The 56,787-nt window shown below is 67.6% G+C and carries 46 protein-coding genes, 6 pseudogenes and 1 CRISPR repeat array (2 of these 53 only partly in view); of the genes and pseudogenes, 23 read left to right on the top strand and 29 right to left on the bottom strand.

Annotation, left to right across the window (positions count from 1 at the left end; all coding sequences use genetic code 11):
- The 11 genes from IDM45_RS14385 to IDM45_RS14335 all read right to left on the bottom strand — a co-directional run.
- Positions 1-731 carry the 5' portion of a Wadjet anti-phage system protein JetD domain-containing protein gene (locus IDM45_RS14385; protein WP_209423459.1) on the bottom strand. The gene continues 454 nt to the left of window position 1, outside the view, so 731 of the gene's 1,185 nt are visible here — the first part of the coding sequence; the start codon lies at positions 729-731; its stop codon lies off the left edge, out of view.
- Entirely contained in the window at positions 728-4,105 is a 3,378-nt protein-coding gene (locus IDM45_RS14380) for an ATP-binding protein (RefSeq protein ID WP_209423458.1), read from the bottom strand. The genes IDM45_RS14385 and IDM45_RS14380 overlap by 4 nt, the downstream gene beginning before the upstream one ends.
- Positions 4,106-4,107: 2 nt before the next feature.
- The gene (locus IDM45_RS14375; protein WP_209423457.1) at positions 4,108-4,449 is read right to left on the bottom strand and encodes a HepT-like ribonuclease domain-containing protein; all 342 of its coding nucleotides are present in this window, start codon (positions 4,447-4,449) and stop codon (positions 4,108-4,110) included.
- Positions 4,439-4,741 (bottom strand): nucleotidyltransferase family protein, encoded by a 303-nt coding sequence (locus tag IDM45_RS14370; protein ID WP_209423456.1) that lies wholly within the window; start codon positions 4,739-4,741, stop codon positions 4,439-4,441. The genes IDM45_RS14375 and IDM45_RS14370 overlap by 11 nt, the downstream gene beginning before the upstream one ends.
- Before the next feature lie 68 nt (positions 4,742-4,809).
- Positions 4,810-5,367, bottom strand: coding sequence for a DUF4194 domain-containing protein (locus IDM45_RS14365; protein ID WP_209423455.1), 558 nt, complete (start codon positions 5,365-5,367; stop codon positions 4,810-4,812).
- Positions 5,364-5,516 (bottom strand): hypothetical protein, encoded by a 153-nt coding sequence (locus tag IDM45_RS14360; RefSeq protein WP_209423454.1) that lies wholly within the window; start codon positions 5,514-5,516, stop codon positions 5,364-5,366. The genes IDM45_RS14365 and IDM45_RS14360 overlap by 4 nt, the downstream gene beginning before the upstream one ends.
- 45 nt (positions 5,517-5,561) lie before the next feature.
- Positions 5,562-6,068: a GNAT family N-acetyltransferase gene (locus IDM45_RS14355; protein WP_209423453.1), complete on the bottom strand. Its 507-nt coding sequence runs from the start codon at positions 6,066-6,068 to the stop codon at positions 5,562-5,564.
- On the bottom strand, positions 6,065-6,343 hold the full coding sequence (locus IDM45_RS14350) for a type II toxin-antitoxin system TacA family antitoxin (RefSeq protein WP_209423452.1): 279 nt from the start codon (positions 6,341-6,343) through the stop codon (positions 6,065-6,067). The genes IDM45_RS14355 and IDM45_RS14350 overlap by 4 nt, the downstream gene beginning before the upstream one ends.
- A gap of 205 nt (positions 6,344-6,548) precedes the next feature.
- Entirely contained in the window at positions 6,549-7,487 is a 939-nt protein-coding gene (locus IDM45_RS14345) for a GSU2403 family nucleotidyltransferase fold protein (RefSeq protein ID WP_232653845.1), read from the bottom strand.
- Positions 7,488-7,599: 112 nt separating this feature from the next.
- Positions 7,600-9,096: a DUF3375 domain-containing protein gene (locus IDM45_RS14340; RefSeq protein WP_209423450.1), complete on the bottom strand. Its 1,497-nt coding sequence runs from the start codon at positions 9,094-9,096 to the stop codon at positions 7,600-7,602.
- 46 nt (positions 9,097-9,142) lie between these two features.
- Positions 9,143-10,261 carry an ISAs1 family transposase gene (locus IDM45_RS14335; protein ID WP_209422546.1) on the bottom strand — a complete coding sequence of 373 codons (1,119 nt, stop codon included), beginning with the start codon at positions 10,259-10,261 and terminating at the stop codon, positions 9,143-9,145.
- Positions 10,262-10,461: 200 nt separating this feature from the next.
- Between IDM45_RS14335 and uvrA the strand changes: the two are divergent.
- Positions 10,462-13,583, top strand: a pseudogene (uvrA, locus tag IDM45_RS14330) (excinuclease ABC subunit UvrA).
- Between the two features lie 4 nt (positions 13,584-13,587).
- A CRISPR array of direct repeats spans positions 13,588-14,935; the repeat unit is 28 nt; unit sequence TTTCTGAGCTGCCTATGCGGCAGGAAAC.
- A gap of 129 nt (positions 14,936-15,064) precedes the next feature.
- Here uvrA and cas6f read toward each other — a convergent pair.
- The 4 genes and pseudogenes from cas6f to csy1 all read right to left on the bottom strand — a co-directional run bounded on the left by cas6f (position 15,065) and on the right by csy1 (position 19,173).
- Entirely contained in the window at positions 15,065-15,640 is a 576-nt protein-coding gene (gene cas6f / locus IDM45_RS14325) for a type I-F CRISPR-associated endoribonuclease Cas6/Csy4 (protein ID WP_209423449.1), read from the bottom strand.
- Positions 15,621-16,679, bottom strand: coding sequence for a type I-F CRISPR-associated protein Csy3 (csy3, locus tag IDM45_RS14320; RefSeq protein WP_209423448.1), 1,059 nt, complete (start codon positions 16,677-16,679; stop codon positions 15,621-15,623). Before csy3 ends, cas6f begins: the two co-directional genes overlap by 20 nt.
- Positions 16,680-16,745: 66 nt before the next feature.
- On the bottom strand, positions 16,746-17,816 hold the full coding sequence (gene csy2 / locus IDM45_RS14315) for a type I-F CRISPR-associated protein Csy2 (RefSeq protein ID WP_209423447.1): 1,071 nt from the start codon (positions 17,814-17,816) through the stop codon (positions 16,746-16,748).
- Positions 17,813-19,173: pseudogene (gene csy1, locus IDM45_RS14310) on the bottom strand (type I-F CRISPR-associated protein Csy1). Before csy1 ends, csy2 begins: the two are co-directional and overlap by 4 nt.
- Before the next feature lie 150 nt (positions 19,174-19,323).
- Here csy1 and IDM45_RS14305 point away from each other — a divergent pair.
- Complete coding sequence (locus IDM45_RS14305) at positions 19,324-19,605, top strand: type II toxin-antitoxin system RelE/ParE family toxin (protein WP_209423446.1); 282 nt, start codon at positions 19,324-19,326, stop codon at positions 19,603-19,605.
- Between the two features lie 30 nt (positions 19,606-19,635).
- Complete coding sequence (locus IDM45_RS14300) at positions 19,636-19,947, top strand: HigA family addiction module antitoxin (RefSeq protein WP_209423445.1); 312 nt, start codon at positions 19,636-19,638, stop codon at positions 19,945-19,947.
- A 15-nt stretch (positions 19,948-19,962) separates the two neighbouring features.
- On the opposite strand, the gene cas3f is transcribed toward IDM45_RS14300, so the two are convergent.
- The 3 genes from cas3f to pyrF form a co-directional block, all read right to left on the bottom strand.
- Positions 19,963-23,478: a type I-F CRISPR-associated helicase Cas3f gene (gene cas3f / locus IDM45_RS14295; protein WP_209423444.1), complete on the bottom strand. Its 3,516-nt coding sequence runs from the start codon at positions 23,476-23,478 to the stop codon at positions 19,963-19,965.
- On the bottom strand, positions 23,475-24,467 hold the full coding sequence (cas1f, locus tag IDM45_RS14290; protein WP_209424145.1) for a type I-F CRISPR-associated endonuclease Cas1f: 993 nt from the start codon (positions 24,465-24,467) through the stop codon (positions 23,475-23,477). Before cas1f ends, cas3f begins: the two co-directional genes overlap by 4 nt.
- Positions 24,468-24,618: 151 nt before the next feature.
- The gene (gene pyrF, locus IDM45_RS14285) at positions 24,619-25,452 is read right to left on the bottom strand and encodes an orotidine-5'-phosphate decarboxylase (protein ID WP_209423443.1); all 834 of its coding nucleotides are present in this window, start codon (positions 25,450-25,452) and stop codon (positions 24,619-24,621) included.
- Between the two features lie 59 nt (positions 25,453-25,511).
- On the opposite strand from pyrF, the gene IDM45_RS14280 reads away from it, so the two are divergent.
- Complete coding sequence (locus IDM45_RS14280; protein ID WP_209423442.1) at positions 25,512-26,399, top strand: DMT family transporter; 888 nt, start codon at positions 25,512-25,514, stop codon at positions 26,397-26,399.
- 292 nt (positions 26,400-26,691) lie between these two features.
- On the opposite strand, the gene IDM45_RS14275 is transcribed toward IDM45_RS14280, so the two are convergent.
- Positions 26,692-28,413 carry a nitrite reductase gene (locus IDM45_RS14275; protein WP_209423441.1) on the bottom strand — a complete coding sequence of 574 codons (1,722 nt, stop codon included), beginning with the start codon at positions 28,411-28,413 and terminating at the stop codon, positions 26,692-26,694.
- A gap of 270 nt (positions 28,414-28,683) precedes the next feature.
- Here IDM45_RS14275 and IDM45_RS14270 point away from each other — a divergent pair, with 270 nt between their 5' ends.
- Both IDM45_RS14270 and IDM45_RS14265 read left to right on the top strand, forming a co-directional pair.
- Positions 28,684-30,984 (top strand): TonB-dependent hemoglobin/transferrin/lactoferrin family receptor, encoded by a 2,301-nt coding sequence (locus IDM45_RS14270; protein ID WP_232653855.1) that lies wholly within the window; start codon positions 28,684-28,686, stop codon positions 30,982-30,984.
- Between the two features lie 225 nt (positions 30,985-31,209).
- Positions 31,210-32,475: an MFS transporter gene (locus IDM45_RS14265; protein ID WP_209423440.1), complete on the top strand. Its 1,266-nt coding sequence runs from the start codon at positions 31,210-31,212 to the stop codon at positions 32,473-32,475.
- Between the two features lie 35 nt (positions 32,476-32,510).
- Here IDM45_RS14265 and IDM45_RS14260 read toward each other — a convergent pair.
- The 3 genes and pseudogenes from IDM45_RS14260 to IDM45_RS17770 all read right to left on the bottom strand — a co-directional run.
- Positions 32,511-32,879, bottom strand: a pseudogene (locus tag IDM45_RS14260) (c-type cytochrome); the annotation flags it as partial.
- A 202-nt stretch (positions 32,880-33,081) separates the two neighbouring features.
- Positions 33,082-34,515: an FAD-binding oxidoreductase gene (locus IDM45_RS14255; protein WP_209423439.1), complete on the bottom strand. Its 1,434-nt coding sequence runs from the start codon at positions 34,513-34,515 to the stop codon at positions 33,082-33,084.
- Between the two features lie 210 nt (positions 34,516-34,725).
- The gene (locus tag IDM45_RS17770; RefSeq protein ID WP_232653858.1) at positions 34,726-35,268 is read right to left on the bottom strand and encodes an EF-hand domain-containing protein; all 543 of its coding nucleotides are present in this window, start codon (positions 35,266-35,268) and stop codon (positions 34,726-34,728) included.
- Positions 35,269-35,423: 155 nt separating this feature from the next.
- Here IDM45_RS17770 and IDM45_RS14245 point away from each other — a divergent pair, with 155 nt between their 5' ends.
- From IDM45_RS14245 to IDM45_RS14235, 3 genes are all read left to right on the top strand, one after another.
- Positions 35,424-36,020: a cob(I)yrinic acid a,c-diamide adenosyltransferase gene (locus tag IDM45_RS14245; protein WP_209423438.1), complete on the top strand. Its 597-nt coding sequence runs from the start codon at positions 35,424-35,426 to the stop codon at positions 36,018-36,020.
- 134 nt (positions 36,021-36,154) lie between these two features.
- Positions 36,155-37,744: a methyl-accepting chemotaxis protein gene (locus IDM45_RS14240; RefSeq protein WP_209423437.1), complete on the top strand. Its 1,590-nt coding sequence runs from the start codon at positions 36,155-36,157 to the stop codon at positions 37,742-37,744.
- 33 nt (positions 37,745-37,777) lie between these two features.
- Complete coding sequence (locus IDM45_RS14235; RefSeq protein ID WP_209423436.1) at positions 37,778-38,206, top strand: bacteriohemerythrin; 429 nt, start codon at positions 37,778-37,780, stop codon at positions 38,204-38,206.
- Positions 38,207-38,354: 148 nt separating this feature from the next.
- Here IDM45_RS14235 and IDM45_RS14230 read toward each other — a convergent pair whose 3' ends face one another.
- The gene (locus IDM45_RS14230) at positions 38,355-38,777 is read right to left on the bottom strand and encodes a hotdog fold thioesterase (protein ID WP_209423435.1); all 423 of its coding nucleotides are present in this window, start codon (positions 38,775-38,777) and stop codon (positions 38,355-38,357) included.
- 224 nt (positions 38,778-39,001) lie between these two features.
- Here IDM45_RS14230 and IDM45_RS14225 point away from each other — a divergent pair, with 224 nt between their 5' ends.
- The 5 genes from IDM45_RS14225 (at position 39,002) to IDM45_RS14205 (ending at position 42,945) form a co-directional block, all read left to right on the top strand.
- Positions 39,002-40,162, top strand: a complete 1,161-nt coding sequence (locus tag IDM45_RS14225) for an ABC transporter substrate-binding protein (RefSeq protein ID WP_209423434.1) — start codon at positions 39,002-39,004, stop codon at positions 40,160-40,162.
- Between the two features lie 33 nt (positions 40,163-40,195).
- Positions 40,196-40,921 carry a zf-TFIIB domain-containing protein gene (locus IDM45_RS14220; RefSeq protein WP_209423433.1) on the top strand — a complete coding sequence of 242 codons (726 nt, stop codon included), beginning with the start codon at positions 40,196-40,198 and terminating at the stop codon, positions 40,919-40,921.
- Positions 40,922-41,128: 207 nt separating this feature from the next.
- The gene (locus IDM45_RS14215) at positions 41,129-41,557 is read left to right on the top strand and encodes a hypothetical protein (RefSeq protein ID WP_209423432.1); all 429 of its coding nucleotides are present in this window, start codon (positions 41,129-41,131) and stop codon (positions 41,555-41,557) included.
- A gap of 99 nt (positions 41,558-41,656) precedes the next feature.
- Positions 41,657-42,214 (top strand): hypothetical protein, encoded by a 558-nt coding sequence (locus IDM45_RS14210; protein ID WP_209423431.1) that lies wholly within the window; start codon positions 41,657-41,659, stop codon positions 42,212-42,214.
- Between the two features lie 77 nt (positions 42,215-42,291).
- A complete protein-coding gene (locus IDM45_RS14205) occupies positions 42,292-42,945 on the top strand; it encodes a hypothetical protein (protein WP_232653860.1) in 654 nt (217 codons plus the stop codon).
- On the opposite strand, the gene IDM45_RS14200 is transcribed toward IDM45_RS14205, so the two are convergent.
- The 3 genes from IDM45_RS14200 to ubiM form a co-directional block, all read right to left on the bottom strand.
- Positions 42,905-44,215 carry a solute carrier family 23 protein gene (locus IDM45_RS14200; RefSeq protein ID WP_209423430.1) on the bottom strand — a complete coding sequence of 437 codons (1,311 nt, stop codon included), beginning with the start codon at positions 44,213-44,215 and terminating at the stop codon, positions 42,905-42,907. The two genes, IDM45_RS14205 and IDM45_RS14200, sit on opposite strands and share 41 nt — an antisense overlap.
- A gap of 138 nt (positions 44,216-44,353) precedes the next feature.
- On the bottom strand, positions 44,354-45,367 hold the full coding sequence (locus tag IDM45_RS14195) for a sensor domain-containing diguanylate cyclase (RefSeq protein ID WP_209423429.1): 1,014 nt from the start codon (positions 45,365-45,367) through the stop codon (positions 44,354-44,356).
- 10 nt (positions 45,368-45,377) lie between these two features.
- Positions 45,378-46,655 (bottom strand): 5-demethoxyubiquinol-8 5-hydroxylase UbiM, encoded by a 1,278-nt coding sequence (ubiM, locus tag IDM45_RS14190; protein WP_209423428.1) that lies wholly within the window; start codon positions 46,653-46,655, stop codon positions 45,378-45,380.
- A gap of 166 nt (positions 46,656-46,821) precedes the next feature.
- On the opposite strand from ubiM, the gene IDM45_RS14185 reads away from it, so the two are divergent.
- From IDM45_RS14185 to minE, 9 genes and pseudogenes are all read left to right on the top strand, one after another.
- Positions 46,822-47,061, top strand: coding sequence for a DUF6139 family protein (locus IDM45_RS14185; RefSeq protein WP_209424140.1), 240 nt, complete (start codon positions 46,822-46,824; stop codon positions 47,059-47,061).
- Between the two features lie 43 nt (positions 47,062-47,104).
- Positions 47,105-49,333 (top strand): acetoacetate--CoA ligase, encoded by a 2,229-nt coding sequence (locus IDM45_RS14180; RefSeq protein WP_325168984.1) that lies wholly within the window; start codon positions 47,105-47,107, stop codon positions 49,331-49,333.
- A gap of 104 nt (positions 49,334-49,437) precedes the next feature.
- A pseudogene (locus IDM45_RS14175) lies at positions 49,438-50,597 on the top strand (acyl-CoA dehydrogenase family protein).
- Between the two features lie 18 nt (positions 50,598-50,615).
- Positions 50,616-51,674 carry an acyl-CoA dehydrogenase family protein gene (locus IDM45_RS14170; RefSeq protein ID WP_209423427.1) on the top strand — a complete coding sequence of 353 codons (1,059 nt, stop codon included), beginning with the start codon at positions 50,616-50,618 and terminating at the stop codon, positions 51,672-51,674.
- 78 nt (positions 51,675-51,752) lie between these two features.
- On the top strand, positions 51,753-52,541 hold the full coding sequence (locus IDM45_RS14165; RefSeq protein ID WP_209423426.1) for a crotonase/enoyl-CoA hydratase family protein: 789 nt from the start codon (positions 51,753-51,755) through the stop codon (positions 52,539-52,541).
- Between the two features lie 109 nt (positions 52,542-52,650).
- Entirely contained in the window at positions 52,651-53,289 is a 639-nt protein-coding gene (gene pssA, locus IDM45_RS14160) for a CDP-diacylglycerol--serine O-phosphatidyltransferase (protein WP_232653864.1), read from the top strand.
- A gap of 118 nt (positions 53,290-53,407) precedes the next feature.
- A pseudogene (gene minC, locus IDM45_RS14155) lies at positions 53,408-54,195 on the top strand (septum site-determining protein MinC).
- Positions 54,196-54,232: 37 nt separating this feature from the next.
- The gene (gene minD, locus IDM45_RS14150) at positions 54,233-55,048 is read left to right on the top strand and encodes a septum site-determining protein MinD (RefSeq protein WP_209423425.1); all 816 of its coding nucleotides are present in this window, start codon (positions 54,233-54,235) and stop codon (positions 55,046-55,048) included.
- Between the two features lie 5 nt (positions 55,049-55,053).
- On the top strand, positions 55,054-55,317 hold the full coding sequence (minE, locus tag IDM45_RS14145) for a cell division topological specificity factor MinE (protein ID WP_209423424.1): 264 nt from the start codon (positions 55,054-55,056) through the stop codon (positions 55,315-55,317).
- Positions 55,318-55,341: 24 nt separating this feature from the next.
- Here the strand turns inward: minE and IDM45_RS14140 are convergent, their stop codons facing one another.
- From IDM45_RS14140 to IDM45_RS14130, 3 genes and pseudogenes are all read right to left on the bottom strand, one after another.
- The gene (locus tag IDM45_RS14140; RefSeq protein ID WP_209424137.1) at positions 55,342-55,824 is read right to left on the bottom strand and encodes a flavin reductase family protein; all 483 of its coding nucleotides are present in this window, start codon (positions 55,822-55,824) and stop codon (positions 55,342-55,344) included.
- A gap of 166 nt (positions 55,825-55,990) precedes the next feature.
- On the bottom strand, positions 55,991-56,584 hold the full coding sequence (locus IDM45_RS14135) for a DUF2799 domain-containing protein (RefSeq protein WP_209423423.1): 594 nt from the start codon (positions 56,582-56,584) through the stop codon (positions 55,991-55,993).
- A gap of 14 nt (positions 56,585-56,598) precedes the next feature.
- Positions 56,599-56,787: pseudogene (locus IDM45_RS14130) on the bottom strand (universal stress protein); it runs 233 nt beyond the window's last position.

Below are 56,787 nucleotides of genomic sequence, written 5' to 3'. Positions count from 1 at the left end.
AACTCGCTGGCCGCCACGCGCTGGCGCTCGAAGGGCAGCAGGCCCGGCGCCAGCGGGCACAGCAGCAGCCAGTGCTCGTCGCCCGCGCTGGCGCCCAGAAAGGCGCCCAGGCCCTGGCGGCTGGCCTCGCCGTCGAACAGCACGTCCAGCAGCGCGGTCAGCAAGCTGGCGTGGCGCTCGAAGAACTTGCTGTCGTTGCCCGCCACGGCCAGCGCGCGCAAGGGCCGGCCCTGGGCGCAGCCAGGGGCCAGTTGCAGCGCCAGGCAGGCGGCAGCCACGACCTGCTGCGTGGGCGTGTCGCGCCACAGCGCCGGGCGGCGCAGCAGCAGGCGGTGCAAGCGCGCATCGGTCTGCGCCAGCAGTTGCTGCAGCGCGCTCCAGTCGGCGCGCAGTTGCGCGTGGCCGGCGGGCCGCAGGGTCTCGATGGCGGCCAGCAGCTGCGAGGGGCGCGCCAGCTCCCACTGCAGCGGCAGCAGCACCGGCGCGGCGCCGGCCTGGTAGCGGCGCTCGCTCCATTGCAGCGCACCCAGGCCCTGCTGCGCGATGGCGCGCCAGGCCTGCAGGTGCTGGGCAATGGCCGGCCCGTCGTCGCGGAACTGGCGCGCGCTGGGCGCGCCGATGGACAGGCGCAGCGGCCAGGCGCTCCTGGCCTGCAGGATGTGCCGCTCGCGCCAGTCGGCGCGCTGCCACTGGCGCGCCAGATGTTCGGCCAGCGCCAGGGGCGATTTCATGCAGATGCTCCAAAATCAATAGCTTCTGGCGCTTGCTGGTCAACGGTTTCCAGCGTTTTTTGCATGAAACCCGCCGTGCTGGCGTGCTGCTGAGCGCGTGCGCCGATCTCCTGCCACGACAGGCTGGCCAGCAGCGCCTGGGCGCCGCGCCGCTGCACCAGCACGGCGCTTCTGGTGTGCTGGCGCAGCAGGCGCAGTTCCTTGTTGGGCGTGACGAACAGCGCGTGCAGGCCGAACTCGTGCAGCGCCTGGATGATGCGCGCGGCCACGGCCTGGGAGCTTTTGGAGAACGCCTCGTCCAGCACGATGGAGCCCATCAGCGGCAGGCTGCGCCCCGGCGGGCACAGCGCGTAGGACAGTGACGCGGTGAGCACGTAGCTGGCAATGATTTCCTTCTCGCCGCCACTGCCGCCCTGCGAGCCGGTGCGCCGCTCCAGCACCTGGCCGCTGGCGCGGTCGAGCACGTGTACGGCGAACTGCAGGCGGTAGCGCGCGTCCAGCAGCGCCTGGGCGGCCTTGGTGCGGCGGCTGGCGCCGGCGTGCTCGCGCAGCAGCTCCACCATGGCATGCAGGGCGCGAAAGTGCGCTTGGCCGCCGTCGTCGATGTGGCGGTCGCTGCGCAGCTTGCGCAGGCAGCGCTCCAGCTCCTGCAGGCTGGGGTGAACGATGGGCTGCGGGTGCAGCTGCAGGTAGCGCCCGCTGTGGAAGTCCACCCGCGCCAGCGTCTGGTTGAGCTGCGCCAGGCGCTCGACGATCACGTCCACCTGCGCGTCGATGCCGCCCAGCAGCGTGCTGACGCCCTGGTCGGACGCCTGGTTCAGATAGTCCTGGAAGCGCTGGCGCTTTTCGGGCAGGGCTTCTTCCTCCAGCGACTGCAGGCGCTGCAGGTAGGGCGCCAGCGCCGGCACCTCCTGCGGCTGGTCGGCCAGCGCGCCACGGTCTTCTTTTTGCGCGCGCGCCATCTGGCGAATGATGTCCTTGTGCAGCTCGGCCAGGCGGCGCTGCTGCTGCGCCAGTTGCTCGGCGGCGCGCTGCTGGGCCTGGCGTTCCTGCTCCTGCAGCTGCTCGCAGTCCGGTGTGATGCGCAGCCAGCGGCGCAGCGCAGCGTCCTGCTGCGCCGTGGGCTCGTCGCCCGGCACGCGGGCGGCGCAGCGCTCGTGCTGCAGGTGCGCCTGGCGCAGCTCCAGTTGCTGCGCGGCCTGGCGCTGGTCGAGCTGGCGGCGCGCCTCCTCCAGCGCGGCGCGCACCTGGGCCGCCTGTTCGTGGCGCGCCTGCGCCTGGGCGGTGTCGGACTGCGGGTCGAGCAGCGCAGCCAGCCGCGCCTGCGTCACCGCCGCCTGCTGCTGCACGCCGGCCACGTCCAGCGCATCGAAGCGCAATGCCTGCAGGCTGGCCCACAACTGGCGCTGCTGAGCGGCCTCGGCCTGGCTTTGCAATGCTTCTTTCTTGATAGCTGTCAGCGCTTGCCAGGACTGGGTTTGCGCCTGAATTTGTTCATGCAACTGCGCCAGCCGGTCGCGGTTGTCGAAGCCGGTCATCCAGTCCTGGTCGAGGCGCTTGTGGTCGTGCTTGTCGAAGTGCAGCGCGCGGCCCGACATCAAGCCCTGCGCCGTCATGGTGTGCGGCGTGGCGCGCAGCGCCTCGGGGCTGTCCACGCAGTGGCGATCAAGCTCGGTCAGCAACTGGCGCAGCGCGCCCTGGAGCGCGTGGGCCTTGAGCTGCAGCCGTGCGGCAAAGCCGTCGTCCCAGAACACGGGTGGCTGCGCCGGCGTGCGCGCCTCCAGTAGGCGCACGTGCAAATGGTTGTGGCGCTGGTTTACCCAGGCCAGCGCCCGGTCGATGGCCTGCGGCGGCACCAGGATGCGCAGGCGCTGGCTGCCCAGGGCGCGCTCGATGGCGCCGCGCCAGGCGCGTTCGGCAGCCGGCACTTCGATCAGTTCGGCGACGAAGGGCAGCGCATCCTCGGCCAGCGCCAGCTCGGCGGCGAGCTGGGCGCGGTATTGCTGGAACTGCGGCGGTACGTTGGAGCCGGGGCGCTGGCGCACGGCCTGCTCCTGCTCGCGCAGCGCCTGCAGGGTGGCGCGCTGCTGATGCTCCTGGGCAATGGCGTCTTCGGCGGCGGCCTGCAGGGCCTGCTGGCGCGCGTCCAATTGCGCCAGCGCCGGCGCAGCTTGCGCCTGGTGCGCGGCCAGCGCGGCGGCGCTCAAGGCTTCGGGCCAGTCCAGCTGCAGCTGGCGCGCCAGTTGCCGGTATTGCTGCACGTGGCTCTGGCGCTCGGCCAGCAGTCTTTGCTGCGCGGCCAGCTCGCGGCGCAGGTCTTCGATGCCGGCGCCGCCGGCGCCCAGGTACAGCGCCAGCAGCTCCTGCTCCTGCTGGCGCGCGGCGTCGATCTGCTGCTGCGCGCTGTCCAGCTGCGCCTGCAGCGCCTGCAAGGCCGCATCCAGCGCGGCGGCGCGCGCGCCCCACAGCCGCACGCCCTGGCGCGCGAACCAGGGCGCAATCAGCGCCTGCAAGTCCTGCTGCTCGGCCACGGCGGCGGACTGCGCGGCTTCGCTGGCAGCCAATTCGCGCAGCGGCAGCAGCGCCAGGTATTGCCGGTTGGCCACGTCCAGCTCGGCGTGGATGGCGGCCAGTTCGTCGAAGCTGGCCGCCACCTTGAGCGCGTCATCGAAGGCGCTGTGGTCGTCGAGCACCAGTTCGCGGAAGATCTCGTCGATGCTGTTGAGCTGCTTCAAGCCCGCCGCGCGGTTGAGCAGGGTGAAGGCGTTGGCGCCGACCTCGAAGAAGCGCTGCACCCGCGCCAGGTAGGCGCTCTTGCTGCTGAACATCTGCAGCCCGTCGCTGGATTTTTCCAGCCGGGCCAGCGCCCGCACGCCGCCGCCGTGGTGCTCCTCCAGCCAGGCGTCCAGCCCGTGGCCGGCGCCGCGCGCAAAGAACCAGCGCTTGTTCATCTCGGCCGCGCTGCTGGCGCTGCCATCGAACCACAGCAGCGCGCCCAGGGTCAGCTCGTCGCGCTGACTGCCGTCGCCCTCGCCGGCACGGCCTTCGCGCACGAACTGCGCCGCCAGCCCCGTCACGCAGCGCCCGGGGCGCGCCACCGGTGCGCCGCCGTCGCTGGCCAGGCCCTGGCCGCTGGCGCCGCGCACGTAGCTGGCCAGGTCGCGGTCGCTCTCGTGCCCGCCGGTCGAGGCCAGGTTGTAGCGCGGGTGCTGGCACAGCAGCGTCATCAGCGCGTCGATCAGCGTGGTCTTGCCGCTGCCGGTGGCGCCCAGGATGGCCGTGTTGCCGGCATCGAACTCGGCGCGGTGGCGGCCCGAGAAGGCGCCCCAGTTGTACAGGTGCAGGGCGTGCAGGCGGTAGCTGGAAGGGGTCATCCTCAATCGGGCTGCAGCAGGGCGTTGACCTGCTGGCGCAGGGTGGGCAAACGGGTTTGCACCACATCCCACACCAGCCTGTCATCCACCTGGGCGTAGCCGTGGATCAGCAGGTTGCGAAAGGCAATGATGCGGCGATATTCACTGATGCCTTCCACCAGGGCGCCGTTGCGCCTGGCCAACTGCGCCAACGCTTCGCCGATGATCTCGAACTGCCGTTCCGCCGCAGCGCGGAGCATGGCGTTGGCCTCGTAGTCCTGCCACGTCTTGCCCTGCACGAACTCGGCCAGCAGCCCGCTGGCGTATTGAATGTCATACAGGTATTTGGCGTGCTCAAGCTGCATACAGGGGCGCGCGGCTGGCTTCGACGGATTGGCGGAAATAGGGGTTGCGAATGGCACTGTCCACCACCAGATCGACGGGCTTGTGCAACAGGGATTGCAGGGCGCTCAGCAGGCCGAAGTAGGCGTCGGCATAGCCTTCTTTCATGGGCTCGAACTCCACCAGCAGGTCGATATCGCTGCCGGCGTGCGCGGTGCCGGTTGCCGCAGAGCCGAACACATCCAGGCGCCGTACGCGGTAGCGGCGGCACAGGGCAGACAGTTCGGGCTTGAGGGCTTGCAGGTCAGCGGCCATGGTCGCCGTGATTATGGGATGTGCGACTGCGGCGCTGCCAGAGCTGCCGCAGGCGTCTTGCCCGGTGCTCATGATGCTCTGGATGCTCCCGCCTGCCCCAGCTCCCGCAAATGCACCAGCAGCGCCTGCAGGTTCTCCGGGTTTGCCAGATGCACGATCATGGGGCGGATGGTGAGCTGATCCTGGGCATCCACCTCGGATACCACGCCATGCGCGCGCAGCTTGTCCAGCAGCTCCAGCAGGCGCTTGCGGTCTTGCATGTCGCTGCCGGTGGCGCCCAGGTAGATCTCCAGCTGGGCCAGCAGGCCGTCCAGGCCCAGCCGCACCGCCACGCCCAGGCCGCCCTCCTGCTCGCGCTGCAGGAATTCGCGGCGCAGCACGGCCAGCAGCAGCGACTGCTCCAACGTCAGGCGCTGGCGGCGCACCAGCGGGTGCGTCCACTCGTCCTCCTGGGCATCGTCGGCCTGCCAGCCGGGCGCCACGGCCACATAGGCCAGGCCGCGCAGGTCGTCCACGCGCACCTGCAGATCCAGCGGCTCCAGCAGCGCATCGACACGCGCCGTGTTGCTGGCAATCTGGCGAAACAGCTGCGGCTTGGCGGCCTGCTCCAGCAGGCCCGCTTTCAAAAGCTCCTGCAGGGCGCGGCGCAGGGGCTGGGGGTGGCGGGCGCCGGCGCGGCGCGGGGCTGCGGTGCGGGTTCACCGTCGTCGGCGGCGGCGGCGCTGGGCCGGAGCGCGGCGGCCCATTGGTCGAAGAGGTCGGAAGAAGCGGGCATGTGCAATTGGGAGCAGAACTGCTTGCATCATTGGCTCTTCAGGCTTCAGGCCACCAGCGCCTTGAAATCCTTGAGCAGCAGGAACAGATGATGGTAGGAGTCTGTCGGACTGGGCTCGAACTCCCAGCCCTCGTACCAGCGCCGGGCGGCTCCGTCCTTGGCGTGTACCAGCAGGTAGCGGATGCCGGCAATGTCGGCCGCCTGCGCCGTGCGCAGCAGGGCGTCCCTGAGCAGCGCCCGTCCCAGGCCCTGGCGTTGATGCGCAAGGTCGATGGCCAGCCGCGCCAACAACATCACCGGCACCGGGTGGCGCGCCATGCCTTGCATGACCCGCTGTGGTGCCACCTGCGGCTGTACGCTGCCAACGCTCAGGCTGTAGAAGCCGACCACCACGTCCTGCTGGCAGCAGACGTAGGTCTGGGCGTTGTGGGCTTTCTGGTTGACCAGCGCGTAGCGTTGCAGAAACTGGTTCAACGCCGGCTGGCCGCAGTCAAAGCCTTCAGTCCGGTCGCTGGCAGCCAGCTTGCGGATGGCCGTGTAGCGCTGGCTCAACCGAGGAATCCTGACTCGCGCAGCAACGCTTGCAGGCGCGGCTTGTGCTGTACCGGGCGATCGAGGGCGGCTTCGAACGCCTGCCACTGCGCCTCGTCGAGCAGAAACTGGCGCCGATCGGCCAGCGTCTGCGCCGCTGCCGTGAGGCCGGCGTCGAGCAGGAATTCGCTGACGTTCTTATGGCTGGCGCGCGCGGCTTCCTGCAGCAGCTGTTTGGCAGGCCCGCTGGTGCGGACGTCGATGCGCTCGGTCTTGGCGAGGGATGGACTGTTCATGGGCTGCTCCCTGGCTAAAAAATCTCACAAATGTCCGGATAACGTACGGCTGCCATGTGAAAAATTCAATTTATCCCGCCACGGAGAATGTGCCGATAAGCCTTGCCATGCTGGAGCAGGGACACCCGCGTGGCGGTACTGGTGGACTGTGGCAAAACCAACCGGCGCATCGCCAAGATCTGCGCACGCCCAGGCCCGTCATGCGTCACACAGGGCCTGATTCTGGCAACAACAGCCCTTCATCGAGCAAGGCCTGCACGATGTCGGCCTGGCGCTGGTCGCGGCGGCGCTTGGCGGGCGGGCGGTGCGGCGCCTCGGCGGCCATCCAGCGCTTGAAGGCGATGAAATCGCCCGGCGCCACAGTCCGCATATAGGCCATTTTTCCATTGGCGCCCATGACGATCTGCTCGAATGCCGGTGCCTGGGCCAGGCGGTTGGCTCGCAGGGCTTGCACGGGCCATAGATCATCCTCGTCGGCAGAGAACCGGAAAGGGTGGGGATCATCGCCCTGTGCCATGCGGCGCAGAAAGTCCACCTCGAAGCCCCTGTCGTTGATGGCCGTCTCGTTCTGCCCTGCCTTGCGCTGAAAGCTCTTGTCCGCGCGCTGCAGCACGCCCAGCATGGACACCCCGGTTTTTTGCAGGTCGGTCAGAAAACGCACCCGCTTGCGTGCGTCCCATAGCAAATCCACATCCTGCGTCGCCAGGGCACCCTGGACGATGCGCACCCCTGCAGCAGCTTCGTAGGCGTACAGGGCATGGGTACCGACCACGATGAAATGCGCGCCCAGGCCCGCGTCGTGCAGGGCCTGCAGCACGGCAATCACGGTCGCCGGCACCCTGCCTGCCTTGACGGCCTTGTTCATGCGCTCGGCTTCGCGCAAGGCATCGTTCAGAGAGCGCAGCCGCTCCTGCACGGCTTGCTTGCGTTCGGTGAATTCGGCATACACCTGTTGCGTTTCGGCATTGCGCGGGCCGATGCGGTGCTGGCCGTTGTTTCTGTCGGTGCGCACCAGGTATTCGTACACCCCCTGGCGCTTCCAGTACATCCCTCCCTGAAAGCGTTCACCTTCGCGCCGCACGCGGGCATGCTCCTCGAACACGGTACAGGCGTCGATGGCCTGACGCACAGCGTTGTCGGGCAAGGCGATGAAATCCATTGGCCGTATAGTAATTAGAAATTGAAATTCATACGGCCAATTTCACCTCGGTCCATGTGGCCACAGTGATACGCAGCCGCTGCGGGCTTGACGAGCATCAGCCCGGTCTTGCCTGCAGCCCTTCCACCGCCACCTCCACCCTCGGCACCACAAACCGCCACGCTCGCCCATCCGCGCCCTCAAGCTCGACCTGCTCGACCTCCAGCCCCTGCACGTCGCCCCCGCCCTCACCCGCCCAGGCCAGCCACTGCGCCAGCGTCTCCAGATCGTGCTCGCCCGGCGGCAGGGCGCGGGCCAGTTCGGCCAGGCTCAAAGGTCGGCCGCGCGCTTCCAGCAGCGCCAGCGTGTCCCGGCGCAGCGCCTCAGTATCCAGCCCCTCGAAGGCCTGCCAGAACTCGGCGTCCATGTCGGCCAGTTGCGCGTATTGGTGGGTCAGCAGCAGTTCGGCGGCGCTCTCGCCATCGAGCGACTTGGCGCGCAGGCGCTCGATCAGCGGCAGGTTGGCCAGCGAGATCGACAGCGGCAGCAGCGGCGCCGGGCTGCGGCGCGTGGCCTGGCGGCTCCAGTCGATGGCCAGGGCCTGGCTCAGGATGTCGCCCAGCAATTGGCCGACGCGCTGGTTCTCCGCCGCCTGGCCGGTCTTCATGAACTGCGCCACCTCGCGCTCGCTGCGCGCGCGCACGTCCTGCACCAGCTTGGCTTCCTTGATGAGCTGGGGCACCAGCAGGCGCAGTTCGCTGCGCTGCAAATCGTCCAGCGCCTGCCCGGCCAGCAGGTGCTGGTCGATGGCGCGGATGTGCGCGCGCATGTCGGCCAGCTCGGCCCGGTCGTCGAGCTGCTGCTGGAAGCTCTCGAACACCCGGCCCTCCTGCGTGTGCAAGAGCGCGGCGTGGCCACCCAGCAGCTGGTCGATCACGGCGCCGCGATGCTGCTGCGCGCTCAGGATGGCCTGGCGCAGCGCGCGGTCGGCCTCGCGCCAGGAGTCCTCCACGCGGCGAAAGTCCGCCCGCAGGCTGCTGGCCAGGGTATAGACCTCGCGTATGCCTTCGATGACTTGCGCCGGTGCCAGCGGCTGCACGCGCCCGGCGCGCACGTCGTCGATTTGCTGGCGCAGCTCGGCCAGGCGCCGCTCCAGGTGCGCGGCGCGGCGCTCGGGGTCGGGGTCGAGCGCAGTGGCCAGGTTGTCGATCTCGCGCTGCACCGTCGCCAGGCGCGAGGCGGTGGAGGTCATCATGCGGCTGTCGAGCTGGGCCACGAAGCGCAGCGCGGTCTTGAGCGCGTCGGTCTCGAAGATGCGACCTTCGCGCTCGGTGATGAGGGCGCGGCGGATCCACTCACGCAGTTCGCGCCGGGCCTGGGCGGCGGTGTCGGTCGGGTCGATCTCGAAGTCGCTGTCGTTGGCGTGCGCGGCCAGCATGTCGGCCAGCGCCTGCACCGCCGCATCGAACGGCACGCCACCGGGCTGGTGCTCCAGCAGCGCCTCCAGGCAACTGAGCATGAGCGGCGCGCGGCGCGAGGCCAGCAGCAGCCAGGCCGGGTGCTGGCGGCGGGCGAGGAGGTATTTTTGCGTGCGCTGCTGGTTCAGACTGGTCATGGCGGCGATCGATGGGCGCGTCAGGCGCAGGGCAGGGCGATCGCATCTAAATGCATAGCTCCATGACCCGCTCCAAGTAGGTCAAGTCCCAGCCCGCGCGTTTGCGCTTGGCCTTGAGTCCGGCCTTCACGCTGGTGTCGGCTTGCAGCATCTGCTGGGCTATGCGCCTGAGCAGCGCTTGGTTGTGCGCAGCGTGGTCTTTCTGGCTCAGACCGCTGTCGTCGCCCATGCCCACATCCAGGCTCCAGTGCAGCTGGTTTTCCACGCTCCAGTGCCCCCGGATGTATTGCGCCATTTGCTGGGCGCTGGTGTGTGCGCTCAGGCTGCTGAGGTAGTAGCTGGTTTGTTCGCCGACTCGCTCTTGGCCTGGCAGTTGGCGCGTGCGCACCACGCGCACCACGCTTTGCAGCTGGGGCCAGTGCTGGGCCGCACGCTGCAGCGCCGGCGGCAGTGCCGACACCTGGTACTTGCGCGTCTCGATGCGCCCGTGGCCTTTGTCTGAGTCACTGAACGTTTGCTGGCCCCTGTCAGCTTCAGCGCTTTCAAAGTGTTTCTTGCACACGTTGAACATGTGCCGCTGATTGCCCTTGAGGCTGAGCACGTAGTGGGCACCTTGGTCGGCGATTTGCTTGGCAATGGCTTTTTGGCAGCCCATGGCATCGATGGTGATGGTGCACCCACCAATGTCCAACAACTTGAGCAACTCAGGAATGGCCGTGATCTCGTTGCTCTTGCCATCGACCTTGCGCTGGCCCAGCAGCAAGCGCTGCTCAGATGCCCAGGCGCTGACCAAATGCAAACTGTGGTGCGCACCCTTGCCCTTGCGGTGGGCGCTGCGCACGCTCTTGCCATCGATGGCCACATGGCCCGAGGCGCTCGCAGACATACCCTTGAGCCATTGCTGCAAGACCTGTTCGAGTGCATGTGGATCCAGGCGGCGAAAGACCCGCGCGAAGGTGTCGTGCGAGGCAATGCCGCAGGGCAGGCGCAAAAAGCGTTGCAGCCAGGCCTGGTGGGCCTGGGCAAACTCCACCGTCTCGATCCAGTTGTCTGCTCCGGCGACAGTAGCGCACAGGGCGATAGCCAGCAAGTCGATGAGCTCATGGCGGCGGGTGCGCTGCACACGGGGATCGGGAATTTGTTGGAGCAGTTGCAGCAGGCTCAAGGTCGCATCCGGTTGGCTTTAGGAGCCTGCACTTTGCATCAAGATTGGCTCAAAATTTAGATGCGATCGCCCTGAGGCGCAGGGTGTTCCGCTTCTTTTTATATAGCTGTTAGCGCTTGACAGTATTGGGTTTGAGGCTGATTTCATACAAAATACAGGGCTGCAATGCGGGTTGTGGCGCACGCCCGCCCCTGGTCGGCATGGCTGTCTATGATGACCAGTTTTGCCGCCGCCCCGCCCACCGTGAACCTGCCCCCGACGACGCAACCGACCGCTCTGCCGGCCACGGCGCCTATCTGGCCCAGGCCCTGCGCGAGCAGCGCATCAGCATCCGCGGCGCGCGCACGCACAACCTGAAGAACATCGACCTGGACATCCCGCGCAACCGGCTGGTGGTCATCACCGGGCTGTCCGGCTCGGGCAAGTCCAGCCTGGCCTTCGACACGCTGTACGCCGAGGGCCAGCGGCGCTATGTGGAGAGTCTGTCGAGCTATGCGCGCCAGTTCCTGGGCCGGCTGGACAAGCCCGATGTCGATCTGATCGAAGGCCTGTCGCCGGCCATTGCCATCGAGCAAAAAGCCACCAGCCACAACCCGCGCTCCACCGTGGGCACGGTGACCGAGGTACACGACTACCTGCGCCTGCTGTACGCCCGCGCCGGCACGCCCTATTGCCCCGAGCATGGCCTGCCACTGTCGGCGCAGACCGTCAGCCAGATGGTGGACGCCGTGCTGGCGCTGCCGCCGGACACGCGGCTGGTGCTGCTGGCGCCGCTGGCGCGCCAGAAAAAAGGCGAGTTCACCGAAGTGCTGGCGCAGATGCAGCAGCTGGGCTATGTGCGCTTTCGCATCGACGGGCAGATCGTCGAAGCCGAGAACCTGCCACCGCTGAAAAAGACCGAGAAGCACGACATCGATGTCGTTATCGACCGCCTCAAGGTGCGCCCCGACGCACGCCAGCGCCTGGCCGAGAGCATCGAGGCGGTGCTGCGCGTGGGCGCAGCCGAAGGCGCCGGGCGCGTGCTGGCGCTGGAGATGGACTCAGGCGCCGAGCATCTGTTTTCCAGCCGCTTTGCCTGCCCGGTGTGCAGCTACGCGCTGGCGGAGCTGGAGCCACGGCTGTTTTCCTTCAACTCGCCCTCGGGCGCCTGCCCGCGCTGCGACGGCATCGGCGAGGTGGAGGTGTTCGACCCGGCGCGCATCGTCGCCCACCCTGAACTGAGCCTGGCCGGCGGCGCGATTCGCGGCTGGGATCGGCGCAACGCCCATTACTTCGCCATGATCGAGAGCCTGGCGGCGCACTACGGCTTCGACGCGCAGGCGCCTTTCGAGCAGTTGCCGCAGGACGTGCAACAGGTGCTGCTGCACGGCTCGGGCGAGCAGGAGATTGCCTTCTCCTACGTGCTGGGCAGCGGCGAGCGCAAGGGTGAGGCCATCGTCAAGCACCACCCCTTCGAGGGCATCGTCCCCAACATGGAGCGGCGCTGGCGCGATACCGACTCCGCCACGGTGCGCGAGGAGCTGGCGCGCTATCGCCAGTGCCAGCCCTGCCCGGCCTGCGCGGGTGCGCGCCTCAGGCCCGAGGCGCGCGCCGTCAAGGTGGGCGAGGGCGGCGCGGCCCTGGCCATCCACGAGATCAGCACGTACACGCTGGCCGATGCGCTGGCCTGGTTCGAGCAGTTGCAACTGCCCGGCGCCAAGGCCGAGATTGCCGCGCGCATCGTGCGCGAGATCGCCGCGCGCCTGACTTTCCTCAACGATGTCGGCCTGTCCTACCTGAGCCTGGCGCGCAGCGCCGACACCCTGAGCGGCGGCGAGGCCCAGCGCATCCGCCTGGCCAGCCAGATCGGCAGCGGCCTCACGGGCGTCATGTACGTGCTCGACGAGCCCAGCATCGGCTTGCACCAGCGCGACAACGACCGGCTGATCGCCACACTCACGCGGCTGCGCGATATTGGCAACAGCGTGCTGGTGGTCGAGCACGACGAGGACATGATCCGCGCCGCCGACCACGTGATCGACATGGGGCCGGGCGCGGGCGTACACGGCGGGCGCGTCATGGCGCAGGGCACGGCGGCCGATCTGGCCGCCAGCGCGCAATCGCTGACCGGCCAGTACCTGTCGGGCCAGAAAAAATCGCCGTGCCAGCGCGGCGCACGCCCTGGCTGCCGGTGGTCGCTGAAGGTCAGGATGCGGCACCCGCCAAGCCGAAAAAATCGCGCTTCCCCGAAACCGCCGCCAGCCAGCGCCGCCAGCAGCGCCTGGCCGAGCACCGCGCCACGCAGGGCAGCCTGCAGGCGCTGCGCGTGCTGGGCGCGCGCGGGCACAACCTGCAGGACGTGAGCGTGTCCTTCCCCGTCGGCCTGCTGACCTGCGTCACCGGCGTATCCGGCTCGGGCAAGAGCACGCTGGTCAACGACACCCTGCTCAAGGCCGTGGCGCGCCAGCTCTACCGCGCGCACGACGAGCCGGCCGAGCATGACGCCATCGAGGGCATCGAATACTTCGACAAGGTCATCAACGTCGATCAGTCGCCTATAGGCCGCACGCCGCGCAGCAACCCGGCGACCTACACGGGGCTGTTCACGCCGATCCGCGAATTGATGGCCGAAACCACCACGGCGCGCGAGCGCGGCTATGGGCCGGGGCGGTTTTCCTTCAACGTGGCGCAAGCGTCAGGCGGCGGGCGCTGCGAGGCTTGCCAGGGCGACGGCGTGGTCAAGGTGGAGATGCACTTTCTGCCCGACGTCTATGTGCCCTGCGACGTGTGCCACGGCCAGCGCTACAACCGCGAGACGCTGGAAGTCCACTGGAAGGGGCGCAACATCGCGCAGATCCTCGACCTGACGGTGGAGGACGCCTACTTGCTGTTCAAGGACGTGCCGACGATCTCGCGCAAGCTGCAGACGCTGCTGGAAGTCGGCCTGTCGTACATCCGCCTGGGCCAGAGCGCCACCACGCTGTCGGGCGGCGAGGCGCAGCGCGTGAAGCTCGCGCAGGAACTCTCGCGCCGCGATACCGGGCGCACGCTCTACATCCTGGACGAGCCGACGACCGGCCTGCACTTTGCCGATGTCGATCTGCTCTTGCAGGTGCTCACGCGCCTGCGCGACGCAGGCAACACGCTGGTCGTGATCGAGCACAACCTGGACGTCATCAAGACGGCGGACTGGGTCATCGACATGGGGCCGCAGGGCGGCGCAGGCGGCGGGCGCGTGGTGGCGCAAGGGACGCCCGAGGAGGTGGCGGCGAATCCGGCCAGCCATACGGGGGCGTATTTGCGGCGGTATTTGACAGCCTCTGGGCGGCCTGCAGCCCGCTGATGATTTTTTGAGCTGCCTATGGGGCAGGAAACAAACACCGCCACCTGATGCCTCCGCCCGTGCTTTTCCGAGCTGCCTATGCGGCAGGAAACAGCGCCTGGGCATTTCCGGCGCGGGCCTGCGCTTTCTGAGCTGCCTATGCGGCAGGAAACGATGTCGTGCATCACGCCGACGATGGCGGATTTTTCTGAGCTGCCTATGCGGCAGGAAACAAAACCTGTGCGCCGCAGCTCGGGCATTTCTCTTTCTGAGCTGCCTATGCGGCAGGAAACACGCACTCGACGTGGCCATGGGTGATGCTGACTTTCTGAGCTGCCTATGCGGCAGGAAACACCACCTGGCCACGGGCAGGCTCGATTGGCAATTTCTGAGCTGCCTATGCGGCAGGAAACACGGCACCCACCACCTACCCCGCCCGGCTGCTTTTCTGAGCTGCCTATGCGGCAGGAAACGTGCCACCCGTGCCAGCAGTGTGCCGAGGACATTTCTGAGCTGCCTATGCGGCAGGAAACCGCGACTACGTGGAGCGCCCAGGCTTTGACCGTTTCTGAGCTGCCTATGCGGCAGGAAACAGGGCGCTGGCTCAATTGCAAAAAGCCATCAATTTCTGAGCTGCCTATGCGGCAGGAAACCCCGCCGGGCTGCGGAGCGCATGGCTGCCGATTTTCTGAGCTGCCTATGCGGCAGGAAACGCTGCCTGGGCGGCCACGGTGGTGCTGATGCTTTTCTGAGCTGCCTATGCGGCAGGAAACTACTCCAATGCGCCGACGATGGCCTGCTGGGCTTTCTGAGCTGCCTATGCGGCAGGAAACGCCTCGTCTTGCGCGTCTTTGGGACTGGTGTCTTTCTGAGCTGCCTATGCGGCAGGAAACGCGACATATACGCCACCCACGGATGCCCCTCTTTTCTGAGCTGCCTATGCGGCAGGAAACAGCGCCAATGCCGCAGAGGCCAGCCGCGTACTTTTCTGAGCTGCCTATGCGGCAGGAAACGCATCGATAGATTCATGCAGCGGCATTGCATTTTTCTGAGCTGCCTATGCGGCAGGAAACTTCACCTTCACCGAGCCTTTCGCCTGGGGTGATTTCTGAGCTGCCTATGCGGCAGGAAACTTCATTCCGCGTTTGATTCCGCTGCAGGAACTTTTCTGAGCTGCCTATGCGGCAGGAAACCTGAGACTGCTCCAGCTGTGTCTGCTCCTGCATTTCTGAGCTGCCTATGCGGCAGGAAACTCGAGATCGGCCAGGAACTCGCCGCCATCGGTTTTCTGAGCTGCCTATGCGGCAGGAAACGGCATCAGAGTTCTCCTGGGTGGCGGCGGCGTTTTCTGAGCTGCCTATGCGGCAGGAAACGCGAACTTAACAGATGCAAGCTCTTGTTTTTAAAAGAAAAAAGGACTTACTCGTCCCTGCGGCCCAATTTTCCCCTCTACACGCAAGTCATTGATTCACAATGAAATTTTCCAACCAAGAAAAAAAGGGTCAGAACCAGGGGATGCTCGCCAGAGGCCCCAATCCATAAGCATTGAACTCTCCAGTCACAGGGCTGGCAAGCAATGGCTTGTGCTCCAGGAACAGACAGAACGGATGACCCGTGCTGGCACTTCGCAGTTGGACGTATGGCAAATCTGGTCTGCGCTGCACGCTGTCGGGGATGACGGCAGCAGCCTGGGCGGCAGTCTCACCCTTGCGCTGCATGCGACGGCGGCGCAAGCGTTCGGCACTGGTCTTGAACTGGCGGCGTACCACCAGCCGGTGTGGTGCATCCGGCGGTGCATCTGCTGCAGGCGACAGCCGCACATGGTCACTCATGCCCTGTAGCCACGGCTGTGCCATCAGGGCCTGCAGCGCCAAGGCTGTACCGTGCAGACGCAATACCTTGCCCAACGAGCGCTGTTGCCGGGGTGCATCCACATGCTCCGGAAAGCTCACCCCGATGCTGCCGCTGGCACGCTGTACCAGTGCGCGGTGCAGCTTGGCCACCAAAGCTCCCATCAGGTGTGCCTGACTGAACTCGGGGTCTGGCAGCAGACAGATGTCAATGTAGTGCGTAGTCATTGCTGCGTCCTTGCTCAACTGGCATCACCAAACACACCCCCCGAATGAGCACAGCCATCACGAAATGCTGCTGTTCCACGGGTGGCGCCTGATCCTTGAGCAACCAGTTATCCAGCAAGGTGTAGAAGTCCATTTTCTGCTTGGGCTGGCGGTAGGCTCGGCCCTGGGTCGTGACAGAACCGTAGGGCTCCACGGCGATCGGCCCCAATGATTCGGCTCCCTCGTACCAGGTGTCGATGGTGCGTAGCGCATTGCCGATCTTTTGCGAATGGATGGCTGCGGCGCCGCCCACCTGGTAGAGCGTCTTGCTCTTGCCGGCTGCCCCCTTGTCAAGAATGAGCTCCTGCGAGGGGAAGACTTCTTGGCCCGCTCCTTGGCGCACAAAAGCAGTGACTCGCAGCAACACATGGCCCGATCCTGCCAATCCACCAGCGATGACCTGACCTAGCTCCTCCAAGCCTTTTGCTTCGTTATTGATAGCTAGCAGCGTACGTGTATCAAGGGATAGGGCATCAAAATCCCACGTTTTTACAGAACCGCCACCCTGCATCTGCTCAACCGTCACGGCCACGCTTTCGGCGCCCAGGCGGTTACGCCACAAAAAGCGGCCATTGGCCAAGTTGGCGGCATAGCGGCGGGCAAGCTCGGCGAAGCCATGCTGCTGCACATAGCCCTGCACAGTGGCCAGCAGTTTGGCTCGATATGGAGCGCTGTTACAGGCCGATGGCGTACCTGTGCCGCCAAGCACACGAAGGGTGAACTGCACTTTGAGGGTATCCGCTTGCGCAGGCAATGCGGCGATATCGACTGTTTGCAAGTTGGGATTTTCGATGGCTGCGTCCAACTTGACTGGATCCTGATCCTTGGCTTTGAGTCGGTTGCTGATAGTGCCGCGCACGGATTTCGTCTGGACGCTGAGAGGCTGCCAACTGTGCGATTGGGCACGGTCTTCCCAGCGGCCCGCATAAAGCACGGCATCTGAGGGGTCGAGCTTGCGCTCGAAAGCCAATACAGAGGCAGTGGTAAGTTTGTCGCTCATGGTCGTAGTCTTTCAATGAATAAATGGTTCAATCAATCAGCCAGCGAACAGCAAGCAAAGACGGATTCAGGTGTAGTGGTAGATATCGTCATCGTCATCCGCAAGGGACAACCAATTTTCCGGAGTGACTGCCTCATCCGCCACCGGTGCCGGGTAGCCGCTGCGGCAGCGGTACAGGCCAAGCGTTGCGTCGGTTTCAGGGCGCCACAGCAAATGCTCCAGGCTATGCAGCCGATGTGGGCTGATCCATTGGCCGAATGAATAGACCGACTCCACAAAGCGCAGCGGCAGCGCTGTATCACGGGCGTTGCGGACTTGGCCTGCCGCGTGGGCTGAAGTCTCCAGCGCCGCATAGCCGACAGAAATGGGCACCACCCAACCGCTGCCCTTGGGACGCAGCGGGTCTTCCCACAGCACTTTGCCGTCGGGTGGTGGCTGGCCCGCCTCGTCGGTCATGGGCTGGTAGTTGAAGCGCGCGGCATGCAGCCAGGCGTCCAGCAGCGTGGCCTCGGGGCGACTGGCGCGCAGGTGTTGCAGACGGTGGGCCAGCACGTCATCGCGTCCGACCAAGGCAAAGCCCGGCAGCCACTGCCGGCGCCAGCGCTGGAACTGGCTGGCAGCGGCCTGTGGGTCTTGCGCGACGATGGCCAGCCATGGGCGTACGCGCCGCCCCGGCATGGGGCGAGGTGGCAGCACACTGCCACCGGCTACCCGCATGGCAGCCAGTACATCGCCGGCGCGGTGGGCCCACTCGGCCAGTTGAGTCTCATTGCCGGGCACCAATGCAGCCGGTGCATCGCGAGCACGCTTTTCAGCCACGGCCAGCACCAGTGTCAGCTGCAGGTGCATACGGCCTTCTTCGACGATGGCGGCGGTGTTGCCGTCCTTGCCAACTGGATTGCGCGTGAGGTTGAAGCTACGCACATACCCCCGGGTCACCTGCTCTTGATGGTCATGGCAGATCACACCCACGCCCTGCAATTGCAGCGGCACACCTGCCTGCGTGAGCTTGCGCTCCAGCGCCCACATCAGTCCCGTGAAGGCGGTGATCGATGGAAAGCCGTGCGTGAGCGGGCTGCCGATGGCATTGGCGTTCTGGATGTGCAGATGCGGCAGCACGAGAATGGCCTGGCTCATACCTGTGCCTCCTTGCGCGCTGCGCGGATATGACTGCGCCGCTCGCGAAGTTGCTGGGTGAAGCCGTCCTCGTCGGTCAACAGTTCGTGCTTCCAGGCGCGCAGCTCGATATCGCCCAGATGCAGCTGGCCTTCCAACTGGGCATTGAGCCAGTTGCCGAAACGCTTGCCGATGGCATCGGGCCAGTCCATGGCGAGCCATTCTTGGGCAAACTCTTCCTCTTCGGGCAGCTCTGCACGCAGCGGGTCGAGCCAGAGCTTTTCTTCACGGCTCAGGTCGGCAAAGCGAGTCTCGGTGCTCCATCCGGGGGCAGGGCCTGCTCCAGCTCCGCCGCCATGGCCACCAGTTCGCCGAGCAGCACGCTCACCCATTCGTCACGCTGCTGGCGGGTGCGCTGATTGGCCACCGGGTCGGACTCCAGCAGTTGGCGCAAGGCACGCAATGCCTGGCGCACTGCAGGGCGCGCGCCGAACAGGCGCTGAAATATCGAATCTGCGTTGACCGGCAACCGTAATCCATCAGGGCGCCATTGCGGTGGCAAGGATGACAGCAAGTAGTTCATGCCCCTGCGCTCGCTATTGAGCTGGCTGATGTTTTGCGGCTTGGTACCACCCATGTTCTGTACCGCCAATGCAGGGTAGTCGTGGAACTCGCCGTCGTGCCACCTGCGTTCTTTTCTGGCTATGCGCGCTGCCTTGTTGGCCGCCCCAAAACGATCCTCCTGTATCTGAGCGTGGACTGCATGGGCCAGCGAGGTGGCGTACAGCGGGGCCAAAAGGGTGTAGGCGCCGTCGGTACAGGCGTCGGTGCCGATCAGCCAGTACAACTGCTTGGCCAGGGTATGGCTGGCGGAGCCGCCAGTGCGCGGCAGGGTCAGGGCGACAAAGGCATCGCGCAGGGCCTGCGCTTGTTTCGCATCACTATGCAGCGCCGCCAGTGCCTCGGTATCTTCAGCCATCAGGGCCGCAAGCAGGCTGCGACCATTGACTTCCAATCTGAGAAATTTATATACGTCCAGCGCAGCAGCATTACCCACCACGTCGCCAGCGAACCGTTCTCCCAGGGCATGGCTCCCCAGTTCGAGACGCTGCGGCAAGGTGACTGGCTCCACATAAAGGTTCGTGCCGCGTGCATCCGGATGGATGGGCTTCAGAGAGTGGGTGACAGCTTGGATCTGCGAGACGCGCTTGGCAGCGTCAGCGATCCAGTTTGAAGGCTGGTGCTGAGAAAGCAATTCTTCGCGCCCAGCGTAGTCCTTGAGTTTGTCGAGCTTGCCCTGCAATCGCTCCTGCAAAAAAGCGGCAATCGCCGCTCGATAGCTGGCATGGCCGCCCGGTTGTTCTGGATCGTCTGTCACTTGACCTCCTCCTGCTTGGTAAAATTTCACACCATCGTAAGTGAAGATCTGCTGAAAAAGCAGCTCAGAAAATCGTCAGTGACGATTTCTTGTTCTGCCGCAAAGGCAGCTTGCCGATGACCGGTAAGCCCCAGCCAATGGCGCACGCCCATGGCCGTCGTTTCATTCCAATGTCCAGACACCCAGCGGCTGTTCACCAGCGGCAAGACGCGCCGCTTCGCCAATATCCAGGCGGTGGCGGAGCGCAAACTGGTGCAACGGGACGCGGCGGCCACACTGGACTTCCTGCGTAGCCCGCCGGGCAACCGGTTGGAGGCGCTGACCGGCGATCGCCAGGGGCAGCACAGCATTCGCATCAATGCCCAGTGGCGTGTATGTTTTGTCTGGATGGACGAGGGGCCTGCCCAGGTGGAGATCGTCGATTACCACTGATGTCACAGACAGGCCGCAAGGAGAAAAGTGATGTTCAAGAACGGTATGCGCCCCGTACATCCTGGCGAAGTACTGCGTGAGGATTACCTCAAGCCGCTGGCGCTGAGCGCCAACGCGCTGGCCCGGCAGTTGCGCGTGCCGGCATCGCGCATCAATGACATCGTGCTGGGGCGCCGGGGTATCACTGCCGATACGGCACTGCGTCTATGCCGTTTTTTTGGCGGCGATCCACAGTCGTGGCTGAACCTGCAGACGGCCTATGACTTGCGTATGGCGCAGATGGATGAAGCACTGCAGCAGGCCGTGCTGGCAGTGCAGCCCATGCAACTGCACCCGGCATGAGGCACATAAGACGCCTCAGCGCCTGACGGCAAATCCCAGAGCTTCGTGGAACCACCAGCCGTTGAGCTCGCTGCGCGGCAGGCTGGCGGTGAGGTGGCGTTCAGCGCAGCGGCGCAGTGACTGACCCTGGGCTTGCGCCAACGTTGTCAATTCATCCATCAAATCGATCTGCAACCACGGCGAGACGCTGGAGGATGTCAGCTCACGTTCGGGCACGCTGTGACACAGCCCATCATGCACAGGAACATAGAGCGTGTCGCCCCTGCGTTCGCCCGCCGCTATGCGGTGCAACTTGAACTCTTGCTCATCATCGTCCGGCAGCAGTACCACTTCCTCGCGCGGCTGGGTGTCATGGCGAAAACGCTGGTACTGCGGCAGCACACCAGTGAGCCACAGGCACTCAGGGTGTGCCCACTGCAGGCTGGCAGCGCGCACCACGGGTGTGGCACCAGTGCTGCCGTCCGGGCGCCGCAGCATGGCGTCATGCATTCGGGCGTGCTCCAGATCAGCCAACGAGTGTCTGGGCTGAAGCCTGTCGGATGCCAGGGCGATGCGAGGCCGTGCATCCACTGGCCAGGGGTCAGCACTCTGCAGCTCGCGTGCCAGCAGGTGTTGCAGTCCATGCGATTTGAGCCGGAAGGGCGGATCATCGGTTTCGAAGCCCGGCTTGCAGAAGGCCGCCTCGTCCGGGTGCTCGTAATGTCTCAGGTTGCTGCCAAGCACCGCCATGTTCACGCCGCCCACAGCACCAGACCGGTGCCGGCGGATGCGGCCCGCCAACTGAATCAATGAGCGCATGGAAGAGGGCTCGGCCACCGCCCAGTCGTAATCATGGTCGCGCCCGACTTCAGTGACCGGACTGCCCAGCACGATAAACAGATGGTGCTGCTGCGGGTGAGCATCGAGGCAGGCGCGCAGGCCTGGCCGCTGCAGCACGGGATCTTCGCCCTGCGTGCTGCGGCGGTTGAGCAGCGTGTCGAGCCGCTGCTCGATGGCCGAGCGCAACAGCAGCGGAAACTGTGCGTGGTACACGCACAGATGCACATGCACATCGGGCGCAGGCGCACCCAGCCGGTACATGGCACGCGCCACGTCGAATAGCGGGGCGATATTGGCCATGCGGATCAGGCCCAGGCTGACGTGCTTGCCGCTGTGCGGATCGATCACTCGGTTGTGCGCCAGCCGGTGCAACTGCCATGCCTGCTCCAGCACCAAACGGGCAAATTCGGTGCGCCGAGCATCCCTGTGCAGACCTTGCCAGTGGGCGGGCGCAGGGGGCAGCGGCACGATTTGCAATTGACGGCGCACCTCAGCGCGCTGCAGCCGTGCCATGCGTTGGTGGACATAGGCGCCATGGGCCGAGCGGAAATCCGCGCCCTGCGGATCGGCGCAGTGGTGCGTAATTTGGTGGAATTCATCCACCCACAGGCAGCAGATGTCCACCTGCGCGTCTGGGCGCTCACTGCGGTGCCGCTGGAACACTGCGCGCCCGGCGCGGTAGGCCAGAAACAGCCCTTGCACCAAAGCAGGCGGCAAGGTGGCCGAGGACAGCAGCACACGGCTGCCCAGCAGCCCTGCCCAATGCACGAGGCGCGTCAGGGCGGGCAGATCGGCCATGTCGAAGTCGTCGGGCTCGTCCAGCACCAGATCGCTGGTGAGCAGGCGCAACATGGGCGCGATCTGCCGACCGCCGCGCAGGCTCTCGGTGGCGGGCGTCAGGTGATCCACGGTACACACCAGCAAAGGTGCCGCGATCAAACGGCGCACCTGCACATCGTCGGTCAGGCGCTGCAGCAGTGGATGCTGGTCGTTGCCTTCATGGAGCACGCTGCCGGCCTCGTCCGTCAGTGCCTGGCGCGATGCCGAGCCACTGTCTTCTGCGCGCTGCTCCCAGTATTCGAACAGCGCCCGGCTGGCTGCACCGCCGACCTGAATGGCCAGTTGCTCCTCGCCCAACTGCAAATCGCGCTGAAAGCTGCGTCCGGTCTGCAGCGTCAGCGCACGCAGGCCGATGGCGAAGGCGCAGCGCATACCGATGGCTGGGTCAGCCAGGGCATACATGATGCGCGCGTTGCCCAGCGTCTTGCCGCAGCCAGTGGAGGCCATATTGACGATAAAGGCCCCCTGCGCCGCGGCTTGCACTCGCACACTGGCAGCCAGCTCGCTGGCTTTGTCCTGCCAGGCAAAGCGCACATCGGTGCTGCGCCGGCGCAATGGCTTGTGGTTGCTCAGAGCCGCAAGGCTGCGAGCCAAGCTGGGCAGTGAGCGCGCCACCAGCGTGGCATGGGACTGTACGCCCAGCAGGTGCTCATCTAGAGTTTGATTGAAAATACGGGCCTGGCCCTTGTCCTGCGAGCGCGAGCAGCTATTATTTTTGATGGTATTGGCAGCAAGGGGATAACCCTCGTTCAGATATGGAAGACGGCGCTGGCGATCCGTAATGCTGGAATAGTGGTGATCAGCCAGCATCAGGCACAGACGCGACACATGCATGGTGAACGGATCGTCCAGCGCCGTGCCGTGGCCCGGAGCTTGGGCCCACTGCAGCAGCTTGCGCGCATAGCGGGCCGCTCGTACACGCCAAGCGATGGTGCTCACGGGCAGGCCATGCGGAAAGTGCCAGTGGCGCTCAAGTGTTTCCTGAGACACCCCGCTGGTGCGTGGCGCGTTCCAATCGGCGTGTACCTGATCAAGCAGCCGATCCAGCTCATCGCTATTGACTGATGCAGGCTTGCAGCCAAACGGCAGGAATCTTTCTCCTGTTTCTGCAGTGATATCGCTGGCACACGATGGCCTCAAAACAGGTTTGCAAGGCAGGCGGTGATGGGTCAAGACCAGCCATGCAATGGCGCTGGCCAATGGCGGCAGGCAACGGAACGGGTTGTGGGCGCTACCGGGTACATCGAGACTTTCATTGGTATCCAAGCCGTCGCGCAGCAGACGCCCATTCCTGACATCCAACCACAATGCCTCGAACGTGCGTGTATCGGTGCTCGGCTCGGCACAGACGGCCAGCCGCTGCAGCCAGCCGGCATCATCGTCGCGTCCCACGAACGCCTGCAGCAGGCGTACCGACACCCACTCATGGCGATAGTGATTGGGCTGGCGTCCATGCGGTTGGCGCAGCCGATCTTGAAACGCCTGTGTGGCCTTGCCCAGGTCGTGCAGCAAGGCAGCCAGTGCCGCCATGGCAGTCATCAACGGCAGGTGATGCCAAGCGTTCTCGTCGCCTGCACGCAGTACGTTGCTGGCTGTGGTATTGGTGGGCACAGCACCTTGATCGTTGAACTGGCTGGCATCTCCGACGATCCACAGCAGCTCACTGTGGTCGCGCCCGCGTATCCAGTGGCAGGCCACTGCCGTGTTCTTGCGCGCGCTCTGGCGCAGCAGGCGGCGCACGCTGTCCAGCCCGTCGCGGGTAATGGGTGTCTGCCAGGTGCGCTCGCCCCGACGTTCGGCGAACTGATCCAGGACACGGCGCGTCTCCGTCAGGGCGCGCTTGGTGCATTGGGAAACAAAGAGCACATTCATGGTGCTGGAGACGCCGTCTTGGCCACCCGCGCTGTAGTCGTAGCGATGTGCTTGAGCGTATCGATCATGAAGTCCAGTGAAGCGCTGCGCGTCAGTGCCTCGATGCAATGGCGCCGAAACTGCTGCTCACTGTCACCTCGCATGGCCGAGATGAAAGCCTGCGGCAGGATGGCGGCGTCCTTGACCAAATCTGCCGCGTCAAACACCAGCCCGCCGCGCCGTGTCTTGCCATGCAGCACAGCCAGACCATGCGGCAGGCCCAGAACCCAGGTGGCCGTTGCGCCCAGGCCGTATGCCAAATAATTGCCGTGATCGAGAAAGCGGTTGGCCGGATCGGTGCCTGTGCCTCGCTTGGCGCGCGTGAATTCGCCATAGCCGACCGTGTCCACTGCCAGCTTGAACAGCGCCTTGGTCAGACGAGCTTCGTCGGTCAACAAAGTGGTTACGTCAGGTGCCTGGTCAATCTGACGGATGAATTGCCGCACCAATGCCCGCAGACGCTCCATGTCCACTGCAAACCCAGCCTCACGAAGGCCGCGCACGTCCCATTCGGCCATGAGGCGCTGCAGCCGCGCTGCTTGCAACTGCCGAGCAGCGTGCAGACGCAGCTCGTCGTCAAACCAGAATGCCACCCAAGCCTGCAGATACTCGGTGGAGCGGTATTCACTTTGTGGCGTCAGCCAAGCCACTTCGATATCGACTTCATTGGCACTGAACAAGGGCGTCCCGCCGCCGCCGCAAAAACCAACCAGCACGCCTGCCTTGGCCAGCTCGCGCATGGCCGCCTGGGTAATGGAAGTACCGGTGCCCAACAGCAAGCTGGTGGTGTTGGCGATGGGAATATTCCAGTACAGGCTCTTCTTGCCGACATCCGTCACATATTCCACCCGTCCGCCGTTGACGAGCACTCGGCAGTGCTCCAGATAATAAATATTGGCGCGTTTCGAATGCAGGATGGTTTTGAGGTCAGACGCAGCAAAGTCTTGCATCACCACAGTATGCCGATCAACACGCAGGGCGCCTTGATGGCAAGCCAGGCACGTGCGTTCTGGGCTGTCCCAGCCTGCGGGCGCCAGAAGATCTTCCAGCAAACCCAAGGGGCTGCACGGCACGCAAAGCCTCCCTGCCAGAGACCCCGCCTCAGCCGCGCGCTTGCTGCAGTGCCGCGCGCGTGGCCTGGGCGGCGCGGCGCGCCGCGTCCTTCCAGTCGCCTTCGCTGCTGGCATACAGCACGGCGCGCGAGGAGTTGACGGCGATGGTGCCGCCCGCCGTCAGCCCGGCGCGCACCGTGGCCGCGGCATCCCCGCCCTGCGCGCCCACGCCGGGGATCAAAAGCGGCAGCGTGGGTGCAAGCTGGCGCACGCGCTCGATCTCCTGCGGGTAGGTCGCGCCCACCACCAGGCCGAGCTGGCCGTTCCTGTTCCACGGCCCCTGCGCCTGGGCCGCGATGTGCTCGTACAAAAGCGGCTGACCCTCGATGCTCGCCAGGCGCTGCGCCTGGATGTCGTCGCCGCCGGGGTTGGAGGTGCGGCACAGCAAGAAGGCGCCCTTGCCGTGGTAGCGCAGATAAGGCTCGAAGGAATCCAAGCCCATGAAGGGCGACAGCGTCACCGCATCGGCGCCGTAGCGCTCGAAGGCCTCGCGGGCGTACTGCTCGGCGGTCGAGCCGATGTCGCCGCGCTTGGCGTCCAGGATGATGGGCACGTGCGGGGCATTGGCGCGCATGTGCTGCATCAGGCGTTCGAGCTGGTCTTCGGCGCGGTGCGCGGCAAAGTAGGCGATCTGCGGCTTGAAGGCGCACACCAGGTCGCAGGTGGCGTCCACGATGGCGGCGCAGAAGTCGTAGATGCGCTGCGCATCGCCGCGCAGCGCGTGCGGGAAGCGCTGCGGCTCGGGATCCAGCCCGACGCACAGGAGCGAATCGTTGCGCGCCGTGGCGCCGTGCAGCATGTCGAGGAAGGTCGTGGAGCTCATGGGGCGCGATTCTAGGAGCCGCCTGCACGCCTGCTCCGGCGCCCGCACAATCGGCCCCCATGCCTCAACTGTCGCGCCGCCAGCTCATCATCCTCGTCCTGCTCACCCTGATCTGGGGTTTCAACTGGCCTGTCATGAAGCTGGGCGTGATGGACATCCCGCCGCTCACCTTCCGCATGTTGTCGTTCTGGCTGGGCCTGCCCTTCATCGGGCTGGTGCTGCTGCAGCGCGGCGAGTCCTTTGCCATCCCGCGCACCTGGTGGCCGCGCGTGCTGCTGCTGACGGTGGTCAACATGATCGTCTGGCACGCGCTGATGATTTTGGCCATCCCGCTGCTGTCCAGCGGCCGCGCGGCCATCCTGGGCTACACCATGCCGATCTTCTCGGCGGTTATTGGCAGCCTGTTCTTTGGCGACCGCCTGGCCGCTCGCGGCTGGCTGGGCGTGCTGGCCGCCGCCGTTGGCGTGCTGTTGCTGCTGTGGAACGAAATGGAGATGCTGGGCGCCAGCGCCTTTGGCGTGGGGCTGATGCTGGTGTCGGCGGCCTCGTGGGCGCTGGGCACGCAGCTGTTGCGCCGCCTGCATGTGCCGGTGCCGCTCCTGACGCTGTCGTTCTGGATGGTCACGCTGACCTGCATCGTGCTGACGGCGCTGGCCTTTGGCTTCGAGCGCGCGCGCTGGCATGTGCCGGGCGCGCCTGCCGTGGCCGCCGTGCTCTACAACGGCCTGCTGGCGCTGGCCTTTGCCCAGGTGGCGTGGTTCTTCCTGGCGCGCACGCTGCCGCCGGTGGCCTCGACGCTCAGCGTCATGCTGATCCCGGTCATCGGCGTGTTCAGCGGCGCGTTGTGGCTGGGCGAGGTGCTGCGCTGGCAGGATTGGACGGCGGTGGCGCTGATGATGCTGGCGATTGCCTCGGTGCTGTGGCCAGCACCGATGAAAAATCAATGAAATCGGCTCTAAACCCTTGCAGGGCAAGCGCTGACTGCTATGTTTTTTGATTAACCACGGGAAGTCCTGGAGGGGTTCGCAAGGCTGCATCCGCTCCCACAGTCCCGCAGGAAAGCGCGCTGCTTCTGCCTCCCTCTCCCGCGTGCGGGAGAGGGAGCGGAAATCCGCGGCGTGCCAGTCGCCAGTTGCCCCACCCGCCACCGGCCCAAAATGACAAAACCCGCACACGGCGGGTTCTGTCTCGGGGGCAGGCCCTCAGGCCAGGCGGCTCAGGCCTGCAGCGGCTTTCAGCTCAATACACGTCGTGCTGCGTGTTGTAGACGTTGAAGTGGCCCGTGGGGGTGATCAGGCGCGGATCCTTGATGACCTTCTTGAGCTTCAGCGTCTTGTCGTCCACCACCACCAGGGCGCTTTCCTTGTCCTTGGCCGACCACACGGCAAACCAGACTTCGTCGCCCGCCTTGTTGTACTCGGGCTGCGTGACGCGCTTGGCGCCGCCGTCGTCGGCTAGGCCGGCCCACTCGGCGATCGGCAGGGTCTGGTAGCCCTTGTCCAGGTTCTTGATGTCGAACACCACCACAGCCTGCGAGACCTTCGGATCAGGGTTGAGCGGAGCGTCAGACCACAGGTTGCCGGACTTGGGGTGCGTCTTGACGAACAGCGCGCCGCCGCCGGGGCCGGTGAGCTTGGCCACTTCCTTGAAGGCGTACTGCGGGTACTTCTTCGGGTCGGTGCCGATCAGCGAGATCGTCTCATCGCCCAGGTGGCCAGTCGCCCAGACCGGGCCGTACTTGGGGTGCGTGAAGTTGGCGCCGCGCCCCGGGTGCGGAATCTTGCCCACGTCCACCAGGCCCGCGAGCTTGCTGTCCTTGGTGTCGATGGCGGCAATCTTGTTGCTGTTGTTGGCAGCGACCATGAAGTAGCGCTTGGACGCGTCCAGGCCGCCGTCATGCAGGAAGGGCGCCGAGCCGATCTCGGTCATCCGGACAGCGTCCAGGTTGGAGTAGTCCACCATCAGCGTCTTGCCGGTTTCCTTGACGTTGACGATGAACTCGGGCTTGTAGTGCGAGGCCAGGATGGAGGCCACGCGCGGCTCGGGGTGGTATTCCTGCGTGCCCACCACCATGCCACGGGTGGAAATGATCTTGAGCGGCTCCAGCGTGTCGCCGTTCATGATGGTGAACTGCGGCGGCCAGTACGAGCCGGCAATGGCCAGCTTGTCCTGGTAGCCCTTGAACTTGGAGGTCTCCACCGAGCGCGCCTCCAGGCCCACGCGGATCTCGGCCACGTTGTCGGGCTTTTCCATCCACAGGTCGATCATGTTGATCTTGGCGTCGCGCCCGATCACGAACAGGTAGCGCCCCGAGGCCGACATGCGCGAGATATGCACCGCATAGCCGGTCTTGACGATGTTGATGATCTCCTTGGTGTCGCCGTCGATCAGCGCCACCTCGCCGGTGTCGCGCAGCGTGGTCGAGAAGATGTTGTCCAGGTTGTAGCTGTTCATCTTCTTCTTCGGGCGTGCCTCGGGCGGCACGATGACCTTCCAGGTGTTCTTGGCGTCGGCCAGGCTCCACTCGGGCGGTGTGGGAGGGTCTTGCTGGATATAGCGTGCCATCAGATCCACGGTGGCCTCGTCGAAGTCACCCGAGGTCTGCCAGTTGGGCATACCCGCCGGCGAGCCGTAGGCGATGAAGACCTTGAGGTAGTCCGTGCCCTTTTCCAGCGTGATGTCGGGCGTCAAAGGCTTGCCGGTGGCACCCTTTCTGAGCACGCCGTGGCAGCCGGCGCAGCGCTCGAAATAGATCTGGCGCGCGCGGTCGAACTCGGCCTGCGTCATCTTGGGCGCCTTGGGGTTGGAGCTCTGGTACATCGGCACGTCTGCCAGCGGCGAGGAGCCGGCCTGGTAGTTCAGCTCTGTCCTGGAGACATCCTTCTCATGCTGCGCCATCGCGCCCAGAGCCAGGGTGGACAAGGCCAGCGCGGTCAGCCGGGCCAGTGTGCGGGGTTTCATGAGGCAACTCCTTGTAGTGCGCCACGGCCCATGGATAACTTCTTGCACGATCGCAGGCTGAAGGCCTGGGCGGGAAAGCGGCCTGTTGCGGGCAGTGGCGTAGGAGGCAACAGGCGTTGTGCGCATGTTCCTTGCGGTGCGATGCACGGCATTTGATGCAGGTCAAAGATACAAGGTATATGAATTTTTTGCGACAGTTGGATGCGCAAAGTTGTCAAGGCCTCAATAATCATTCCGAATCATGGTTTTCCTGGAGTGAATGTGGCCGCCATGCTTACCCTAGCAACAATCCCCCGTCCGGCGCGCTGCCGCCTGAGCTTCTTCGTCACCCTGGCCTGCCTGCACATGGCCGCCCAGGCGCAGACCTCGCAGCCCCTGCCCGAGCCGCAGCTGGTCGCCGCTGCCAGCCTGCCCACGGTGGTGGTCAGCGGCTCGCGCCACGAGCAGGTGGCCGACGAGCTGCCGCTGTCGTATGACGTGATCGACGCGCGCCAGCTCTCCGACGGCCAGGTGCGCAGCGTGCGCGAGGCGCTGCAGGACTTGCCCAACACTTCGGTCAAGCTGCTGCCCTCGCGCTTTTCCGTCACCGGCGTGACCTCGGCCACCGGGCGCGACGGCAACACCGGCATCAACATCCGCGGTCTGGGCGGCAACCGGGTGCTGCTGATGGTCGATGGCGTGCGCCTGCCGCGCAGCTACGCCTTTCGCACCACGGTGTTCGACCGCGAATACCTGTCGCTGGACTTGCTCAAGCGCGTGGAGGTGGTGCGCGGCCCGGCCTCGGCGCTGTATGGCTCGGACGGCATGGCCGGCCTGGTGCATTTCATCACCTACGAGCCAGCCGACTTCCTCAAGGGCCGCGATGGCGCGCCAGACAAGACCCTGGGCGGGCGCATCGCCGCCGGCTACAGCGGCGACAACCATGGCCGCACGCTGGCCGGCAGCGTCGCCGGCCAGGCCAGCGAGAGCCTGCAGTGGCTGGTCACCGCCAGCACCAGGCGCGCCCGCGAGCTGGACAACCGGGGCGACGTGGACACGCCCGACAGCCGCCGCACGCGCCCCAATCCGCAGAGCGACCGCGACGACGCCGTGCTGGGCAAGATCGTGCTGACGCCCCAGGCCGGACAGAAACACGTCTTCACGCTGGAGCACGTCGAGCGCCGGCAGGACATCGAGCTGCTGTCCAGCCGCGCGCCGCTGCCCCTGGCCGGCACGCCGGCGCAGGTGGCCGTCGCCCTCACGCGCGAGGCCTCCGAGCGCAGCATGGAGCGCCAGCGCCTGGGCTGGACTGGGCGCTTCGACCTGGACACGAGCTGGGCCGATCAGGTGCAGGCCACGCTGGCTTTCCAGAAATCGCAGTCGCGCCAGATCGGCACCAGCGAGCGCCAGGCCATGCCGCTGCGCATCCGCGACAACCACTACGACGAAAAGACCTGGCAGGCGGCGCTGCAGGCCGGCAAGCTGCTGCGCTCGGGCGACTGGGCGCACCAGATCACCTATGGCTTCGACCATGTGAGCAGCCGCATCAGCAACCTCTACGACGGCCTGAACCCGGCGCCGCCAGAGGTCTTTCCGCTCAAGCGCTTTCCGGATACGCGCGAGACCAGCAGCGCGCTGTACGTACAGGGCGAGTCCATCGTCGGCAACTGGAGCTTCACGCCCGGCCTGCGCTTTGACCATTTCTCGCTGGACGTGACCAGCCAGGCGGGCTTTCATCCGCCGGCCAAGCAGCCGGGCACCTCGCTGTCTGGCTCGGCGGTGAGTCCCAAGTTCGGCGTGCTGTACCGCGCCACGCGCGAATGGAGCGTCTTCGGGCAATGGGCCACGGGCTTTCGCGCGCCCGAGGCCGGCCAGGTCAACGGCTACTTCGAGAACCTGGCCGAGCAGGTCATCATCCTGCCCAACGGCGACTTGAAGCCGGAAAAGAGCCGTGGCGTCGAGTTCGGCGTGCGCGGGCGGCTCGCGCAGCTGCACCTGGACGCCTCGGTGTTCAGCAACCGCTACTCCAATCTGATCATGGACGCGGCGCTGATCCGTGGCACCGGCACCGCTGCCGATCCGCGCGTGTTCCAGGCCATCAACCTGGAGCGCGCGCGCATCTCAGGCTTCGAGCTCAAGGGCCGCTACGACTGGGGCCAGGTCGCCGGCGGCAAGCTGGCCACCAGCTTCGCCTATGGCCGCGCACGCGGCAGCAACCGCGCCACCGGCCAGCCGCTGAACTCCATCGACCCGGCGCAGCTGGCGCTGGGTCTGCACTACGACAGCGGCGCCTGGGGCCTGGCGCTGGACGCGCGCCACCACGCCGCCAAGCAGGCCAAGGACATCGACAGCGCCAGCGCCGTCAAGGCGCCGAACACGCAGTTCACCATCCCCTCGGCGACGGTGCTCGATGCCTCGGTGCAGTGGCGCATCCGCAAGGACGTGCGCCTGAATCTGGCGCTGCACAACCTGACGGATCGCAAGTACTGGCTCTGGCCCGACGTCTATGGCCTGGCCGCCTCGTCCACGACCAATGACGGCTGGACGCAGCCCGGGCGCAGCGCGCATGTGTCGGTGGTGATGGATTTCTGAGGCGCTGGCCTGGCTTGCTGCCCAAAGCGCTCGAAGCGCTGCTGCGGGCAGCAGCCGGTGGACTCAGGTTTTGATAGCTGCTCACGCTTGTCTGGCTTGGGTTTTCGCGTCTTTTGATGATTTTTTTACAGATTTCGCCTGGACAGCCGGGCGCAGACCTGTCCGCGACAGGGTTTGTCCAGTAGCCACCGCCGCGCCGCACCGCCTGTGCCTACCATCGCAGCCATGTCTGCACCCTCCACCCCTCTCGACGCGGCACGCCGCCCGTCGCTGCGCGAGGACGCGCGCACCATTGGCCTGATCGGCCTGGCGCATGGCTCCTCGCATTTCTTTCACATGCTGCTGCCGCCGCTGTTTCCGTTCCTGATTGCGGACTTCGGCTTCTCCTACTCCGAGCTGGGCCTGCTGCTGTCGGTGTTCTTCGTGGTCTCGGGCGTGGGGCAGGCGCTGGCCGGCTTCATCGTCGATCGCGTGGGCGCGCGGCCCGTGCTGTTCTTTGCGCTGGCCAGCTTTGCCACCGCCGGCCTGCTGGCGGCCAGCGCCAGTGGCTACGCCGGGCTGGTGGCGGCAGCGGCGCTGGCCGGGCTGGGCAATGCACCTTTTCACCCGGTGGACTTCACCATCCTGAACAAGCGCGTGTCGCCCGAGCGCCTGGGCCACGGCTATGCCGTGCATGGCATCTCGGGCAACCTGGGCTGGGCGGCGGCGCCCATCTTCATGGCCGGCATCGCCAGCGCCAGCGGCTCCTGGCGCATTGCCTGCGCTGCCGGGGGCGTGCTGGCGCTGCTCATCCTGGCCATCGTGGTCTGGCAGCGCGATGCGCTGGACGACCGCCACGGCGCGGCAACCACCGCGCAGGCTGCGACGCAGGCGGCTGCACCGGCCGAGCACCCGCTGGCCTTTTTGCGCCTGCCCTCGGTGTGGCTGTGCTTTTCGTTCTTCTTCTGGAGCACCTGCGCGCTGTCGGCCATCCAGAGCTTTGCCGGGCCGTCGCTGCAAAACCTCTACGGCATTCCGCTGACCACCACGGCGCTGGTGGTCACGGCCTACATGCTGTGCAGCGCTGCCGGCATGGTGCTGGGCGGCTTTCTGGTCAGCCGGGTGCAGCGCCTGGAGCTGACCATCAGCGTCTGCCTGCTGGCCGCCGCCGCCATGCTGGCGCTGGCCGGCACGCAGTGGCTGCCCGGCATGGTGGCGCTGGGCGTAGTAGCGCTGTCGGGCGCCGGCGTGGGCATCGCCGGGCCGTCGCGCGACATGCTGATCAAGCGCGCCGCGCCGCCGGGGGCTACGGGGCGGGTCTATGGCACGGTGTATTCGGGGCTGGATCTGGGCTTCAGCCTGGCCGCGCCGATCTTCGGCGCCATGCTGGATGCGGGCATGAATGCGGGCATCTTCTATGGCTCGGCCGGCGCGCTGGTGCTCAGCGTGGTGTCGGCGGCGTTCGTGGGTGTGGGCGTGGCGGCGCGGCGGCGCGGCACGGTAGCCGCCTGACCACGGGGCGGCGGCCAAGGCCCGCGCCCTGCGTCTCAGCGCCCGCTGCCCAGCACGCGCCCGTTGACGGTCATGCCGTACATCAAGTCGTCCGTGTCGTGGAATTTCTTGCGCGTCTCGGCCACCGAGCCGGCGAAGCGCGGATCCTGCGGACGCTCGTGGCTGTTCATGTACAAGGCCACATCCCAGGCTTGCTGCTCGGTCAGCGTGCCACCCCGGCCCAGCGGCATGTTGGCGTGAATGAAGACCGACGAATTGGCCAGACCGTGCATTCCGGCGCCCCAGTTGAACGACTGCGCCCCCCGCAGCGGCGGGAAGACCTGCACGTCGCCCGCACGCTGGCCCTGGCCATCGGCGCTGTGGCACAGGGCGCAGTTCTGGCCATAGCCGGATCGGGCGCGGGCACCGGTGCGGCTGGTGGCGTGGGATTGCCGGGCAGCGCGGCAGCTGGCGAGGCGGGCACCTGCGCCTTGGCCATGGAAGCGCCGCTCAGGATCAGCGCCAGGGCTAGCAGTGCGCCCCCGGCGGCTGCGTGATCAGGATTTCATGCCAAAAGGCGCTGAAACCCTTGTCCCGCAAGCGATGACAGCTATTGAAACAATAGCTTCAACATACAAAGATCTTCCCCGGATTCAGGATGCCCTGCGGATCCAGCGCCTGCTTGATGGCGCGCATCATGGCCACGGCGCCCGCGCCGGCCTCGTCCACGAGGAAGCCCATCTTGTGGATGCCCACGCCATGCTCGCCGGTGCAGGTGCCGCCCAGGCTGAGGGCGCGCGCCACCAGCTGGTGGTTCAGCCGCTCGGCAGTCTCGCGCTCGGCGGGCGCGTCGGGGTCGATCAGGTAGCCGAAGTGGAAGTTGCCATCGCCCACGTGGCCGACCAGGAAGTACGGCAGGCCACTGGCATCGGCCTCGGCCACCGACTCCAGCAGGCAATCGGCCAGGCGCGAGATGGGCACGCAGGTGTCGGTGCTGATGGCCTTGCAGCCCGGGCGGCTTTGCACGGCGGCGAAGTAGGCGTTGTGCCGCGCCGTCCACAGCCGCGTGCGCTCCTCGGGCGTGCTGGCCCACTCGAAGTCCTGCCCGCCCCATTCCCGGGCGATGTCCTGCACGGTCTCGGCCTGCTCGCGCACGCTGGCCGGCGAGCCGTGGAATTCCATCAGCAGCATCGGCTCCTCGCGCAGGCCCAGCTTGCTGTAGGCGTTGACCATGCGCACGCTGTGGGCGTCGATCAGCTCGACGCGGGCGATGGGCACGCCCAGCTGGATGGTCTGGATCACCGTGCGCACTGCCGCCTCGATGCTGGGAAACGAGCAAATAGCCGCGCTCACCGCCTCGGGCAGCGGATAGACGCGCAGGGTGATTTCGGTGAACACGCCCAGCGTGCCCTCGCTGCCGACCATGAGCCGCGTCAGGTCATAGCCGGCGCTGCTCTTTCTGGCCCGGGTGCCGGTGCGGACTACCTCGCCCTGCGCGGTCACCGCCTGCAGCGCCAGCACGTTGTCGCGCATGGTGCCGTAGCGCACAGCGTTGGTGCCAGACGCCCGCGTGGCCGCCATGCCACCGATGCTGGCATCCGCCCCGGGGTCGATGGGGAAGAACAGGCCGATGTGCTTGATGGCCTCGTTGAGCGCCTTGCGCGTGATGCCCGGCTGCACCGTCACGGTCAGATCGTCGGCATCGATGGACAGCACCTGGTTCATGCGGCTCACGTCCAGGCTGATGCCGCCCTGCACAGCCAGCAGATGGCCTTCCAGCGACGATCCTGCCCCGTAGGGGATGACGGGCGTGGCGTGCTGCGCGGCCAGGCGCACGGCGTCCTGCACGTCCTGCACGCTTTCGGCAAAAACCACGGCAGACGGCGGCGGCGCGCTGATCGAGCCCTCGTCTCGACCGTGCTGTTCGCGCACTGCCAGGGCGGTGCTCAACTGTGCGCCGAAACGCTCGGCCAGGGCGTCCAGCAGGGCCTGCGGGGCGGCGCGCCAGGGCTGTGCAGACGGTGCGGCTTGCAGCTGGTCGGGGTGGGTGGGGGCGTTCATGGCAGGCTCCGGCAGGACAGGGGTCGGGGATAGGGCAGGGGAGAGCCGATTGTAGAAATCGGCAACGCGCACAACCGCAGAGTCCCGAACACTGCACAGCACCCTCGCCAGCACGAAAAAAACTGCCGGCACCACAGCGGCGCCGGCAGGCCGAGAGCCAGGTTCAAAGGCTCAAGGTTCAGTCAACTGCCTCAGAGCGTGTTTACGATCTCAGGGCCGGGTGTAGGGCGCGAACTCGCTGCGCGACAGCGTGCCGTTCCTGTCCTTGTCCAGTTCCTTGAAGCGCGTGGACAGGCCCGGCACCTGCTGGGCTTCGGCAGTGCTCAGCTGGCCGTCGCGGTTGGTGTCGGCACGGTCGAAGATGCTGTCGTTGACGTTGGAATTGGCGATCGGCGCGTTGGTCGTGCCGCTGCCTGCCGGGTTGCTGTTGGTCATGCCGCTGCTGGCCGCCGTGGACTGGCCCGGGGTGGCGTGCGGGACGTTGGAGCGGTTTTTCACGTCATTGGTCGCGCCGGCGGCGCTGCCCGTGGTGCCGGCATTGCTGCTGCCCGTGGCGCTGCGCTGGTCGCTCACCGCCGATTGGCTATTGGTGGTGTGTGGCGCGGTGGACTGGCCGGCAGCGCCCAGGGCCGAGGCGGGCTGCGTCGTAGTCTGCGCCTGGGCCAGGCCGCCAAATGCAAAGGCGGCGCACAGCAGTGCGGCGCGGATGCCGGTGGCAGTGGAGATGCGGGTGGATGCTGTTGTCCGAGTCATGTGAGAACTCCTGGGATGGTGAAACACAGTTTCATTGCACCCCTTTGCCGCCGACGCGGCCAGCACTTTTGCCCGCTGTTGCCCCCGGGCACAATTGACCGGCGTCATGTAACCAACAATCAGCCAAAACCACTCGACAGGAAGGAAAACGTGCCATGGGTAACCGCCTGACACAGATCGCCACGCGCACCGGGGACGACGGCAGCACCGGCCTGGGCAACAACACCCGCGTGTCCAAGGCCAGTGGCCGGCCCTGCGCCATGGGCGATGTCGATGAGCTGAACTCGCACATCGGCCTGCTGCTGTGCGAGGAGCTGCCGCCAGACGTGCGCGAGCTGCTGATCGACGTGCAGCACCAGCTGTTCAACCTGGGCGGAGAGCTGTCGATCCCGGGCTTCGAGCTGCTCAAGGACGACGCGCTGGCCCAGCTCGACCAGCAGTTGGCGCACTACAACGCCGGCCTGCCGCGCCTGCAGGAGTTCATCCTGCCCGCCGGCACGCGCGCCGCCGCGCAGGCCCACGTGTGCCGCACTGTGGCGCGCCGTGCCGAGCGCGCTGTGGTCGCCCTGGGCGCCCAGGAGCCGCTGCGCGCCGCACCGCGCCAGTACCTCAACCGCCTGTCGGACTTGCTGTTCGTGCTGTCGCGCGTACTCAACCGTGCGCAGGGCGGGGGCGATGACGTTTACTGGAAAAGCGAACGCCTGGCGCGCCATGAGCGCGCTGCCGACGACGCAGGCGACACGCACGGCTGATCGACGCTACAGCTATTCGCCACGCTGGGTGACAGGGCCAGGACAAGGCCTGAGCCAGTTTGAGGGGATCAGGGTTTTCCCTGAAAAATCAGGGAAACTATTACACTTTGATACGGACACCTTTTGTCGTCACCATGCAGCTCAACGATTTCAAGATCGGCACCCGCCTGGGTGCCACCTTCGCCCTGCTGATATTGACCATGCTGGCCATGGTGGCCACTGGCCTGATACGGCTGACTTCGGTGCAGGGCGTGACCACCGGCCTGATCGAGGAGGACTGGGCCAAGGCCGATGCGGCCAACACCGTCGATCTGTACGCCCGTGCCAACCTGCAGCGCACCGTGCAGATCGTGCTGGCCAGCAGCGCCGAGGAGCGCAAGGAGGCGCAGGACTACCTGGCGGCCAACAAGCGCGTCATCGATCAGGCGCTGGCCACGCTGGATGCCAAGGTGCATCTGCCCGAGGCTCGGGCCTTCATCGATCAGTTCAAGGCGCTGCGCGCCGACTACGTGCAGTCCTACACCCGCGTGCGCGAGTTGGCCGAGCGCGGCGAGCGCGAAAGCGCCCTGGCGCTGCTGCACGAGCAGACCCTGCCGGCCTTGGAGAAGCTGCGCGCGCCCATCCACAGCCTGAATCAACTGCAGCACGGCGTGGCCAAGGACAGCGGCGCACGGGCGCTGGCCGACATCCGCAACGCCCGCCTGTGGCTGCTGGGCCTGGGCGCTGCAGCGCTGGTGCTCAGCGTGGCCTCGGCCTGGCTGATCACGCGCTCCATCGTGCAGCCGCTGATGCGCGCCGTGCGTGCCACGCAGGCCGTGGCGGCGGGCGACCTGAGCCAGCGCATCGAGGTCAGCGGCCAGGACGAGACGGCGCAGCTGCTGCAGGCGCTGCACGAGATGAACGCCAGCCTGGTGCGCATCGTCGCCGGCGTGCGCCAGGGCAGCGAGGCCATCGCTTCGGCCACCCACCAGATTGCCGCCGGCAACACCGACCTGTCCTCGCGCACCGAGGAGCAGGCCAGCGCGCTGGAGCAGACGGCCGCGTCCATGCAGGAGCTGTCGGGCACGGTGCGCCAGAACTACGAGGCCGGCAGGCACGCCAGCCAGATCGCCGAATCGGCCTCGCAGGTGGCCGTGCGCGGCGGCGAGGTCGTGGCCCAGGTGGTGCAGACTATGGAGTCCATCAACAGCTCGTCACGGCGCATCGCCGACATCATCGGCGTGATCGACTCGATTGCCTTCCAGACCAACATCCTGGCGCTCAATGCGGCCGTGGAGGCCGCGCGCGCCGGCGAGCAGGGCCGGGGCTTTGCCGTGGTGGCCAGCGAGGTGCGCGCCCTGGCCGGGCGCAGCGCCGAGGCAGCGCGCGAGATCAAGGGTCTGATCGAGACCTCGGTGAGCAACGTCAGCGAGGGCAGCCGCCATGTGGAGCGCGCCGGCTCGACCATGGACGAGATCGTGGTCAACGTGCGCCGCGTGGCCGACATCATGGGCGAGATCGCCCAGGCCAGCCAGGATCAGTCCGTGGGCATCGACCAGATCAACCAGGCCGTGGGCCAGATGGACATGGTCACGCAGTCCAACGCCGCACTGGTCGAGGAGGCCGCCGCCGCCGCGCAGGCGCTGGAGCATCAGGCGCAGGGCCTGGTGCGCGCCATCAGCGTGTTCAAGCTGGGCCAGGGACAGCAATCGCAATCGCCGGCAGCGCTGCAGCTCCAGGGCTGAAGACGCGCGGCACCGCACAGGAGACGCCAAGCAGTGGCTTACTTTGAATGGGCAGCCGATCTGGAGATCGACCAGGGGCCGATCGACGCCGACCACCGCAAGCTGGTCGCACAGGTCAACCAGTTGCACGACGCCACCAGCCAGGGGCGCGGGCAGGACATCATCGGGCCGCTGCTGGCCGAACTGGTGCAGGACACGGTGCAGCACATCCAGCGCGAGGAGCGCTACCTGGAGAGCATCGGCTTTCCGGAAACCCCGGCGCACCGCCAGGGCCACGAGCGCTTCGTCAACGAGCTGCGCGCGCTGCAGGGCAAATACGACGCCGGGCAGATCACGGTAGCGGCGCAACTCTCGGCGCTGCTGCGCGACTGGCTGTCGCTGCACATCCGGCGCAGCGACAAGGCCGTCAAGCATTTCCTGGACAGGCGCGCCCGCGAGGCGCGCCGCCTGCCGCGCTCCTGAGGCGGGGCGTTCTGCGCGCGGCGCCAGCTCCCGCAGCTCGTCAGCGCGCCCTGGAAAAAGCAGGCTGACCGCCGGTTGATTTGCTATTTTTTATATAGCTATCATCGCTGGCCAGCAAAGGGTTTGCGGTCGATTTGACCCAAAACCATCAACGCGGCGCCAGGATGGCCATGGTGATGCGCGAGACGCAGGTCGGCTCGCCAGCGTCGTTGACCATCTCGATCTGCCAGACCTGGGTGGTGCGTCCGGCGTGCAGGCGCCGCGCCGTGCCGGTGACCCAGCCGCTGGTGGCGGCGCGCAGGTGGTTGGCATTGATCTCCAGGCCCACGGCGCGATGGCCCTCGGGGCAGGAGCTGGCCGCGCCCACCGAGCCCAGCGTCTCGGCCAGCACCACGCTCACGCCGCCATGCAGCAGGCCGTAGGGCTGGCGCGTGCGCTCATCGACCGGCACGCGCGCGCGCAGCCAGTCGTCGCCGACTTCGGTGAATTCGATGCCCAGGTGCGTCACGGCGGTGCCGGCGTTGAGGGCGTTGATGGCTTCGGCGGTAATGGGACGGGTCCAGATTGACATGGCAGGCAACTCGCGCAGGAATGAAGGCACAGTGGAGGAAGACCCGGCGGCGACGCACTGCGGCGGGCTTCGTAGAATCGCCGGCTGCCATGCGTGCCTGCCGCCAGGCGGCGCACGCATTATTGACCTGCCGCGCCGCCGCGCTGTCCCGTGGGTAACAGACGAAAGATCGACGGCTGTTGCCCACTCGCGGCTCCTCCCACTCCTGTCCTGCCTGCCCCGCCATGGATCGTCGCCACTTTCTCTCTCTTGCCGGGCGCACCGGCACTGCCGCACTGGCCGGCCCGGCCCTACTGCCCCTGGCCCATGCGCAGGACGCGCCGGGCGTCACCGCCAAAAGCCTGTCCATCGTCAGCTCGGCGCCGCTGACCGGGCCGCTGCTGGGTTTTGGCAACGACATCCAGCAGGGCGCCGGCGCCGCCTTCGCCCAGGCCAACGCCCGTGGCGGCATCCACGGGCGCAGCGTGCAACTGCAGATCGTCGATGACGGCTATGTGCCCGAGCGCTCGCTGGCCAACGTGCGCCAGATCATTGCCCAGAACAGCACCCTGGCGCTGCTGTCGTGCGTGGGCACGCCCAACAACACCGCCATCGCGCCGCTGCTGGAGGATGCCGGACTGCCGCACCTGGCGCCCATCACCGGCGCCGCCTCGCTGCGCAAGCCGCTGCGCAACATCTTCCACGTGCGCGCCAGCTACACCGACGAGGTGCTGCGCCTGATCGAGCGCCTGACCGGCATGGGCCTCAAGGGCCTGGGCATTGCCTACCTGGACAACGGCTATGGCCGCGAGCTGCTGGAGGTGGCCACTGGCGCGCTGCAGAAGATGGGCCGCCAGCCGGCAGCGCAGGCCGCCGTGGCCACCGATGGCACCAACCTGCAGCAGGCGCTGCAGACGCTGGCGTCGGGCAAGCCCTCCGCCGTGCTGCTGGCCACTGCCGGCACGGTCTCGGTGGAGCTGGTGCGCGGCATCAAGACGCGGCTGCCCGGCGTGCTGATGGCCGGCGTCAGCGTGACCCTGCCCGGCACCAGCCTGGCGCAGCTGGGCGATGCGGCCAGCGGCATCGCCCTGACCATGATCGTGCCCGACCCGGATCGGGGCAAGCTGCAGGTGGTGCGCGACTACCAGAGCGCCATGCGCGCCGCCGGGCACAACGAGTTCTCGCAAGGCAGCCTGGAGGCCTACATCAACGCGCGCGTGCTGCTGGAAGCGCTGGAGCGCGCCGGCAAGGATGTCAACCAGGCCCGGCTGCGTGCGGCGCTGGCCAGCATCCGCCAGTTCGACCTGGGCGGCTTCGTGGTGGACTACAACGGCCAGCCGCCCCACGTGGGTTCGCGCTTTGTCGAGCTGGGCGTGCTGGGCGGCAACGGGCGCTTCATCGGCTGAAGCCGGGCGGCAGGCAGACAGACAGGCGCGGCCATGAGCACCACTGCAGCCCTGGCCTGCCCCTCGTGCCGCCAGCCCATGCACCAGCAGACCTTTGCTGCCAGCGACGGCGGCGCGCTCACGCTGGACATGTGCTTTGCCTGCCAGGGCCTGTGGTTCGACCCGCAGGAAAACACCCGCCTGGCGCCGGCAGCGGTGATCGAGCTGTTCGAGCTGCTGCACGCGCGCCGTCTGGAGCAGCACCGGCCCCTGGCGCAGCACCTGGCCTGCCCGCGTTGCCGCCGCACGCTGGAGCATGGCTACGACCTGGCGCAGGGCGGGCGCTACGTCGCCTGGCGCTGCCCGCAGCGGCACGGGCGGTTTGCCACCTTCGGCGCCTTCATGGTGGAAAAGGGCTTTGTGCGCCACCTCAGCTCGCTGGAGATCCAGGCGCTGGCCGCGCGCGTGGGCACCATCGCCTGCACGGCCTGCGGCGCCAGCGTGGACATCCGGCGCGACCACGCCTGCCCCTGGTGCCGCTCGGCGCTGTCGCTGCTCGACCCGCAGGCCGTGGAGCAGGCCCTGGCGCGCTTCGACCGCGCGGCGCAGCGCACCAGCGGCGGCATCTCGCCCGAAGCCCTGGCTGACGCCCTGATCACGGTGGAGCGCGCCCGCGAGCGCGAAAAACGCGAGCGCCAGCGCCGGCGGCTGGAGGGCGGCGAGCGCTTGGACCTCCTCAGCGCCGGCATCGACCTGGTGTGGTCGTGGTTCCGGCGCTGATTTAACAAAGCAAAAAGCATAGCTGCCAGCGCTTTTCTGGCAAGGGTTTTCGGCACTTTTATCCGAAATATCGACACCCATCGCCAGCCCGGGTGATGGCGCCATGCCGGGCGCACTGCCTACATGGGCAAGAGACATTCATGGACGGCTGCGCCGTGGGCGCTGGCGAACATGGGAGGCACCACAGCACTTTGCAAGGAAGCCACCATGTTCAAGACCACCCTCCAGACCCTTTCTGTGACTGCCGCCCTGGCCCTGGCCGCCGCAGGCACCTGGGCACAGACCAGCAGCACGCCGACCACCGTCGGCGCCACGCCCCAGGAGGCACAGCAGGCCACGCAGAACGCCGTGCCGCGCTCCGATACCGCCACCTTGGTGCGCACCGGCCCCAGCGCCACCGAGCGCGCCAGCGATGCCATGCAGACCGCCCAGGTGACACCGTCGCCCTCGGGCAACTCGCCGGCGCCCCAGGTCAGCAACAGCCAGGCTGCCATGGGCACCAGCGCCGGCAGCACCGGCACCGGCACCAGCGGCAACGACATGGGCACGACCGTTGACAGCCAGCGCAGCGACATGAGCGGCACCACGACCGGCAACCGGATGCGCAACCGCGCGCCACGCGCCGACCGCAATTGATCCCGATCGACCGCCATTTCCGCCACTTCCGCCATTGACCGCACCCGAGCGCAGCGGGCCTGCCCCGGCCCGCTGCCTGTTCAACCCAGAGGAGCCGACATGAACCCAAACACCACTACCGCCGCTACCACTGCACCCGGCGACTCGCGCTACCTCGTGACCGGCCTGTTCCCGGATCGCGAGGCCGCCGAGACCGCCTACAACGCGGCGCACGCACGCGGCTACACCACGGATGATGTCAACCTGGTCATGTCCGACGACACCCGCACGCGCCACTTCGGCGGCGAGACGGTCGAGACCGAACTGGGCAACAAGGCCGCCAAGGGCGCCGGCATCGGCGGCGCCATCGGTGGCACCGTGGGTGCCATCGCCGCTGCCGTGGCCGCCGTGGGCACCACCCTGGCGCTGCCCGGCCTGGGCATCGTCGTGGCCGGCCCACTGGCCGCAGCAGCGGCTGGGGCAGGTGCCGGTGCTGCCGGCGGCGGCCTGATCGGCGCGCTGATCGGCTGGAGCATGCCCGAGGAGCGCGTCAAGGAGTACGAGGAAGGCATCAAGCGCGGCGGCATCCTGATGGGCGTCCACGCCCGCTCGGACGAGGACGCGGCCTACCTGGCAGACCAATGGCAGGCCCATCGCGGCGAACGCATCTACCGTTGAGTGGCGCGGCGCAGGCGGGCAGGGCTGTGCGGGCAGCGGTGTCCAGCGCCGCCGCCCTCGCCTTTCTTGCCGCCACTGTGCCTGCAGCGCTGCCCGTGCAGGCCGCTGCCGGGCCGAACCCGGCAACTGCCACCACCCGGGCCACCCAGGCGCAGCGCGGCAGTCCCGCGCTGTCGCAGGACGCCCGCGAGGTGCTGGCCTGGATACGCGCCAGCGGCAACAACGCCGGCCTGCCCTTCGTGCTGATCGACAAGCGCAGCGCGGCGGCCCATGTCTTCGATGCCCAGGGCGCCTGGCAGGCCTCGGCGCCAGTGCTGCTGGGCCTGGCGCGCGGTGACCACTCGGTGCCCGGCATCGGCGAGCGCCCCATGGCGCAGATCGCCCGGCACGAGCGCACCACGCCGGCGGGGCGCTTCGTGTCCGAGCCGGGCGTGAACATGGCCGGCGAGGACATCGTCTGGGTGCATTACGACGACGCCATCTCGCTGCACCGCGTGCGCCCCACCAACCCGGCGGAGCGCCGCCTGCAGCGCCTGGCCAGCCCCGGCATTGCCGACAACCGCATCTCCTACGGCTGCATCAATGCGCCGGCCTCGTTCTACGACCGCTTCATCGCCCCCACCCTGGGCCGCCACGACGGCGTGGTCTATGTGCTGCCGGAGACGCAGCCGGTGGCGGAATTCTTTGGTTTCAAGGCCGGCGGGGCGGGTGCATCCGCTCGTCCCGATTGAGCACGGCATTGAGCAAGATGGCGCCAAACGTCGCCGTGCCAATGCCGCCCAGGGCGAAGTCGCCGAACTTGAGCGTGAATTCGCCCGTGCCCAGGATCAGCGTGATGGCCGCGACCAACAGATTGCCGCTGCGCGAGAAGTCCACCCGGTTGTCCACCCAGATCTTGGCCCCGGCAATGGCGATCAGGCCAAAGACCACGATGGACACGCCGCCCATCACCGGCAGCGGAATGGCCTGGATCAGCGCGCCGAACTTGGGCGAAAAGCCCAGCAGCACGGCAATCAGCGCCGCCACCAGGAACACCGCCGTCGAGTAGATGCGCGTGGCCGCCATGACGCCGATGTTCTCGGCATACGTCGTCACGCCCGTGCCGCCGGCGGCGCCGCTGACCATGGTGGCCACGCCGTCGCCGATGAAGGCCCGGCCCATGTATTGATCGAGGTTGCGCCCGGTCATGGCCGTGACGGCTTTGATGTGGCCCAGGTTCTCGGCCACCAGGATGATGACCACCGGGACGATGAGCAGCATGGCCGGCGCGCTGAAGACCGGCGCATGGAATTGCGGCAGACCCACCCAGGCGGCAGCGGCCACGCCCGACAGGTCGATGGGCTTGCCCAGGCCCAGGCCGTTGGTCAGCACGGCGTAGGCGATGCTGGCCAGGATCAGGCCGACCAGGATCAGGAGGCGCTGCACCATGCCGCGCGTGAACACCGCCACCAGCGCCACGCACACGAAGGTCAGCGCCTGCATCCAGGCCTCGAAGTTGTTGGCCGCCATGTTCTTGATGGGCACGCCGGCCAGGTTCAGGCCGATCACCGCCACCACCGCGCCGGTGACCACCGGCGGCATGAAGCGCTCGATCCAGCCGGTGCCGATGACATGCACCACCACGCCGACCAGCGTATAGACCGCGCCGCAGGCCACGATGCCGCCCAGCGCCAGGCCGATGTTCTCGTTCGGCCCCTTGCCGGCATAGGCGCTGGCGGCGATGACCACGCCGATGAAGGCGAACGACGAGCCCAGGTAGCTGGGCACCTTGCCGCCGGTGATGAGAAAAAAGATCAGCGTGCCGATGCCGCTCATGAACACCGCCAGATTGGGATCGAACCCCATCAGAATGGGCGCCAGCACGGTGGAGCCGAACATGGCGATGACGTGCTGCACGCCCATCAGGCCGGTCTGCGGCCAGGGCAGGCGCTCATCGGGGCCGATGACGCCGCCCGAGAGCAATACCTCGGAGCTGCGCTCCTGCCATTGGAAAAAGCCCATGTCGCTCACTCCTGTCTCATGAAAAGTGCAGCGATGGTAGAGATTTTGTTGATCCCTGGCAGTTTTTATATAAAAAGCGGTCCAAACCCTTTTCCAGCAAGCGCTGGCAGCTATCAAAAAAGCAGTGAAACGCTGCGCTCAGGCCTGGCGCCGCGCCTGCTTGACCTCGTACATGGCGCGGTCGGCGTGCTGCAGCGCCTGGGTGGCGTTCAGCTCGCCGGGCTGGACGGCGATGGCCCCGACGCTGGCGCCGGCGTAGTCGAAGGCCACGCCGGCGGCCTCGAAGCGGCCCGCCGTGGCCACGGCGATGCGCCGGGCAAAGGCGGCCTCGGCGGCGCCCACGTTCTCCAGCGGCGCCGGCCCCGGGCCCATCAGCACGAACTCGTCGCCGCCGTGGCGCGCGGCCATGTCCTGCGCGCGCAGCACACCCTCCAGCCGGCGCGCGATATGGATCAGGAACAGGTCGCCCACATCGTGGCCGTGGCGGTCGTTGATGGCCTTGAAGCGATCCAGATCGACGAAGGCCACCAGCACCGTCGTGCCCTGGCGCGCGGCCTGGGCCAGTTGGCGCGTCAGCGCCTGCTCGAAGGCGCGGCGGTTGGGCAGTCCGGTCAGCGCATCGGTGCTGGCGTAGGCGGCCAGGCGCTGGTTGGCCTGCATCAGCTCGGCCAGCAGCTGCTCGCGCTCGATCTGCTGGGCGATCAGGCGTGCGAACAGGGTCAGCATTTGCTGCGCCGCCGGCGTCAGGCTATGCCGGGCGGCGCTGGCGGCGCACAGCGTGCCGTACAGCCGCTCGCCCGACAGGCGCACCGGCGCGCTGACATAGGTCTGTATGCCCAGGGCTGCGGCGGCCTGCGAGTCGCTCCAGCAGGCAGCCACGTCCTCGGTGATGGGGCGGCCCTCGTCCAGCGCACGCTTGCACAGGGTGTCGTGCCAGGGCACGGACAGGCCCTCGGGGATGTCCAGCGCCTGCGTGCGGGTGTTGCGCGCGTACAGCACCTGCTGCTGGCCGCCTTCCAGGTCGATGGTCGTCAGGTAGGCGGACTCCAGGCCGGTCACGTCCTGCAGCAGCTCCAGCAGCGGGCGCGCCAGCTCCTCCAGCGTGTGCGCGCGGGACAGCGAGGCGGCAAGTTGCTTGAACAGGTCGGGCATGGCGCTCGGATTATCTGCCGCCCGGCGCCGGGCGCACAGGCCAGGCCGGGCGCCTGCCGGTGAGCTGGCTGACGATGGCCGCCTGCAGCGGCGGCAGCCGCATGGCCGCGCCCAGCACCGCGCGGCGCGCCAGGCGCGGCAGCGCCCGGGTGTCGGTGTACAGGCGCACGATGGCATTGGTGCCCTGGAAAATGGGCCAGGCCTGCAGGTGCTGGGCGCGGGCGTAGCGCTGCAGCACCTCGGGCGCGCCGATGTCCAGGCCGCGCGCACGGGCGTCGGCCAGCGCCGCGCTCAGCGAGGCCACGCCGGCCAGGCCCAGGTTGAAGCCATGCGCCGTGACCGGGTGCATCCCCACGGCCGCATCGCCCAGCAGCGCACAGCGCGGGCCGCTGAAGCGGTGCGCATAGACGGCCACCAGCGGATAGGCGTGGCGCTGGCCGTGCAGCTGCATGTGGCCCAGGCGGTGGTCGAACTGCGCAGCCACGCTGGCGGCGAAATCCTCGGGCGCCAGCGCCAGCAGCGCCTGCGCCTGCGCGCTGTCGGCGGTGATGACTGCCGAGCACAGCGGCGCGCCGTCCGCCACATCGTCGGGCAGGGGCAGGATGGCCAGGGTGCGGTCGTAGTCGAAGCACTCGTGCGCCACCTGGTCATGCGCCAGTTCGCAGCGCATCCGGCAGACGATGACGGTGCGACCGAAGTCGGTCATGGCCGCGCCTATGCCCAGCTGGCGGCGCGCGGCGGAAAAGCGGCTGTCGGCAGCCACCACCAGCGGCGCGCGCAGGGTCTGCACCGGGGCGTCGGGCTGCGCGGCGTCCCGGTACTCGACCTCGGCATGGCTGGCGTGCGTGGCCACGCGCTGCACGCGCGCGCCAGTCAGCAGGCGCACGCCGGGCATGTCGCTGGCCACCTGCCAGGCGGTGCGGCGCAGGGCGTGGTTGGGCACGATCCAGCCCAGGTGCTCGACGCCGCTGCCGCCCGAGTGCAGGTGCAGCGCCCGGCTGCGACCGACCGGGCCGTCGTGGACTTCGGCGGCGCGCAGCAGGCCGACCTCGTGCGCCTGCAGCAGCTGCCAGCTGCCCAGGCGCTGCAGCAGGGCGGCGCTGGGGTGCGTCAGGGCGATCTCGCGGCCATCGGGCGCGGGGTCGGCGAGCTGCTCCTGGCCCTGCAGCTCCAGCAGCGTGGCGCTCAGGCCAGCCTGACCCAGGCTGGCCGCCAGCGACAGCCCGGCGGGGCCGCCACCGACGATGAGCACGTCGCAGTTCAGGGAAGAGTCGTCGTTTCGGGTCATGGCGGGCAACTGTGTCGGTGTCGAAGGGCTGCGAAAGCGGCCATTGTGCGACGCACCGGACGGCCTGTGGGGCTGCGGGCGGCCCGAAGCGGCGCGCTCCTACGCCTGCGCCGGGTGGTCAAACCTAGAGTGGAACGCCCTGCAACCCATGAGACAAGGATTTGCCATGCGCGTGGACATCTATCGCCGGCCCGAGGCCGAAGGGCGTGTTTCCTACCTGGCCGTGCCCCAGGGCCAGCCCATCCCGCAAGAGGCCACCAACGTGGACTGGAGCGACGAGGCGCGCGGCGTGGAGCTGGATGAAAAACTCGAACACTGGGACGCGCTGGGCATCCCCGAGCCGGGGCGCCAGCTGCAAAGAAAGGGCTATGCCATCACCAGCGTGCGCGAGCAGCCGCCACAGTAAACGCCGCCTGTCCACCGTTGCGGGAGGTGGTGCATGGTGCGCTGTGCGCAAAGGCCGAACACCTTCCAGGAGCCAAGAGCCGCTCGACCACCACTGTCACCAATCCGCTGGTGCGCTGCATCCTGGCGCGCTACGCTGCAGGGATGGAGACAACAACACTTCCCCCTCAAGCCCCACCCCGCGCGCCCCGGCCCGGGCCGAGCGCCAGCCGCGCATCCGCCACTACCAGAACTGGCTGCGTGCGCAGCGCGGCCTGGAGTTTGCCGACTATGACGCGCTGTGGCGCTGGTCCACGACCGAGCTGGACGCCTTCTGGCAAAGCATCTGGGACTACTTCGATGTGCAGTCCCCGACGCCGCACAGCGCCGTGCTGGCCAAGAACGTCATGCCCGGCGCGCAGTGGTTCCCCGGCGCGCAGGTCAACTACGCGCGCCAGGTGCTGCGCCATGCCGAGCCGGCCCACGCCGCCGGCCAGCCGGCGCTGATCGCGCACAACGAGCGCGGCGCGGCGCGCGAGCTGTCCTGGCCCGAGCTGCGCCGCCAGGTCGCCGCCGTGGCGCTGCACCTGCGCGCGCAGGGCGTGCAGCCGGGCGACCGGGTGGCCGCCTACCTGCCCAACATCCCCGAGACCATCGTCGCCTTCCTGGCCTGCGCCAGCATCGGCGCCGTGTGGAGCGTGTGCGCGCCCGACATGGGCACGCACGCCGTGCTCGATCGCTTCCGCCAGATCGCGCCCAAGGTGCTGATCGCCGTCGATGGCGTGTCCTACGCCGGGCGCGACATCGACCGCAGCGCCGTGGTCGAGGAGCTGCGCGCCGGCCTGCCCAGCGTGCAGCACGTGCTGCTGGTGCCCGACCTGGACAAAGCAAAAACCATAGCTGACAGCGCTTGCTGGACAACGGCTTGCTCCCGAAATGATGCCCAAGTGGCGCAATTCGAGCCACTGTGGCTGGCCTTCGACCACCCGCTGTGGATCGTCTATTCCAGCGGCACCACCGGCCTGCCCAAGCCCATCGTGCACGGCCACGGCGGCATGGTGCTGGTCATGCTGCAGCTGGGCGCGCTGCACAACGACGTGGGCTGCAGCTACGACCCCGAGACCTTTGGCGAGCGCTTCCACTGGTACAGCTCCACCGGCTGGGTCATGTGGAATGCCCAGGTCGGCGGCCTGCTGGCGGGCACGACCTGCGTGCTGTTCGACGGCAGCCCCGGCGGCAGCCGCGACCAGCCCGACTGGACGGTGCTGTGGCGCCTGGCCGCCGAGACTGGCGTGACCTTCTTCGGCTCGGGCGCGGCCTTCTACGCCAACTGCATGAAAGCCGGCATCCGCCCCGAGCAGTGCGGCGACCTGAGCCGCATCCGCGCCCTGGGATCGACCGGCTCGCCGCTGTCGGCCGAGGTGCAGCAGTGGGGCAGCGACTTCATGGCCGCTGCCGGGGTCACCGACATCTGGTGGGCCAACATCTCCGGCGGCACGGACTTTGCCGGCGCCTTCCTGGGCGGCAACCGCGAGCTGCCCCAGCACCCGGGCCGGCTGCAATGCCGGATGCTGGGCGCCGCCGTCGAGGCCTGGGACGATGCCGGCCAGCCGGTCTTCGACGCCGTGGGCGAGCTGGTCTGCACCCAGCCCATCCCTTCCATGCCCATCTGCCTGTGGGGCGACGAGGACGGCGCGCGCTACCGCGCCAGCTACTTCGAGATGTTCCCGCCCGGCCACGGGCGCCGGCCCGGCGGCGGCGACCTGCCGCCCGAGGCCGGCAGCGTCTGGCGCCACGGCGACTGGATCGCCATCGGCTCGGCGGCGCAGCCCGGCTGCGTGATCTATGGCCGCAGCGACGCCACCATCAACCGCCACGGCCTGCGCATGGGCACCAGCGAGATCTATGCCGCCGTGGAGGCGCTGCCCGAAGTGCTCGACAGCCTGGTGGTCGATCTGGAGTACCTGGGCCGCGACAGTTTCATGCCGCTGTTCGTCGTGCTGCGCCCGTCCGCCGTGCTCGATGAGGCACTGCAGGGGCGCATCCGGGCGGCGATCCGCCAGTCGCTCAGCCCGCGCTTCGTGCCCGACGAGATCGTGCAGGTGGCGCAGGTGCCGCGCACGCTCAGCGGCAAGAAGCAGGAGCTGCCCATCAAGAAACTGCTGCTGGGCCAGCCGCTGGAGAAAGTCGTCAACCGCGACGCCATGGCCAACCCGGAATGCCTGGCCTGGTACCAGGACTATGCGGCGCAGCGCAACGCAGCCTCCGCCAGCCGCCACAGCGCTACTGTTTGAGTAGCTGTCAGCGCTTGCCTGGCAAGGCTTTCAAGCGCTTTTCATCATGAAGCCAGGGCTGCTGCAGCCGCACGGCGCTGCGCCTTGCCGAAAGACCTGCGCCCATGTCCGTTCTTGACTCCCTGACCCTGACCCGCATCCCGCCCGAGGACGAAGCCCTGCGCGGGCCGGTGCGCGCCTTCCTGCAGGAAGCCGTGCGCCAGCTGCCGGCGCACATCCGCGCGCGCTCCTGGGCGGCTACAGCGCCGAGCTCAGCCGCGCCCTGGGCGCGCGCGGCTGGATCGGCATCACGCTGCCGCCCGAGTACGGCGGCGGCGGGCGCAGTGCGTTTGCGCGCTACGTGCTGGTCGAGGAATTCCTGAACGCCGGCGCCCCGGTCGGCTCGCACTGGATTGCCGACCGCCAGAGCGCGCCGCTGATCCTCAAATACGGCACCGAGGCGCAAAAGCGCTTCTATGTGCCGCGCGTGTGCCGGGGCGAGGCGTTTTTCTGCATCGGCATGAGCGAGCCAGGCTCCGGCTCGGATCTGGCCAGCGTCAGGACGCGCGCCGCGCCCAACGAGGCCGGCTTCTTGCTCAACGGCCAGAAAATCTGGACGACCAACGCGCACCACTGCCAGTACATGATCGCGCTGGTGCGCACCTCGGGCAGTGCGCAGGATCGCCACCAGGGCCTGTCGCAGGTCATCGTCGATCTGTCGCTGCCGGGCGTCACCGTGCGGCCCATTGCCGACCTGTCGGGCGACAGCCACTTCTGCGAGGTCTTCTTCGACGACGTGCAGCTCGGCGCCGATGCGCTGATCGGCGCCGAGGGCCAGGGCTGGAGCCAGGTCACCGCCGAGCTGGCCTTCGAGCGCAGCGGGCCGGAGCGGCTGTTTTCCTCCATCGTGCTGTTCGACCAGTGGCTGGCCTGGGTGCGCACGCCCGCCGGGCGCAGCGACGCGGCCGCGCGCCTGGCCGGCCAGGTGCTGACGCAGCTGGCGCCGCTGCGCGCCATGTCGGTGGCGGTGCAGGAGCAGCTCACGCGCGGCGCCAGCCCCGTCGCCCAGGCGGCGCTGGTCAAGGAGCTGGGCACGACGCTGGAGCAGTTCATCCCGGCGGCCATCGCCGACGACGTGTTCTCACGCACAGAGGGCGACAGCGCGCCGCTGGAGTTGCTGCTGACGCTGAAATACGTGACCGAGGCCGCGCCCTCGTACTCGCTGCGCGGCGGCACGCGCGACATCCTGCGCGGCATGATCGCGCGCAGCCTGGGCCTGCGCTGAAACCGAAGGGGCCAAGCCATGCACACCAACGACGACGACCCTTTTGCCGACGCCGCGCGCCAGCTGCTGGCCGAGCACTGCACGCCTGCCGTGGTGCGCGCCATCGAGGCCGCTGGCCGCGCCGCGCCCGAGACGGCCGCGCTGTGGCAGCACCTGGAGGCTGCCGGCCTGCCCGACGCCCTGCTGCCCGAGAGCCTGGACGGCGCCGGCCTGACGCTGGCGCAGGCCTTTGGCGTGCTGGAGCAGTGCGGCGCGCACGTCCTGCCGCTGCCGCTGGCCGAAACCATGCTGGCGCGTGCGCTGCTGGCCAGCGCCGGTGTAGCCCGCCCGCTGGGCAGCATCGCCCTGGCGCGCGGCACGCAGCTGCCCGATGGCGGCCTGCGCTGCGCCCTGGTGCGCAGCGGGGCGGTGGCCGACGCGGTGCTGGTGCAGACCGCCGACGCCTGGCGGCTGCTGAGCGTTCCCGCCGCCCAGGCCGGGCCACAGGCGCTGGCGCTGGATGCCGCGCTGGCCTGGAGCGCCGCACCGCCACCTGTCGCGCCATTCAGCGCGCTGGCCGGCGATGCCGGCGCAGATGCGGACATGGACGTGGACACGCTGCACGCCGCCGTGCTGGCCCCGCAGATGGCCGGCGCGCTGATGGCGGTGTTCCAGCGCACGCTGCAGTTTGCCAACGAGCGCGAGCAGTTTGGCCGGCCCATCGGCAAGTTCCAGGCCATCCAGCACCAGCTGGCGGTGATGGGCGAGCACGTCTTTGCCGCCCGCATGGCCGCGCAGCTGGGCTGCAGCGGCAGCGGCGCCGACGGCAGCCGGCCCGAGCGCCTGCGCGTGGCCACCGCCAAGGCACGCTGCAGCCAGGCCGCCCTGGAGGTGGCGCAGGCGGCGCACGCCATCCACGGCGCCATCGGCTTCACCGAGGAATGCGATCTGCAACTGTTCACCCGGCGCCTGCACGGCTGGCGCCAGGCGGCGGGCAGCGAGAGCTTCTGGCACGACGTGGCAGGCCGCGCACTGCTGGCCCACGATGGCCCGACGCTGGATGTGCTGCGACGCATCACGGATGTCGCAACTATATAAAAACAATAGCTGGCAGCGCTTGTCCCACAAGGGTTTTCGCCGGTTTTGACCCATTTTCTTCCTCCTGGAGACTTCGACATGCCTTTTCTGACCCTGGAGCGCGACGGCGCCATCCTGACCGTCACCATGAACCAGCCCGAGACGCGCAACGCGCTGACCGGCAACACGGCGGTGCAGGAGTTCGTGCAGCTGTGCGAGGACGTGCGCCGCGACGCCGCCATCAAGGCCGTGATCCTGACCGGCGCCGGGCCGGTGTTCAGCTCGGGTGGCAACGTGCGCGACATGCAGCGCTTCTTCGACGACGCGCTCACGCCCGAGCTGATCCGCGAGGAATACCGCCAGGGCATTCAGCGCATCCCGCTGGCGCTGGCGCAGCTCGATGTGCCCATCATCTGCGCCGTCAACGGCCCGGCCATCGGCGCCGGGCTGGATCTGACGTGCATGTGCGACATCCGCATCGCCAGCGAGACGGCGACGTTTGCCGAGAGCTTCGTGCGCGTGGGCATTGTGCCGGGCGACGGCGGCGCCTGGCTGCTGCCGCGCGCCGTCGGCATGGCCAAGGCGGCGGAGATGGCCTTCACCGGCGAGGCCATCGACGCGCAGGAGGCGCTGGCCTGCGGCCTGGTCAGCCGCGTGGTGGCGCCCGAAGCGCTGCTGCCCACGGCGCGCCAGCTGGCCGGCAAGATCGCCGCCAACCCCGGCGGCGTACTGCGCATGACCAAGCGGCTGCTGCGCGAGGGCCAGGGCAACTCGCTGGCCACGCTGCTGGAGCTGTCCGCCGCTTGCCAGGCCGTGGCGCACAAGAGCGCCGACCACCGCGAGGCGGTCACCGCTTTCATTGAAAAGCGCCCGCCGCGCTTTCAGTAAAAGCGCTGGCGTGGAGTGCTGTGCGTTCGGCGCACGCCCTCCCTCCCGCAGGCGCGCGACGCGCCGGCGTCCGACACGGCACGCGCTGGCGACGCCCGACAATGGCGCGATGCCCGCCGCCCCGCCGCCTCCGCGCCAGCCCTTTTCCATGATCCGCCAGTTCCATCTGGCCGACTGGTTCACCCTGGGCAACGCCGTGTGCGGCGTGGGCGCGCTGTTCGCCGCCATGAGCTTCCTGGAAACGCAGGACGCGCGCCACGTGCATTTCGCCGCGGCGCTGGTGCTGGCGGCGCTGGTCTTCGACGTGCTTGATGGCCGGGTGGCGCGCTGGCGGCGCAAGTTCTCGGCCATGGGGCGCGAGCTGGACTCGCTGGCCGACGTGATCTCGTTCGGCGTGGCGCCCGCCGTGCTGGCCTATGCCTGCGGTATGCAGGGCCTGTTCGACCGCATCGTGCTGGCCTACTTCGTCGCTTGCGGCGTCTCGCGCCTGGCGCGCTACAACGTCACCGCCGAGGCGCTGTCGGCAGGCTCGGACGATGCCAAGGTGGCCTACTTCGAGGGCACGCCTATCCCGACCTCCATCGTGCTGGTCGGCCTGCTGTCGCTGGCCGCCGCCCTGGGCGCGCTGCGCGGGCAGCTGTGGCTGGGCAGCGTGCGCCTGGCCGGCTTCACGCTGCACCCGCTGGTGCTGCTGTTTGCGCTGTCGGGCTCGCTGATGATCAGCCGTATCCGCATCCCCAAGCTCTAGCGTGGCGCGCTCCTTGCTTTTGTTACCACGACACACCGCAGGCGCAATCGCGCCCGCAAGGCGGACAGGTACACTTTGCGGCTTTGAGCAGCAACGCCCCTGGCGGGCCTTTCTTTCCATGGCTGACAACCGCGCGGGCCACCACCGCAGCAGCATCGATTTGAAAAGCGCCCACCTGCCGGTGGTGGCCGTGGTCATCAAAAGCACGGACAGCGCCGTGCTGGCCAGCGAGCTGGCCTCGCGCCTGGCCGACGAGCCGGAATTCTTCGACAACGACCCGGTGCTGATCGACCTGAGCGTCGTACACGATGCGCCCGGGCCGGTGGATTTCGCCGCCCTGATCGCCGAGCTGCGCCGCTATCGCACCCGCCCCGTGGCCGTGCGCGGCGGCAGCAGCCAGCAGATGCTGGCCGCGCACCAGCAGGGCCTGATCGCCGCCCCGAGGCTGCGCCGCGCGCCCACGCCGTGCCGACCTCGGCAGCGCCAGCGCCCGAAAATCCTGCCGACGCACCGGCTGCCGAAGCCGCACCGGCGGCGGACGCTGCACCTGGCGCCGAGTCCGCTGCCACGACCTGCCTGGGCACGGTGGTGGTGGACAAGCCGCTGCGCTCGGGCCAGCAGGTCTATGCGCGCGGCGCCGACCTGGTGGTGCTGGCCATGGTCAGCGACGGTGCCGAGGTGATCGCCGACGGCAACATCCACGTCTATGCACCACTGCGAGGCCGGGCCATCGCCGGCGCGCGCGGCGACACCAGCGCGCGCATCTTCACCACCTGCATGGAGGCACAACTGGTCTCGATTGCCGGCATCTACCGCACTACCGACACCGAACTGCCCGACAGGGTCAAGGGCCGCAGCGCCCAGGTACGCCTGGACGGCGAGAAGCTGCTCATCGAACCCATCTGACCGGAACCAGCCCCCATACAGTAAGGAAACCACACACATGGCCAAGATCGTCGTCGTGACCTCCGGCAAGGGTGGAGTCGGCAAGACCACCACCAGCGCCGCCTTTTCTTCCGGCCTGGCCATGGCCGGGCACAAGACCGCCGTCATCGACTTCGACGTCGGCCTGCGCAACCTGGATCTGATCATGGGCTGCGAGCGCCGCGTGGTCTATGACTTCATCAACGTCATCCAGGGCGAGGCCAGCCTGCACCAGGCGCTGATCAAGGACAAGCAGTGCGACAACCTGTTCGTACTGGCCGCCAGCCAGACGCGCGACAAGGAGGCGCTGACGCGCGAGGGTGTGGAGAAGGTGCTGGGCGACCTCACGGCCATGGGCTTCGAGTACATCGTCTGCGACTCGCCCGCCGGCATCGAAAGCGGCGCGCTGCACGCCATGCACTTTGCCGACGAAGCGCTGGTGGTGACCAACCCCGAGGTCTCCTCGGTGCGCGACTCCGACCGCATCCTGGGGATGCTGGCCAGCAAGACGCGCCGCGCCATCGAGGGCGGCGAGGGCGTGCGCGAGCGCCTGCTGGTGACGCGCTACAACCCGGCGCGCGTGCAGGAGGGGCAGATGCTCAGCATCGAAGACATCCAGGACATCCTGCGCATCCCGCTGATCGGCGTAATCCCCGAGTCCGAGGCCGTGCTGCAGGCGTCCAACCAGGGCGTGCCGGCCATTCACCTGACGGGCAGCGACGCCTCCGAGGCCTACAAGGACGTGGTGGCGCGCTTTCTGGGCGAGGAGCGGCCCATACGCTTCACCGAAGTGCAAAAGCCCGGCTTCTTCAAGCGCATCTTTGGCGGGAGGTAAGCAGCATGTCCCTGATTTCAATGCTGCTGGGCGAGAAGAAGAAATCCGCCACTGTGGCCAAGGAGCGGCTGCAAATCATCCTGGCGCACGAGCGAAGCGGCCTGGGCGGCAGCCAGCCGGACTATCTGCCGGCGCTGCAGCGCGAACTGCTGGCGGTGATCTCCAAGTACGTACAGATCGACTCCAGCGACCTGAAGGTGCATTTCGAGCGCCAGGAAAACCTGGAGGTGCTCGAAGTCAAGGTCGAGCTGCCCGAGCCGGCGCGCTGAGCGTGCCGCTGCCGCAGCTGCCGGCTACTTGTGCAGGGGCCGCTGCGCCTGCTCGGACAGGTTGCCCAGCGGATGCTCGGTGTAGAACATGCCGCCGTGGTAGAGCAGCGGCGAGCTGCCTTCGCGGTGGCGGCAGCGCTCGACCTGGCCGATCAGGATGGTGTGGTCGCCTTCGTCGTACTGGCTGCGGTTGAAGCACTCGAAGACCGCCGCCGCGCCCGCCAGGATGGGCACGCCATCGGCATTGGGCTGCCAGTCCACGCCGGCAAAGCGGTCGAGGCCGCGCATGGCAAAGCGCTCGGCCAGCTCGCGCTGCTCCACCGCCAGCACATGGATGGCGTAGTGCCTGCCGCGCGCAAAGGCGGCCAGCGTGGTGGTCTTGTGCGCCAGGCTCCACAGCACCAGCGGCGGGTTGAGCGACACCGAGTTGAAGGAGCTGGCCGTCATGCCCACCGGGCGCCTGGTCGCGTCCAGCGCCGTCACGATGGTCACGCCGGTGGCGAACATGCCTAAAGCGTCGCGAAACTGGTTGGCGGAAAAATCGGCTGGCCGGGCAGTGGCCAAGAGAGTGTCTGGCGAAGGGTTCACGAGGCACGCCGCGCTGCGGTGGCAGCGGGCAGGATGGGAAAGAACGAATTATCGGGCGACTGCCCAGACCCGGGCAGGTTTGCCGTCAATACGGCTGGCGCAATTGCCACTCGGCGCGGTCGAGTTCGTCGCGCGCATCGCGCAGCCGCCAGTCGATGGAGCGCAGCTGCTCGCGCGCCTGGCGGCGGGCGGCATCGTCCTTGGCCTGATCCAGGGCGCGCTGCTTGTCGCGCTGCTCGCCCTGCAGGCGCTTGACGGCCTGCTCGGCCTCCCAGCCACGGCGTCCGGCCCGGTAGCGGTCGCTGAAGGCGCGGTCGAGCTCCGGTGGGCAGGTATTGGCATAGCTGCGGCCCTGGCGGCCCCAGCGCGCGCCGTTGTCGGGCGTGCAGAACTGATGCACGCCACGGCTCCAGCCGTCCAGGTACAGGCGGTCGTTGGGCACCGCGCCAGCCTTGGCACAGGCTTCGTGCAGGTCGGCCAGGCGCGAGCGCGGCTGGCCGGCCAGCGCGTCGCGCTGGCCCTGCTCGTACCAATTGGCGCTGCGGCATTCCTGCTCGCTCATGGCAGCGCAGCCGCCCAGCAGCGCCAGCGCCACGCCCAGCGCGGACAGGCGAATCAGACGAGTGGCCACGCCACGGGCAGTGGCGGGGGCGTCGCAAGGAAGGGAAACGGCAGACATGGCGGCCACCGTCCTCAACGCACCAGCAACACCGGCACGTCGCACTTGGCCAGCACCTGGGTGCTGACCGAACCCATGACCAGCTTGCCCAGGGCTCCGTGGCCGTGCGTGCCCATGACGATCAGGTCGAACTTGCCCGACTGCGCCACCTTGGCAATCATCTCGCCCGCCGGGCCGACCTTGATCATGGTCTTGAGCTCGAC

It is taken from the genome of Melaminivora jejuensis (assembly GCF_017811175.1).
Lineage (GTDB): Bacteria > Pseudomonadota > Gammaproteobacteria > Burkholderiales > Burkholderiaceae_C > Melaminivora > Melaminivora jejuensis.
Note: the sequence above shows the minus strand (reverse complement) of the source record. Positions and strands in the feature narration are given on the sequence as shown.

Excerpts from the sequence above, each read along its gene's own strand:
- ubiM (WP_209423428.1), bottom strand. The coding sequence starts at position 46,655 with ATGACCCGAAACGACGACTCTTCCCTGAACTGCGACGTGCTCATCGTC.
- IDM45_RS14380 (WP_209423458.1), bottom strand. The coding sequence starts at position 4,105 with ATGACCCCTTCCAGCTACCGCCTGCACGCCCTGCACCTGTACAACTGG.
- IDM45_RS14245 (WP_209423438.1), top strand. The coding sequence starts at position 35,424 with ATGGGTAACCGCCTGACACAGATCGCCACGCGCACCGGGGACGACGGC.
- IDM45_RS14185 (WP_209424140.1), top strand. The coding sequence starts at position 46,822 with ATGCGCGTGGACATCTATCGCCGGCCCGAGGCCGAAGGGCGTGTTTCC.
- IDM45_RS14195 (WP_209423429.1), bottom strand. The coding sequence starts at position 45,367 with ATGCCCGACCTGTTCAAGCAACTTGCCGCCTCGCTGTCCCGCGCGCAC.
- IDM45_RS14350 (WP_209423452.1), bottom strand. The coding sequence starts at position 6,343 with ATGAACAGTCCATCCCTCGCCAAGACCGAGCGCATCGACGTCCGCACC.
- IDM45_RS14135 (WP_209423423.1), bottom strand. The coding sequence starts at position 56,584 with ATGTCTGCCGTTTCCCTTCCTTGCGACGCCCCCGCCACTGCCCGTGGC.
- IDM45_RS14255 (WP_209423439.1), bottom strand. The coding sequence starts at position 34,515 with ATGAACGCCCCCACCCACCCCGACCAGCTGCAAGCCGCACCGTCTGCA.
- IDM45_RS14280 (WP_209423442.1), top strand. The coding sequence starts at position 25,512 with ATGCCTCAACTGTCGCGCCGCCAGCTCATCATCCTCGTCCTGCTCACC.
- IDM45_RS14240 (WP_209423437.1), top strand. The coding sequence starts at position 36,155 with ATGCAGCTCAACGATTTCAAGATCGGCACCCGCCTGGGTGCCACCTTC.
- IDM45_RS14265 (WP_209423440.1), top strand. The coding sequence starts at position 31,210 with ATGTCTGCACCCTCCACCCCTCTCGACGCGGCACGCCGCCCGTCGCTG.
- IDM45_RS14360 (WP_209423454.1), bottom strand. The coding sequence starts at position 5,516 with ATGCCCGCTTCTTCCGACCTCTTCGACCAATGGGCCGCCGCGCTCCGG.
- pssA (WP_232653864.1), top strand. The coding sequence starts at position 52,651 with ATGCCCGCCGCCCCGCCGCCTCCGCGCCAGCCCTTTTCCATGATCCGC.
- IDM45_RS14275 (WP_209423441.1), bottom strand. The coding sequence starts at position 28,413 with ATGAAACCCCGCACACTGGCCCGGCTGACCGCGCTGGCCTTGTCCACC.
- minD (WP_209423425.1), top strand. The coding sequence starts at position 54,233 with ATGGCCAAGATCGTCGTCGTGACCTCCGGCAAGGGTGGAGTCGGCAAG.
- IDM45_RS14140 (WP_209424137.1), bottom strand. The coding sequence starts at position 55,824 with ATGTTCGCCACCGGCGTGACCATCGTGACGGCGCTGGACGCGACCAGG.
- IDM45_RS14210 (WP_209423431.1), top strand. The coding sequence starts at position 41,657 with ATGAACCCAAACACCACTACCGCCGCTACCACTGCACCCGGCGACTCG.
- IDM45_RS14270 (WP_232653855.1), top strand. The coding sequence starts at position 28,684 with ATGCTTACCCTAGCAACAATCCCCCGTCCGGCGCGCTGCCGCCTGAGC.
- IDM45_RS14300 (WP_209423445.1), top strand. The coding sequence starts at position 19,636 with ATGTTCAAGAACGGTATGCGCCCCGTACATCCTGGCGAAGTACTGCGT.
- IDM45_RS14340 (WP_209423450.1), bottom strand. The coding sequence starts at position 9,096 with ATGACCAGTCTGAACCAGCAGCGCACGCAAAAATACCTCCTCGCCCGC.
- cas1f (WP_209424145.1), bottom strand. The coding sequence starts at position 24,467 with ATGCAAGACTTTGCTGCGTCTGACCTCAAAACCATCCTGCATTCGAAA.
- IDM45_RS14375 (WP_209423457.1), bottom strand. The coding sequence starts at position 4,449 with ATGCAGCTTGAGCACGCCAAATACCTGTATGACATTCAATACGCCAGC.
- IDM45_RS14370 (WP_209423456.1), bottom strand. The coding sequence starts at position 4,741 with ATGGCCGCTGACCTGCAAGCCCTCAAGCCCGAACTGTCTGCCCTGTGC.
- IDM45_RS14305 (WP_209423446.1), top strand. The coding sequence starts at position 19,324 with ATGGCCGTCGTTTCATTCCAATGTCCAGACACCCAGCGGCTGTTCACC.
- minE (WP_209423424.1), top strand. The coding sequence starts at position 55,054 with ATGTCCCTGATTTCAATGCTGCTGGGCGAGAAGAAGAAATCCGCCACT.
- IDM45_RS14200 (WP_209423430.1), bottom strand. The coding sequence starts at position 44,215 with ATGGGCTTTTTCCAATGGCAGGAGCGCAGCTCCGAGGTATTGCTCTCG.
- IDM45_RS14165 (WP_209423426.1), top strand. The coding sequence starts at position 51,753 with ATGCCTTTTCTGACCCTGGAGCGCGACGGCGCCATCCTGACCGTCACC.
- IDM45_RS14170 (WP_209423427.1), top strand. The coding sequence starts at position 50,616 with ATGCACACCAACGACGACGACCCTTTTGCCGACGCCGCGCGCCAGCTG.
- csy2 (WP_209423447.1), bottom strand. The coding sequence starts at position 17,816 with ATGAGCCAGGCCATTCTCGTGCTGCCGCATCTGCACATCCAGAACGCC.
- IDM45_RS14225 (WP_209423434.1), top strand. The coding sequence starts at position 39,002 with ATGGATCGTCGCCACTTTCTCTCTCTTGCCGGGCGCACCGGCACTGCC.
- IDM45_RS14220 (WP_209423433.1), top strand. The coding sequence starts at position 40,196 with ATGAGCACCACTGCAGCCCTGGCCTGCCCCTCGTGCCGCCAGCCCATG.
- csy3 (WP_209423448.1), bottom strand. The coding sequence starts at position 16,679 with ATGAGCGACAAACTTACCACTGCCTCTGTATTGGCTTTCGAGCGCAAG.
- IDM45_RS17770 (WP_232653858.1), bottom strand. The coding sequence starts at position 35,268 with ATGACTCGGACAACAGCATCCACCCGCATCTCCACTGCCACCGGCATC.
- cas3f (WP_209423444.1), bottom strand. The coding sequence starts at position 23,478 with ATGAATGTGCTCTTTGTTTCCCAATGCACCAAGCGCGCCCTGACGGAG.
- pyrF (WP_209423443.1), bottom strand. The coding sequence starts at position 25,452 with ATGAGCTCCACGACCTTCCTCGACATGCTGCACGGCGCCACGGCGCGC.
- IDM45_RS14215 (WP_209423432.1), top strand. The coding sequence starts at position 41,129 with ATGTTCAAGACCACCCTCCAGACCCTTTCTGTGACTGCCGCCCTGGCC.
- cas6f (WP_209423449.1), bottom strand. The coding sequence starts at position 15,640 with ATGACTACGCACTACATTGACATCTGTCTGCTGCCAGACCCCGAGTTC.
- IDM45_RS14230 (WP_209423435.1), bottom strand. The coding sequence starts at position 38,777 with ATGTCAATCTGGACCCGTCCCATTACCGCCGAAGCCATCAACGCCCTC.